At 63.7% G+C, this 56441-nt stretch carries 56 protein-coding genes and 1 pseudogene (2 of these 57 cut by a window edge); 20 read left to right on the top strand and 37 right to left on the bottom strand.

Going from position 1 to position 56441, the window contains the following annotated elements; genetic code table 11:
* The 4 genes from fabF to fabD form a co-directional block, all read right to left on the bottom strand.
* A protein-coding gene (gene fabF, locus KMZ68_RS11985) for a beta-ketoacyl-ACP synthase II (RefSeq protein WP_215615960.1) crosses the window boundary here: on the bottom strand, positions 1–1257 show its 5' portion. The gene continues 9 nt to the left of window position 1, outside the view; 1257 of the gene's 1266 nt are visible here — the first part of the coding sequence; the start codon lies at positions 1255–1257; its stop codon lies beyond the left edge, outside the window.
* Between the two features lie 96 nt (positions 1258–1353).
* Complete coding sequence (locus KMZ68_RS11980; protein ID WP_006610957.1) at positions 1354–1593, bottom strand: acyl carrier protein; 240 nt, start codon at positions 1591–1593, stop codon at positions 1354–1356.
* Positions 1594–1889: 296 nt separating this feature from the next.
* A complete protein-coding gene (gene fabG / locus KMZ68_RS11975) occupies positions 1890–2627 on the bottom strand; it encodes a 3-oxoacyl-[acyl-carrier-protein] reductase (protein ID WP_215615959.1) in 738 nt (245 codons plus the stop codon).
* Positions 2628–2749: 122 nt separating this feature from the next.
* Positions 2750–3709: an ACP S-malonyltransferase gene (gene fabD, locus KMZ68_RS11970; RefSeq protein WP_215615958.1), complete on the bottom strand. Its 960-nt coding sequence runs from the start codon at positions 3707–3709 to the stop codon at positions 2750–2752.
* Between the two features lie 340 nt (positions 3710–4049).
* On the opposite strand from fabD, the gene rpsF reads away from it, so the two are divergent.
* The 4 genes from rpsF (at position 4050) to rplI (ending at position 6515) form a co-directional block, all read left to right on the top strand.
* The gene (gene rpsF, locus KMZ68_RS11965) at positions 4050–4520 is read left to right on the top strand and encodes a 30S ribosomal protein S6 (protein WP_215606738.1); all 471 of its coding nucleotides are present in this window, start codon (positions 4050–4052) and stop codon (positions 4518–4520) included.
* 5 nt (positions 4521–4525) lie between these two features.
* Positions 4526–4765: a 30S ribosomal protein S18 gene (rpsR, locus tag KMZ68_RS11960; protein ID WP_002711478.1), complete on the top strand. Its 240-nt coding sequence runs from the start codon at positions 4526–4528 to the stop codon at positions 4763–4765.
* A gap of 128 nt (positions 4766–4893) precedes the next feature.
* Positions 4894–5868 (top strand): DUF2232 domain-containing protein, encoded by a 975-nt coding sequence (locus KMZ68_RS11955; RefSeq protein ID WP_215615957.1) that lies wholly within the window; start codon positions 4894–4896, stop codon positions 5866–5868.
* A gap of 53 nt (positions 5869–5921) precedes the next feature.
* On the top strand, positions 5922–6515 hold the full coding sequence (gene rplI / locus KMZ68_RS11950; RefSeq protein ID WP_215615956.1) for a 50S ribosomal protein L9: 594 nt from the start codon (positions 5922–5924) through the stop codon (positions 6513–6515).
* Positions 6516–6559: 44 nt separating this feature from the next.
* Here rplI and KMZ68_RS11945 read toward each other — a convergent pair whose 3' ends face one another.
* The 3 genes from KMZ68_RS11945 to KMZ68_RS11935 form a co-directional block, all read right to left on the bottom strand.
* Positions 6560–7036 carry a PaaI family thioesterase gene (locus tag KMZ68_RS11945; protein ID WP_215615955.1) on the bottom strand — a complete coding sequence of 159 codons (477 nt, stop codon included), beginning with the start codon at positions 7034–7036 and terminating at the stop codon, positions 6560–6562.
* Positions 7033–7635 carry a TetR/AcrR family transcriptional regulator gene (locus tag KMZ68_RS11940; protein ID WP_215615954.1) on the bottom strand — a complete coding sequence of 201 codons (603 nt, stop codon included), beginning with the start codon at positions 7633–7635 and terminating at the stop codon, positions 7033–7035. The genes KMZ68_RS11945 and KMZ68_RS11940 overlap by 4 nt, the downstream gene beginning before the upstream one ends.
* Positions 7636–7731: 96 nt before the next feature.
* A complete protein-coding gene (locus KMZ68_RS11935; RefSeq protein WP_215615953.1) occupies positions 7732–8670 on the bottom strand; it encodes a hypothetical protein in 939 nt (312 codons plus the stop codon).
* Positions 8671–8956: 286 nt separating this feature from the next.
* On the opposite strand from KMZ68_RS11935, the gene KMZ68_RS11930 reads away from it, so the two are divergent.
* Positions 8957–10207: an SAM-dependent methyltransferase gene (locus tag KMZ68_RS11930; protein ID WP_215615952.1), complete on the top strand. Its 1251-nt coding sequence runs from the start codon at positions 8957–8959 to the stop codon at positions 10205–10207.
* Positions 10208–10210: 3 nt separating this feature from the next.
* Here the strand turns inward: KMZ68_RS11930 and KMZ68_RS11925 are convergent, their stop codons facing one another.
* Positions 10211–10417, bottom strand: a complete 207-nt coding sequence (locus tag KMZ68_RS11925; protein WP_215615951.1) for a hypothetical protein — start codon at positions 10415–10417, stop codon at positions 10211–10213.
* A gap of 143 nt (positions 10418–10560) precedes the next feature.
* Between KMZ68_RS11925 and KMZ68_RS26135 the strand changes: the two genes are divergently transcribed.
* The 4 genes from KMZ68_RS26135 to KMZ68_RS11910 all read left to right on the top strand — a co-directional run bounded on the left by KMZ68_RS26135 (position 10561) and on the right by KMZ68_RS11910 (position 15162).
* Positions 10561–10683, top strand: a complete 123-nt coding sequence (locus KMZ68_RS26135; protein ID WP_256442489.1) for a hypothetical protein — start codon at positions 10561–10563, stop codon at positions 10681–10683.
* Positions 10684–10932: 249 nt separating this feature from the next.
* Positions 10933–12435, top strand: a complete 1503-nt coding sequence (locus tag KMZ68_RS11920) for a replicative DNA helicase (protein WP_215615950.1) — start codon at positions 10933–10935, stop codon at positions 12433–12435.
* Between the two features lie 48 nt (positions 12436–12483).
* Positions 12484–13731: an alanine racemase gene (gene alr / locus KMZ68_RS11915; RefSeq protein ID WP_215615949.1), complete on the top strand. Its 1248-nt coding sequence runs from the start codon at positions 12484–12486 to the stop codon at positions 13729–13731.
* A 141-nt stretch (positions 13732–13872) separates the two neighbouring features.
* The gene (locus KMZ68_RS11910; RefSeq protein WP_215615948.1) at positions 13873–15162 is read left to right on the top strand and encodes a hemolysin family protein; all 1290 of its coding nucleotides are present in this window, start codon (positions 13873–13875) and stop codon (positions 15160–15162) included.
* A 213-nt stretch (positions 15163–15375) separates the two neighbouring features.
* Here the strand turns inward: KMZ68_RS11910 and KMZ68_RS11905 are convergent, their stop codons facing one another.
* Positions 15376–16779, bottom strand: a complete 1404-nt coding sequence (locus KMZ68_RS11905) for a hypothetical protein (RefSeq protein WP_215615947.1) — start codon at positions 16777–16779, stop codon at positions 15376–15378.
* Between the two features lie 325 nt (positions 16780–17104).
* Here KMZ68_RS11905 and KMZ68_RS11900 point away from each other — a divergent pair, with 325 nt between their 5' ends.
* Positions 17105–17254 (top strand): transporter associated domain-containing protein, encoded by a 150-nt coding sequence (locus KMZ68_RS11900; protein WP_249779596.1) that lies wholly within the window; start codon positions 17105–17107, stop codon positions 17252–17254.
* Positions 17255–17468: 214 nt separating this feature from the next.
* On the opposite strand, the gene KMZ68_RS11895 is transcribed toward KMZ68_RS11900, so the two are convergent.
* Both KMZ68_RS11895 and KMZ68_RS11890 read right to left on the bottom strand, forming a co-directional pair.
* Complete coding sequence (locus KMZ68_RS11895; RefSeq protein ID WP_215615946.1) at positions 17469–17867, bottom strand: type II toxin-antitoxin system HicB family antitoxin; 399 nt, start codon at positions 17865–17867, stop codon at positions 17469–17471.
* Positions 17868–17872: 5 nt separating this feature from the next.
* Positions 17873–18061, bottom strand: a complete 189-nt coding sequence (locus tag KMZ68_RS11890; protein ID WP_215615945.1) for a type II toxin-antitoxin system HicA family toxin — start codon at positions 18059–18061, stop codon at positions 17873–17875.
* A gap of 239 nt (positions 18062–18300) precedes the next feature.
* On the opposite strand from KMZ68_RS11890, the gene radA reads away from it, so the two are divergent.
* The 5 genes from radA to KMZ68_RS11865 all read left to right on the top strand — a co-directional run bounded on the left by radA (position 18301) and on the right by KMZ68_RS11865 (position 24422).
* The gene (gene radA / locus KMZ68_RS11885; protein ID WP_215615944.1) at positions 18301–19776 is read left to right on the top strand and encodes a DNA repair protein RadA; all 1476 of its coding nucleotides are present in this window, start codon (positions 18301–18303) and stop codon (positions 19774–19776) included.
* A gap of 161 nt (positions 19777–19937) precedes the next feature.
* Positions 19938–20567 carry a CvpA family protein gene (locus tag KMZ68_RS11880; protein WP_215615943.1) on the top strand — a complete coding sequence of 210 codons (630 nt, stop codon included), beginning with the start codon at positions 19938–19940 and terminating at the stop codon, positions 20565–20567.
* Positions 20568–20590: 23 nt separating this feature from the next.
* On the top strand, positions 20591–22114 hold the full coding sequence (gene purF / locus KMZ68_RS11875) for an amidophosphoribosyltransferase (RefSeq protein ID WP_215615942.1): 1524 nt from the start codon (positions 20591–20593) through the stop codon (positions 22112–22114).
* Positions 22115–22257: 143 nt separating this feature from the next.
* Positions 22258–22998, top strand: a complete 741-nt coding sequence (locus tag KMZ68_RS11870; RefSeq protein WP_215615941.1) for an SDR family NAD(P)-dependent oxidoreductase — start codon at positions 22258–22260, stop codon at positions 22996–22998.
* Positions 22999–23192: 194 nt separating this feature from the next.
* The gene (locus tag KMZ68_RS11865; protein WP_215615940.1) at positions 23193–24422 is read left to right on the top strand and encodes an ABC transporter substrate-binding protein; all 1230 of its coding nucleotides are present in this window, start codon (positions 23193–23195) and stop codon (positions 24420–24422) included.
* Between the two features lie 76 nt (positions 24423–24498).
* Here the strand turns inward: KMZ68_RS11865 and KMZ68_RS11860 are convergent, their stop codons facing one another.
* Complete coding sequence (locus tag KMZ68_RS11860) at positions 24499–25002, bottom strand: hypothetical protein (protein ID WP_215615939.1); 504 nt, start codon at positions 25000–25002, stop codon at positions 24499–24501.
* Positions 25003–25151: 149 nt separating this feature from the next.
* Between KMZ68_RS11860 and KMZ68_RS11855 the strand changes: the two genes are divergently transcribed.
* Complete coding sequence (locus tag KMZ68_RS11855) at positions 25152–27362, top strand: tetratricopeptide repeat protein (protein WP_249779632.1); 2211 nt, start codon at positions 25152–25154, stop codon at positions 27360–27362.
* On the opposite strand, the gene KMZ68_RS11850 is transcribed toward KMZ68_RS11855, so the two are convergent.
* From KMZ68_RS11850 to KMZ68_RS11830, 5 genes are all read right to left on the bottom strand, one after another.
* The gene (locus KMZ68_RS11850; protein ID WP_215616296.1) at positions 27359–28600 is read right to left on the bottom strand and encodes a TCR/Tet family MFS transporter; all 1242 of its coding nucleotides are present in this window, start codon (positions 28598–28600) and stop codon (positions 27359–27361) included. The two genes, KMZ68_RS11855 and KMZ68_RS11850, sit on opposite strands and share 4 nt — an antisense overlap.
* Before the next feature lie 244 nt (positions 28601–28844).
* Positions 28845–31490, bottom strand: a complete 2646-nt coding sequence (locus tag KMZ68_RS11845; protein ID WP_215615937.1) for an autotransporter outer membrane beta-barrel domain-containing protein — start codon at positions 31488–31490, stop codon at positions 28845–28847.
* 328 nt (positions 31491–31818) lie between these two features.
* Complete coding sequence (locus KMZ68_RS11840) at positions 31819–32058, bottom strand: DUF6894 family protein (protein ID WP_215602281.1); 240 nt, start codon at positions 32056–32058, stop codon at positions 31819–31821.
* 344 nt (positions 32059–32402) lie between these two features.
* A complete protein-coding gene (locus tag KMZ68_RS11835; RefSeq protein ID WP_215615936.1) occupies positions 32403–33530 on the bottom strand; it encodes a helix-turn-helix transcriptional regulator in 1128 nt (375 codons plus the stop codon).
* Positions 33531–33835: 305 nt separating this feature from the next.
* Positions 33836–34036: a hypothetical protein gene (locus KMZ68_RS11830; protein ID WP_215615935.1), complete on the bottom strand. Its 201-nt coding sequence runs from the start codon at positions 34034–34036 to the stop codon at positions 33836–33838.
* A gap of 93 nt (positions 34037–34129) precedes the next feature.
* Here KMZ68_RS11830 and KMZ68_RS11825 point away from each other — a divergent pair, with 93 nt between their 5' ends.
* On the top strand, positions 34130–34861 hold the full coding sequence (locus KMZ68_RS11825; protein ID WP_215615934.1) for an outer membrane protein: 732 nt from the start codon (positions 34130–34132) through the stop codon (positions 34859–34861).
* 129 nt (positions 34862–34990) lie between these two features.
* On the opposite strand, the gene der is transcribed toward KMZ68_RS11825, so the two are convergent.
* Genes der through KMZ68_RS11810 form a run of 3 tightly spaced genes read right to left on the bottom strand, consistent with a single transcriptional unit; the run spans position 34991 to position 37677 of the window.
* Entirely contained in the window at positions 34991–36376 is a 1386-nt protein-coding gene (gene der / locus KMZ68_RS11820; protein ID WP_215615933.1) for a ribosome biogenesis GTPase Der, read from the bottom strand.
* 53 nt (positions 36377–36429) lie between these two features.
* Entirely contained in the window at positions 36430–36990 is a 561-nt protein-coding gene (locus KMZ68_RS11815) for a hypothetical protein (RefSeq protein WP_215616295.1), read from the bottom strand.
* 33 nt (positions 36991–37023) lie between these two features.
* Entirely contained in the window at positions 37024–37677 is a 654-nt protein-coding gene (locus tag KMZ68_RS11810; RefSeq protein ID WP_215615932.1) for a tetratricopeptide repeat protein, read from the bottom strand.
* Positions 37678–38004: 327 nt separating this feature from the next.
* On the opposite strand from KMZ68_RS11810, the gene KMZ68_RS11805 reads away from it, so the two are divergent.
* A complete protein-coding gene (locus tag KMZ68_RS11805) occupies positions 38005–38250 on the top strand; it encodes a PilZ domain-containing protein (RefSeq protein WP_215606742.1) in 246 nt (81 codons plus the stop codon).
* A gap of 113 nt (positions 38251–38363) precedes the next feature.
* The gene (locus KMZ68_RS11800) at positions 38364–39188 is read left to right on the top strand and encodes a tetratricopeptide repeat protein (RefSeq protein WP_215615931.1); all 825 of its coding nucleotides are present in this window, start codon (positions 38364–38366) and stop codon (positions 39186–39188) included.
* A 47-nt stretch (positions 39189–39235) separates the two neighbouring features.
* On the opposite strand, the gene KMZ68_RS11795 is transcribed toward KMZ68_RS11800, so the two are convergent.
* From KMZ68_RS11795 to KMZ68_RS11770, 6 genes are all read right to left on the bottom strand, one after another.
* Positions 39236–40504 (bottom strand): AAA family ATPase, encoded by a 1269-nt coding sequence (locus KMZ68_RS11795; protein WP_215615930.1) that lies wholly within the window; start codon positions 40502–40504, stop codon positions 39236–39238.
* The gene (locus tag KMZ68_RS11790) at positions 40501–41244 is read right to left on the bottom strand and encodes a CpaD family pilus assembly protein (RefSeq protein WP_215615929.1); all 744 of its coding nucleotides are present in this window, start codon (positions 41242–41244) and stop codon (positions 40501–40503) included. Before KMZ68_RS11790 ends, KMZ68_RS11795 begins: the two co-directional genes overlap by 4 nt.
* A 39-nt stretch (positions 41245–41283) precedes the next feature.
* A complete protein-coding gene (locus KMZ68_RS11785) occupies positions 41284–42756 on the bottom strand; it encodes a type II and III secretion system protein family protein (protein WP_215615928.1) in 1473 nt (490 codons plus the stop codon).
* A 16-nt stretch (positions 42757–42772) separates the two neighbouring features.
* Complete coding sequence (gene cpaB, locus KMZ68_RS11780; protein ID WP_215615927.1) at positions 42773–43570, bottom strand: Flp pilus assembly protein CpaB; 798 nt, start codon at positions 43568–43570, stop codon at positions 42773–42775.
* Positions 43571–43711: 141 nt separating this feature from the next.
* Complete coding sequence (locus KMZ68_RS11775) at positions 43712–44077, bottom strand: hypothetical protein (RefSeq protein WP_215615926.1); 366 nt, start codon at positions 44075–44077, stop codon at positions 43712–43714.
* Positions 44078–44207: 130 nt separating this feature from the next.
* Complete coding sequence (locus KMZ68_RS11770) at positions 44208–44372, bottom strand: Flp family type IVb pilin (RefSeq protein ID WP_215602292.1); 165 nt, start codon at positions 44370–44372, stop codon at positions 44208–44210.
* A 323-nt stretch (positions 44373–44695) separates the two neighbouring features.
* On the opposite strand from KMZ68_RS11770, the gene KMZ68_RS11765 reads away from it, so the two are divergent.
* Positions 44696–45559 carry a hypothetical protein gene (locus KMZ68_RS11765; protein WP_215615925.1) on the top strand — a complete coding sequence of 288 codons (864 nt, stop codon included), beginning with the start codon at positions 44696–44698 and terminating at the stop codon, positions 45557–45559.
* A 217-nt stretch (positions 45560–45776) separates the two neighbouring features.
* On the opposite strand, the gene KMZ68_RS11760 is transcribed toward KMZ68_RS11765, so the two are convergent.
* The 11 genes and pseudogenes from KMZ68_RS11760 to KMZ68_RS11710 form a co-directional block, all read right to left on the bottom strand.
* Positions 45777–47393, bottom strand: coding sequence for a class I adenylate-forming enzyme family protein (locus KMZ68_RS11760; protein WP_215615924.1), 1617 nt, complete (start codon positions 47391–47393; stop codon positions 45777–45779).
* A 24-nt stretch (positions 47394–47417) separates the two neighbouring features.
* Complete coding sequence (gene panB / locus KMZ68_RS11755) at positions 47418–48242, bottom strand: 3-methyl-2-oxobutanoate hydroxymethyltransferase (RefSeq protein WP_215615923.1); 825 nt, start codon at positions 48240–48242, stop codon at positions 47418–47420.
* Between the two features lies 1 nt (position 48243).
* On the bottom strand, positions 48244–48828 hold the full coding sequence (locus KMZ68_RS11750; RefSeq protein WP_215615922.1) for an NnrU family protein: 585 nt from the start codon (positions 48826–48828) through the stop codon (positions 48244–48246).
* A gap of 208 nt (positions 48829–49036) precedes the next feature.
* Positions 49037–49507 carry a GNAT family N-acetyltransferase gene (locus KMZ68_RS11745; protein ID WP_215615921.1) on the bottom strand — a complete coding sequence of 157 codons (471 nt, stop codon included), beginning with the start codon at positions 49505–49507 and terminating at the stop codon, positions 49037–49039.
* Positions 49508–49629: 122 nt separating this feature from the next.
* Positions 49630–50187, bottom strand: coding sequence for a TetR/AcrR family transcriptional regulator (locus tag KMZ68_RS11740; protein ID WP_215615920.1), 558 nt, complete (start codon positions 50185–50187; stop codon positions 49630–49632).
* A gap of 60 nt (positions 50188–50247) precedes the next feature.
* A complete protein-coding gene (locus KMZ68_RS11735) occupies positions 50248–50973 on the bottom strand; it encodes a crotonase/enoyl-CoA hydratase family protein (RefSeq protein WP_215615919.1) in 726 nt (241 codons plus the stop codon).
* Positions 50974–51241: 268 nt separating this feature from the next.
* A complete protein-coding gene (locus KMZ68_RS11730; protein WP_215615918.1) occupies positions 51242–52861 on the bottom strand; it encodes a peptide chain release factor 3 in 1620 nt (539 codons plus the stop codon).
* Positions 52862–52965: 104 nt separating this feature from the next.
* Positions 52966–53973 carry an inorganic phosphate transporter gene (locus tag KMZ68_RS11725; RefSeq protein ID WP_215615917.1) on the bottom strand — a complete coding sequence of 336 codons (1008 nt, stop codon included), beginning with the start codon at positions 53971–53973 and terminating at the stop codon, positions 52966–52968.
* A gap of 14 nt (positions 53974–53987) precedes the next feature.
* Positions 53988–54632: a DUF47 domain-containing protein gene (locus KMZ68_RS11720; RefSeq protein WP_215616294.1), complete on the bottom strand. Its 645-nt coding sequence runs from the start codon at positions 54630–54632 to the stop codon at positions 53988–53990.
* Positions 54633–54792: 160 nt separating this feature from the next.
* Entirely contained in the window at positions 54793–55761 is a 969-nt protein-coding gene (locus KMZ68_RS11715; protein WP_215615916.1) for a branched-chain amino acid ABC transporter permease, read from the bottom strand.
* Position 55762: 1 nt separating this feature from the next.
* Positions 55763–56441 (bottom strand): annotated as a pseudogene (locus KMZ68_RS11710) (branched-chain amino acid ABC transporter permease); it runs 183 nt beyond the window's last position.

The following is a 56441-nucleotide window of genomic DNA, read 5'->3' as shown; positions in this document are numbered from 1 at the left end:
CACACGCTGCACGATCACGGATGCGTTGGTGCCCCCGAAACCGAACGAATTCGACAACGCGACATTGATTTCGCGCTTGCGCGGGGCCAGCGGCACCAGGTCGATCGCCGTTTCCACCGACGGGTTTTCGAGATTGATGGTGGGCGGGGCGATGTTGTCGCGGATCGCCAGGATGCTGAAAATCGTCTCGATCGCGCCGGCCGCACCGAGCAGATGTCCGGTCGACGATTTGGTCGACGACATCGACACCTTGGAGGCGGTGTTCCCCAGCAGTCGCTCGACCGCGCCGAGTTCGATTTCGTCCCCGACCTGCGTCGAGGTGCCATGCGCATTGATGTAGTCGACATCGGAAGGCGTGATTCCCGCGCGCTTCATCGCCGCACTCATGCTGCGGAATGCGCCGTCGCCGTCCGGCGATGGAGAAGTGATGTGGTAGGCGTCGCCGGACAGGCCGTATCCGGTGACCTCGGCATAGATCTTGGCGCCGCGCCTTTTTGCGTGCTCGTATTCCTCCAGCACAACGATCCCGGCGCCTTCGCCCATCACGAAGCCGTCGCGGTCCTTGTCGTAGGGGCGCGAGGCCTTTTCCGGAGTTTCGTTGAAGCCGGTCGACAACGCCCGGGCGGCGCAGAAGCCCGCCATCGACAGCCGGCAGATCGGCGATTCCGTTCCGCCCGCCACCATCACGTCGGCATCGCCGAGCGTGATCAGCCGGCTGGCGTCGCCGATCGCATGCGCCCCGGTGGAACATGCGGTCACCACCGAATGATTGGGACCCTTGAGGCCATGCTCGATCGAGACGTAGCCCGAAGCCAGATTGATCAGCCGGCCGGGAATGAAGAACGGCGACACCTTGCGCGGTCCGCGCTCCTTCAACAGCAGCGCCGTATCGGCGATGCCGGACAGGCCGCCGATCCCCGAGCCGATCATGGTGCCGGTGGCGCAGCGCTCTTCTTCGGTGGACGGATGCCAGTTGGCATCATCGAGCGCCTGGCGCGCCGCGCACATGGCGAAAATGATGAAATCGTCGACCTTGCGCTGATCCTTCGGCTCCATCCACTGGTCGGGGTTGAAGGAACCATTAGAGCCGTCGCCGCGCGGAACCACGCAGGCGATCCGGCTGGTCAGATCGGACACGTCGAACGTGTCGATCTTCCTGGCGCCGCTCTCGCTATTGAGGATGCGCTTCCAGGTCGGCTCGACGCCACAGCCGAGGGGCGTGACCATGCCGAGGCCTGTGACGACAACCCGCCTCATATCCAGCACTCCAGCCCAAAATTCGCGGCCCACAACAAGAAACCGGTGGACCGCTCGACCACGGCCCGTCCGGCTTCCTCAGCACCGCGCGGGGCGTCAGCTCTTCGCGTTCTTTTCAAGAAATTTTGTAGCGTCGCCGACGGTCAGAATCGTCTCCGCGGCATCGTCGGGAATCTCGCAACCGAACTCTTCTTCAAACGCCATCACGAGCTCGACAGTATCGAGGCTGTCCGCGCCGAGGTCGTCAATGAAGCTCGCGTTGTCGACCACTTTTTCGGGTTCAACACCAAGGTGTTCGACCACAATCTTCTTAACTCGCTCGCCAATCTCACTCATCGTTCAACCTCGTCCTTGTTCCATTAGACCCGTCCCCAAGACGCTACGAGCCATCGTGGTCGTTAAACTTCCTTCGCAATCGCGCATAGTCTTGATTTGGCCCCGTGATAGCGACGAAGGCCCGGCGAACGACGGCAGGCTCCCGCCCGCCAATATACAGGGTTTCAAATTCCTGCAATGGCGTTCTTTGCCCATCCGTTGCTGGTTCGGTTACCATACTTCCCAAGCCTTGACTACACGCCTCGATCAACCCGCCGAAACCGTCCCTCGCCTTGTGGACGGGGCCGTTAACCGGTTCAAAACATGGCCATTCCGCCATTGACGTGGATCGTCTGTCCGGTGACGTAAGCGGCTTCGTTGGAGGCCAGATAGACCGCCGCCGCGGCGATGTCGTCCGGCGTTCCGAGCCGCGCGGCAGGGACCTTCGACAGGATGGTTTCGCGCTGCTTGTCGTTCAGCGCATCCGTCATCGGCGTCTTGATGAATCCCGGCGCAATGCAGTTGGCGGTGACGTTGCGCTTGGCGTATTCGGCGCCCAGCGTCTTGATCATGCCGATCAGCCCGGCCTTCGAGGCCGTGTAATTGCCCTGCCCTGGATTACCGGTGACGCCGACGATCGAGGTGATGGCGATGATGCGGCCGAAACGCTTGCGCATCATCAGCTTGGTTGCGGCCCGGGAGAGGCGAAAGGTCGCGGTCAGATTGACCTTGATGACCTCGTCCCAGTCCTCATCGCGCAACTGCACGAACAGATTGTCGCGGGTGATGCCGGCATTGGCGACCAGAATATCGACCTGGCCCATCGCGGCCTCCGCCGCGGGCACCAGCGCCTCGACCTCGGCGCTGTCGGAGAGATTGCACGGCAACACATGAACGCGTTCGCCCAGTTTGCCGGCGAGCGTATCCAGCACCTCGCGCCGCGTTCCGGAAATGGCCACCGTCGCGCCCTGCGCGTGCAAGGCTTGCGCGATCGCATTGCCGATGCCGCCGGTCGCGCCGGTGACGAGCGCCGTCCTGCCAGTCAGATCGAACATCAATATCTCCTCTCGACCGCCTTGCGCCTGTCCGGTTCTGACCGAATCAGAACCGAGGCTCTAATCTTTGTTTCGACGCGTGTTCTTTACGCGAACCGGTATCCACTTCGCTCGAAAACGCTTCAGGCCGAATGCGCGGCCGCCAGCGCCTCCTTTGCGGCGGCAATATCGCCGGGCCCGCCCACTGAAATTCCGACCGCGCCGTCGGCGATGCGCTTGACCAGCCCGCTCAGCACCTTGCCGGCGCCGATCTCGAAAAACCGCGTGACCCCGTGGCTCGCCATGTAGGCCACCGACTCGCGCCAGCGCACGGTGCCGGTAACCTGCTCGATCAGGCGGCGGCGGATCTCGTCGGGATCGGTAATCGGCGCGGCCAGCACGTTCGACACGACAGGCGAAGCCGGCGGCCTGATGGTGACGCCGGCCAGCGCCGCGGCCATCGCATCGGCCGCGGGTTGCATCAGCCTGCAATGAAATGGCGCCGACACCGGCAGCAGCATGGCGCGCTTGGCGCCCTTGGTCTTGGCGATATCGAGCGCGCGCTCGACCGCCGCCTTGTCGCCGGACACCACGACCTGCCCGCCGCCATTGTCATTGGCTGCCTGGCAGACCTGACCCTGCGCGGCCTCGTCGGCAACGGCGACCGCTGCCTCGTAGTCGAGGCCGAGCAGAGCCGCCATCGCGCCGGCGCCGACCGGCACCGCCTTCTGCATGGCTAGGCCGCGGGTGCGCAGCAGGCGCGCGGTATCGGAGATGCTGAGGCTGCCGGCGGCGGCGAGCGCGGAATATTCGCCGAGCGAATGGCCGGCCACGAAGGCGGCGTCCCGCCCGACCGAGAAGCCGGCCTCGGACTCCAGGACCCTCAAAGTGGCCAGCGAGACCGCCATCAAAGCGGGCTGGGCATTTTCGGTGAGCTGCAGGGTCTCGGCCGGGCCGTCCCAGATGATGGCGGTCAGCTTTTCGCCGAGCGCCGAATCGACCTCATCGAAAACCGCGCGCGCCGCCGGAAATGCGTCCGCCAGGGCCTTGCCCATGCCGACTGCCTGGGAACCCTGCCCCGGAAATGTGAATGCTGCCGTCATCGGCGCTCCCTGAACGTCCCGATCCCTAAAGTTGGGCCGAAAGACACCGCGGGGGACGGTTATGTCAAGCCAAGCGGCGGTTCTGCGCCCCTTTTGGCGCAAAAGGCGGGCCGGTTTCCCTTGCCATCCGGCCCAAAATCCTTATAAACCGCGCCATCCGTGGATCCCGGCCGGGAGCTGAACGGACGGTCTCAGCAATTTCACCTTTTCGGCGATTTTGATGCGGCAGGGCCAGTCGGTCCGTCGTCCCGTGCTTCCGCCTTCTGAGCATATCGAGTCCTTTCCGGAGGGTTCGAAGGGCTTGCCGCCGGGAACCGCGCCAACACAGGAAAGGACACCCATGCCTCTTTATGAGCATGTTTTTCTCGCGCGTCAGGATGCGAGCACCCAGCAGGTCGAAGAACTGACCACCCAGATGACCGGCATCGTCGAAGGTCTCGGCGGCAAGGTCGTGAAGATGGAAAACTGGGGCGTACGCTCCCTCACCTACCGCATGAACAAGAATCGCAAGGCGCACTTCGTGCTCCTGAACATCGACGCGCCCTCGGCGGCGGTCGCCGAAGTCGAGCGCCAGGAGCGGATCAGCGAAGACGTGATCCGCTATCTCACCGTTCGCGTCGACGAGCACGAGGAAGGCCCCTCGGCAATGATGCGCAAGGCCGATCGCGACCGTGATCGCGACGACCGTGGCGGCGGTTTCCGGGGCGACCGCGAAGGCGGCTTCCGCGGCGACCGCGAGGGCGGTGGCTATCGTGGCGATCGTGGTCCGCGCCGTCCGCGCGAAGACGCCGAAGCAGCGGTTGAGGAGTAAGAATCATGGCTGAAGCTGGTGCACGCCGTCCGTTTTTCCGCCGCCGCAAGACCTGTCCGTTCACGGGTCCGAACGCGCCGAAGATCGATTACAAGGATTCCAAGCTGTTGATGCGTTACGTGTCCGAGCGCGGCAAGATCGTGCCGAGCCGCATCACCGCCGTATCCGCCAAGAAGCAGCGTGAACTCGCGCGCGCCATCAAGCGCTCGCGTTTCCTCGGTCTGCTGCCTTACGTGATCCGCTAAACAACTCCTCGACCGGCGGCATCGCTGCCGCCGGTCGACGCTATTCATAAGGCTTCCGGGTCGTCCGGTTGCCGATGGTTGGGGTTCTCAAGGGAGCCTCTAACCGCTCGAAGGGAGCGGGACAGCTGATGATCATGATCGTCCTCATTGCAATCGCGGCCGGCTGCGCGTCGGCGCTGATGTTCGCCTCGATCGTATCGGGCGCGCTGATCTCGCTATTGCTGTTCTATCTGGCGCCGCTGCCGCTGATGGTGGCAGGCCTTGGATGGGGCCCCCTCAGCGCCACCATCGGCGGGATTGCCGCCGCCACCGGGCTCGGCGCGATCTTCGGCCTGCCCTATTGCATCGCCTTTGTCCTCACCGTCGCGCTGCCTGCCTGGTGGCTCGGACACCTCGCGCTGCTCGGCCGTCCCATGGACAATTCTGTCCCCTCCGGCAACGGCGCGACGCCGGTTACGCCTGCTTTCGAATGGTATCCGATCGGCCGCATCCTGCTCTGGATCGTGGGCTTTGCCGCACTGACCACGATGGCAGCCCTGCTGACGCTCGGCAGCGACGCCGACACCATCACCGGCGCACTGAAGCGCGGCTTGATGCGCATCCTCGGCCCGCGCAATGCGACGTCGCGCGGCGAGATCGAACGATGGGTTGATGCGCTGGTGATCATTGCGCCGGCTGCGGCCGCGATCGTCGCGATGATGACGCTGACGCTCAATCTCTGGCTCGCCGCACGAATCACGTCGACGTCGGGACGGCTGCACCGCCCCTGGCCCGATCTGAAAAGCGCCGAACTGCCGCCGATGACGCTGGTGGCGCTGTCGATCGCGATCGCGTTCTGCTTTACCGGAGGCTTGCTTGCGATCCTGGCGCAGATCGTCAGCGCGGTCCTGATGATGGCATACGCGATCACCGGCTTTGCCGTCTTGCACACGCTGACGCTGGCCTTGAAGAGCCGCGCGCTGTGGCTGAGCTGCGCCTACGCGATCGTCGTGGTGTTCGGCTGGCCGGTTCTGGCGATGGTGGCGCTCGGCGTTGCCGACGCCATCTTCGGATTTCGCCAGCGTTATCTGCAAGGGAGGCCGCCGCCGCTCCCTGCGTCCTGAATCCACACTTCACTGCAACCTCACAGTACTCATCACCTCAAAGGAGAACGAATATGGAAGTCATTTTGCTGGAACGCGTCGCCAAGCTCGGCCAGATGGGCGAAGTCGTCCGCGTCAGGGACGGCTATGCCCGCAACTTCCTCTTGAAGCGCAACAAGGCGCTACGCGCCACCGCTGACAACCGCGCCAAGTTCGACGGCATGAAGGCCGAACTCGAGGCCCGCAACCTGCAGGCCAAGGGCGAGGCAACCAAGGTCGCCGAGAAGATCGACGGCCGCAACGTCGTCGTGCTGCGACAGGCTTCCGAGACCGGCCAGTTGTTCGGCTCGGTGTCGGTTCGCGACATCATCGCCTCGTTCGAGGCGGATGGCGTTGCGATCGACCGCAGCCAGGTCATGCTGGACGCGCCGATCAAGACCATCGGCAAGCACAACATCGCCATCGCCGTTCATCCGGAAGTCGAAGTCAGCGTCACCGTGACGGTCGCGCGCAGCGCCGACGAGGCCGAGCGCATCAATCGCGGCGAAGACATCTCGACGCGTCAGGAAGACCAGGACGCTGCCGCCGAGGCGCTCGCCGCCGCCGGCGAATTCTTCGATCCCGAAGCCCACCACGACGAGCCGCCGCAGGAAGGCGCCGCCTCCTGATCGTATCGGGGCTCTCTACATCACGCTGAACACCAAGCCCGGCCTCAGGCCGGGCTTGGGATTCGTGCCGTCACTTCTCCCGGCAGCATCGCAATCGACGCCAGCGCGGTGGCGGTGTGTTTCTCGACACCGTCGATGACGCAGAACACATCGGCGGCGACCACCGCGACCTGCCGTCCGGGCTTGATCACGCGCGCGCGGCAGATCAGGCGCTCGCCGGAAGCCGGCGACAGCAAATTCAACTTGTATTCCGCCGTGAGCGCCGGCTGGCCGCGCGACGTCGCCGCAGCGATCGTGGTCGCGTTGTCGACCAGGAAAGCCGTGACGCCGCCATGGAACAGGCCGTGCTGCTGCAACAGTTCCGGCCGGCGGTCGACGGCGAGCGTGCAGGAGCCACGCGCGAGTTCGGACAGTTCTGCGCCGACATGGCCCATGAAACCCTGACGGCCGACGCTGTCGCGGATTCGCGTTGCGATTCCAGCGAAGTCCAAATCGGGCTTCAGGTCGGAATTCCCCGTCATGGCGTGCCTCCGGTCTGTTGAATGGCTTGCGGCGCGACCAGCGCGCGGATCGCGCAGGCGATCAGGATGTCGGCCTGAAGTCTTGGGTCGCTGCGGTCGCGGCCCGACAGCCAGGCGCGGCAGAAAATCTGCGCGGGTCCGACGATCTGGCTGAAGAACAGCGTCGAGCTCATCGGCAGCAATTCGCCGCGCGCGATCAGCGGCGCGCGCCAGCGCTCGACGCCCTCGGCGAGGCGCGAATTCTGCGTCCGCTGCGCGTCCCTGACCTCTTCGGTCCATTCGCTGCGCGAAATCTCGAACAGATAGCGCGCCTCGCGCCGGCTGTTTACCACCCAGTCCAGATGCGCGCGGATCAGGCGGCCGATGCCCTCCTGCGCACTGCATGGCGCGTCGATCGCAGCCAACACCGCGGCGTGATAGTGCTGTAGGACTTCCAGAAACAGCGTGCCCGCCAGTTCCTTCTTCGATCCGAAGAAATGGAAGAAGCTTCCGTTCGAGGCCCGCGCGCGAGTGCGAATGGCCGCCACCGTCGCCCCCTCGAAGCCGTCACGGTCGAACACCGCCAAGCCGGCGGCCAGCAGATCCTCGCGCACGGCCATCCCGACCTCTCGAATTCACCTGGATCATCACTCTAGAGCAACACTCTAGCCACGGTCAAGCGCAGGCGTGGGCCGAAAATGCGGTCCAGTGATACCCTATTGGGAGATCGGGGGCGCGGGCGGTCCCGCCGGGGGCACCGGCGGCAGGGCCGGCGCGGAGGCTGTCACGGCGGGGGGTGGAGCCGGCGGCGCTGCGGGCTGCGCAGGCGCCGCGGCCGGCTCCGATGAGCCGCTGGAGACGGCGGCTGATACCGACGGAGCTTCAGCCGGCGGCGCCGGTGTAACCGGGGGGACCGGATCGGGCCGCAGCACCGGGGTCTCGCCGCCGGTCTCCTTTGGCGCATCGACCTTGGCGGTCTCGGACTTGCTCTCGCCCGACGGCTTGGCGGCCTCGTCCTTGGCGGTGTCGCTCTTCGGCGTGTCCTCTTTCGCCGCCTCGCCCTTGGCGGGCTCTTCCTTGGCCGCATCGCCCTTGGGCGGCTCTTCGCTGCCCGACTTGCCCTTCTTGCCCAGCTTCTGCTTGGCAGCCGATTTGCGGCCGTCGGGGCCGGTTGTGAGCGCGGCCTGCGCCGGTTGCTGCTGCTGGCCATCGGCCGCGGGTTTGGCCGCGTCAGGCGCCTCCCCCGGGCGTGCCAGCCGCTTGGCATTGCGGCCCGGATGCGCCCCGGGTCCGTCCGCATCGGGCCTGGCGGTATGCTGCGGCTCGGCACCAGGCTTGGCGTCCTTGCCTTGCTTCGCTTGATCCTGCTTCGCTTGATAGCGGGGATCGGCGGCGCCGCTGGACACCAGGAAGGACGCCAGTACCCCGGCCATCTCACTGGAGGTGGTGTAGTGCTGGCGCAGGAAGCCCGGCAGCGAGGAGGCCGGCACGGTTTTCAGGAGACCGCGCGGGCTCTTATGGCAGGCGTTGCAGGTGCCCGCGAAAATCTGGGAAGGGCTCTTGCCGGCATCGAGATTTTCCGCCCGCACCGGGATCGCCGCGAGACAGCCGATCAGAAACATCACCGTCGCTAGACTGAGCGCTCGGCTCAACATCCCGTAGTTCTCCAGATGCGCAATTCGCGCGCCCCGTCCAAAATCCGACTGGCGTGGCAGCGGTCACCTTTTAGCCGATTATGACGCGAATGGAAGCGCGCACATCTAACGCATCTGCGTGATCGCCGGATCTTCGAATATCCGCTCTGTGCACAATGCACTAGCGCCCCCGGAACATCGCTATTATCATTCTGTTGTCACGCTCCGGGAGCCGATCTCTCCGGCGGCGTCGCGAGTGACGGCCGGTACGTTAACCTCGTTGGGATCGCTCTGATTGGTGGTTTCGATGGACCGTTTGTTGCGTTACTTCCTGAGTCAGTTCATTCGCCGCGGCTCGATGAGCTTCACGACCGCGAGCGGGATGAAATTTACCTGCGGCGACGGCACCGGCGAGCCGGTCTCGGCCCGGTTCCTGACCGCCGACGCCGAGCGCCGGATTCTTCTCAACCCCGAGCTGGCGCTGGGCGAAATCTACATGGACGGCACATTCGTCGTCGAGAATGGCTCGATTGCGGACGCACTGGCGATCCTGATGGATCAGCCGGAAATATTGCCGCGCAATGCCAAGCTGCAATGGTGGCTGCGTTATCTGGTCAGGCACATCAGGCAATTCAATCCGCGCGGCCGGTCCAGGGATAACGTCGCGCACCATTACGATCTCGATGGCCGACTCTACTCCCTCTTCCTCGATGCCGACAAACAATACAGTTGCGCCTATTTCGAAACGCCTGACGCGACGCTCGACGATGCCCAGCTCGCCAAGAAGCGCCATCTCGCCGCCAAGTTGCTGATCCGGCCCGGCGACCGCGTGCTCGATATCGGCTCCGGCTGGGGCGGCCTTGGCCTCTATCTGGCTGAAATCACCGGCGCCAGCGTCACCGGCGTGACGCTATCGACCGAACAATTGCACGCGTCGAACGCCCGCGCAGCCGAGAGGCACCTGACGTCGTCGGCGAAGTTCTTGCTCGAGGACTATCGCGACATTCCGGGGCCATTCGACCGCATCGTGTCGGTCGGCATGTTCGAACATGTCGGCGTCGATTTCTACGAGACCTATTTTCGGCGCTGCGCCGAACTCCTCACCGACGACGGCGTGATGGTGCTGCATTCGATCGGCCGTTCGGAGGGGCCCGACGCTACCAATCCCTGGATCACGAAGTACATTTTCCCCGGCGGCTATATTCCCGCATTGTCCGAGGCGACCCGAGCGATCGAGCGTTCCGGACTGCTGGTATGCGACATCGAAATCCTGCGGATGCACTACGCGGAAACGCTGAAAGCGTGGCGCGAGCGTTTCGCGGCGCGGCGGGAAGAGGCCGTGCGGCTCTATGACGAGCGCTTTGCGCGAATGTGGGAGTTTTACCTCGCATGTTCGGAATTGTCGTTCCGCAAGCAGAACATGATGAACTTCCAGATCCAGCTCACCAAGCGCCAGCGCGTCGTGCCGATGACCCGGGACTACATCTCGGACGAAGAAGCCAAACTGCGCGGGATCGAGCGCGGCAAGCGGCCGCGCCTGCAGATCGCGGGCGAATAGGTTCTAGTTGCGCAGGCTGAAATGGGATCCGTGGTGCGCCCAGGGCGCCGCCGGACGCGAAAGCTGCGCGTGAAACGCCGCCAGCACCGAACGATCGCAGGGGGACTTGCAGCGGGAAACCTCTTCCATGGCGTCGATCAGCATCGACAGCCAGGCTCGTTCGCCGCCTGCCGACGGCCAAGGTCTTGAAGTCTGTAACTGCTGACCCATTGCGATCCCTTGCGCCCGTTCCGAGCCCGTCCCAACCAATCCGGACGCCGCCAGGACGTTCCCGCTCACCTTGGCCTGAAGAAAATTAACCGAATGTGACCTGTTTCACATAAGGTTTGGCCGGGCTGCCCTAAACGTCCGAAATGGCCCGGAAAACCTACCCATCATCGTTCGATCCGCACGCCGACATCGGCACCGACTACGCCCTGATCGCCACCGGCGTCGGCGCTGCCGTGGTCGCGCTGATCTATCTCCTCCTGATCTAAATCAGCGGCGGAGCGCGCGTCGCCCGCTTCGGGTGAGTATGCCGCGCGCGGGATAAGGTTCACGCCGCGCAAAGTTTTCCGGGAAACCCGTCAAGCGGAATGCGTCCGCGTCCGGTTTCATCCACTAAAAAATATCAGAATCGTGCATAAGGGACGAAGCGGCTTCCACTGTGAGCGGGAGTGGCGCTTTATTCGCGCCCCGCTTCGAAGAATCCTAAAACGACCCCAATCCGAAGAACAATCCAGCCTATGGCACTTACTGATTCGAACGTCCTCAAGCTTGCGCCCGATCCGGGTACTCCGGCCTATCGGAGCGCACCGCACAATATCGAGGCGGAGCAGAGCCTGTTGGGCGCGATCCTGGTCAACAACGACGCGTTCTACCGGGTTTCGGACTTTCTCGAGCCGCGGCATTTCTTCGAGCCGATCCACCAGACCATTTTCGAGACCGGCGGCAGCCTGATCCGGATGGGCAAGGTCGCGACCCCCGTCACGCTGAAGACCTTCCTGCCGGCCGACACCGACATCGGCGGCATGACGGTCGGCCAATACCTCGCCCGCCTCGCCGCCGAAGCCACCACCATCATCAACGCCCAAGACTACGGGCGGACGGTCTACGAACTGGCGCTGCGCCGCGACCTGATCCGGATCGGCGAGGACATGGTCAACGTCGCCTTCGACGCGCCGGTGGATTTTGCGCCGCGCGCGCAGATCGAGGATGCCGAGCGCAGGCTCTACGAACTGGCGGAATCCGGCCGCTACGACGGCGGCTTCCAGCGCTTCGCCCAGGCCCTCACCGTCGCCGTCGACATGGCGGCCAAGGCGTTCCAGCGCGACGGCAAATTGTCGGGCATCGCAACGGGCCTGCGCGATCTCGACACCAAGATGGGCGGCCTGCAGGCCTCCGACCTGATCATCGTCGCCGGTCGTCCCGGCATGGGCAAGACCGCGCTCGCCACCAACATCGCCTACAACGTGGCCAAAGCGCATCGCGCCGAAATCCAGGCCGACGGCACCATGAAATCGGTCAATGGCGGCGTCGTCGGCTTCTTCTCCTGCGAAATGTCGGCCGAACAGCTCGCCACCCGTATTCTCGCCGAGCAGACCAGCATCGCCTCCAGCACGATCCGCCGCGGCGGTATCACCGAGAGCGACTTCGAAAAGATTCGCGACTACTCGATCGAACTGCAGTCGCTGCCGCTCTATGTCGACGAGACCGGCGGCCTGTCGATTTCGCAGCTCACCGCGCGCGCCCGCCGCCTGAAGCGGCAGAAGGGCCTCGATCTGATCGTGGTCGACTACATCCAGCTGCTGCAGGGCTCGGGCAAGCGCGGCAACGACAACCGGGTGCAGGAAGTCACCGAGATCACCACCAGCCTGAAGGCGCTGGCCAAGGAACTCAACGTTCCCATCATCGCGCTGTCGCAGCTGTCGCGTCAGGTCGAAAGCCGCGACGACAAGCGCCCGCAATTGTCGGACCTGCGTGAATCCGGCTCGATCGAGCAGGACGCCGACGTCGTGATGTTCGTCTACCGCGAGGAATACTACCTCGCCAACAAGGAGCCGCGCGTCGGCACGCCGGAATACGAAAAGTGGCAGCTCGACATGTCGCTGGTGCACGGCAAGGCCGAAGTCATCATCGGCAAGCAGCGCCACGGCCCTACCGGCACGGTGGAACTGGCGTTCGAGGGCCAGTTCACCCGCTTCAGCGATCTCGCGCAGGACAGCCATATGCCGGCGCAGAGCTACTGACCCGGCCTGCCCGGTTGAACCGCCGCTGGCCTGTGCGTAAAGTGCGGCATGAACATCGTGTCCGATCCGAAATCGATTCCGGGAGGCTCCGTCCTCTCGCCTGAGGCGAACCAGGCGGCAGCGCTGGCGACCTTCCCCGGCGTGCTCACGGTCGATCTCGACGCCATCATCGCCAACTGGAAGAAACTCGAGAAGACCGCGGTGCCGGCCGAATGCGCCGGCGTCGTCAAGGCCAACGCCTATGGCTGCGGCGCCGGACCGGTGGCGCGCGCGCTCGCCGCCGCCGGCTGCAAGACCTTCTTCGTGGCGACCCTCGATGAGGCCCGCACGGTCCGCGCGGCGGTGCCGGCCGTGGCGATCTATGTGCTCGGCGGCTTCTTCCAGAACACCGGCGATGCCTACGCCAAGATCGACGCCAGGCCCGTGATCGGCGATCTCAACGAGCTGGCCGAATGGGACGTGTTTTGCCGCCGCTCCGGCTGGGCCGGGGGTGCGGCGATTCACATCGATACCGGCATGAACCGGCTCGGCCTGACGGTGGCGGAAGCGCAGGGCATCATTCCCCGCATCAACGCCGGCGATCACGGCATCACGCTGGTCATGAGCCACCTCGCCTGCGCCGAGAGCCTCAATCATCCGACCAACGCCCGGCAGCTCGCGGCCTTCCGCGAAATCGCCAGCCTGTTTTCCGGCGTGCCCGCGTCGCTGTCGAATTCGTCGGGGATCTTCCTCGGCGCGGCGTTCCAGTTCGACATGGTGCGGCCGGGTGCGGCGCTCTACGGCGTCAATCCGACACCGGAGGCCGACAACCCGATGCGGCCGGTGGTCGAGCTGAAAGCCCGCATCGTGCAGATCCGCAACGTCGACAAGGGTGAGACCGTCGGTTACGGCGGCACCTGGACCGCGCGGCGGCCGACCCGGCTCGCGATCGTGTCGGCGGGCTACGCCGACGGCTATTTCCGCGCCGGCAGCAGCAATGACGGCACCCGCGGCGCCGAGGTGATGGTCGCGGGCAAGCGCTGCCCGATCGCCGGCCGCATCTCGATGGACCTGATCGCGATCGACGTCACCGACCTCGAGAAGAACGCGGCGCGGCGCGGCCACATGGTGACGCTGATCGGCGAAGGCATCACCGTCGACGAACTCGCGCACCATTTCGGCACCATCGGATACGAGGTGCTGACCAGCCTCGGCTCGCGCTATGCGCGGATCTACAAGGGCGGCGCGGCGACCAGCGAAGCGGCGGCCGAGCCGGCCCCTGCGACCACCGAGGCAACTCCGGCGACACCGGCCTGACAAACTTGCCGGCGGTCTTCGCGACCGGTTTTCTGGTATGTCCGGCATGAATACCTATATTCGCTATGATGCCCGGCCGCCCGGCGGGGGCAGGCAGATTCCGGGATCGTCTTGTGCGGATCCCGCTCACGAAGGCTGAACGTGCTCTACCTGGAACTCGGGATCGTCACGGTCCTGATCGTCGTCAATGGCCTGCTCTCGATGTCGGAGCTGGCCATCGTTTCCGCGCGGCCCGCGCGGCTGGCAGCCCTGGTCGAGAGGAACGTCACCGGCTCCCGCCGCGCACTCGCTTTGGCCTCCGATCCCGGCAAGTTTCTCTCCACCGTGCAGATCGGGATCACCCTGATCGGCGTGCTGTCCGGCGCCTTCTCCGGCGCGACGCTCGGGCAGCGCCTGACCGCGTGGCTGATTGAAGCCGGACTATCGCGGGGGCTCGCCGACGCAATCGGCGTCGGCCTCGTCGTCGGCATTATTACCTATGCTTCGCTGATCGTCGGCGAACTGGTGCCGAAGCAGATCGCGCTGCGCGATCCCGAGGCGATCGCGGTCCGGGTTGCGCCGGCGATGATGGGGCTGGCGAAGGCATCATTGCCGCTGGTGTGGCTGTTGGACCGGTCCGGCAAGCTGCTGCTCTGGCTGCTCGGCCAGCGGGGCGCGGCGGAAGAAAAAGTCAGCGAGGAGGAAATCCGCACCCTCGTGGTCGAGGCCGAGAATGCCGGCGTGCTGGAGCCCGGCGAAAAGGAAATGATCGCGGGCGTGATGCGGCTCGGCGACCTGCCGGTCGGCGCCGTGATGACGCCGCGGCACGAGGTGGATCTGATCGACCTTGCCGATCCCGACACCGAGGTGGCGACCACCATCCTGAACAGCAATCACTCGCGCTTTCCGGTATTCGACGGCAACCGCGATAACGCGCTCGGCATCGTCAATTCGAAGGATCTGCTCGACGCCTTCCTGTCGGGACAGACGCCGGATATCCGCCAGCTGATCCGCGAGGCGCCGATCATTCCGGAGAGCGTCGACGCGCGCGACGTGGTGGCGATCCTGCGCGATTCACCGGTGCATATCGGCCTCGTCCATGACGAATACGGCACCTTCCAGGGCGTGGTGACGGGCGCGGACATCCTGGAAGCGATCGTCGGCGCCTTTCACACCGAGGAAGGACCTGCAGAGGCCGCCTTCACCAAACGCGCCGACGGCTCCTACCTGATCTCGGGCTGGATGCCCGTGCTCGAATTCGCCGACCTGCTCGGCATCTCGTTGCCGGCGTCGCGGCCGTATCAGACCTTTGCCGGCTTCCTGCTGCAGGAATTCGGGAAAATTCCCGGCGTCGGCGATAAGGTCGAAGCCGGCGGCTGGCGGTTCGAGATCGTCGATCTGGACGGGCGAAGGATCGACAAGGCGATCGCGAGCAAGGTGGATGGGGCGTGAGCGACTTGGAAATACTCGCGGCCGCCATACGATCCCACAATTCCTTACCATGGACCTCATTAAGGCCGTCGACCTGCTCTGAGTTCGGCGCGCTGGCCTGGGACGTCGCGCTATAGGGACTGCTCGCGGAATCTCCCACTGATGGCCGACTCCTTCATCGCCAAGCCATTATTGCTGGAACTCGATCCCAGGCTGATCATGGATGGCATGACATTACTTCGTGCTATCAACCAGCGTAAGCACGTTCTTTGTATTCCCTATTGGAGTCCCTGAATCCGGCATCACTCCCGAGGTCGAGACTTTCCAATACCCTGTAATTTTGTTTGATACAGGAACTCCAGTGTTCCCGCTCATAAGCCTATACCAATGCTCAATTCGAGCGCAGGCTCTTTCTTCTTTGCAAATGGCATAGATGCCGAAAACATTCCCGCTGCGGTTGACCCTTTGATCAAGTGTCGCATCAATAAAGACGGTTTTTCCATTGTTCCGTCTTATGAAGTCGTAAAAAGGCCCGCCCTGCTTTCCTGTATAAATAGCACCCTTGTAACCCTCGACATCACCTAGGTACTCAATTTTTGGGATGTACAAGCTATCCTTCCGAACTCCCCATTCATTGAAATCCTCCGCAGTCTCGCTTTTTTTGGCATTGAGCCAACCTTCGACAAAGGCGATGTTCTCCGGATAATCTTTGAAATCAGAAAAATCTGATTCCTTGTATTTTTCCAGCTTGAGAACCTTGGCTATTGAGTTCGTTCCGTACTTCTCAATTGCTGCGCTATCGGCGATCGTTTCAAAAGGATATCTGAATCGATGAAACCCCGCCCAGCAGTCCCACGATGAACGACTGGGTCCGCAGCCTACAATAAAAAGCGGAAAAGCCGGCAATCGCATTGCCGTCGCGTCTTTGATAGCACCTATCGCCTTGTTCTGTGCGTCAACCACATGAGTGGCTTCGAACACCTCAATTCCTTTGACGAATTTCTTATTTTCGGTAGCGGATATTTTCACGATATCCTTTTTCGGCCGTTCGCGAGTTCTGATCTGGCATTGTTCAAGAAATTTGGAATTGAGGACACCTTCCCCCCTCTGCCAATGGACTCCGAAGACATCGAAATCAAAGCTGTCCCTTTTAACGTCACGAACATCCTTGCATCTTTGGGCACTTACTAGCCGGTACGACAGGTATCCTTCGGGAAAATTGCTGTTTTCCTCGTAGACCACGGGGATCTTATTGGAGGTCGCCAAACCCTCCCCACCTTTCATGACCAGCGCGTGCCGCGAAGGATCGAAATCAATCGCCTGTGTCGCATTTTCAGCCTTAAGCTGATTTTCGACTGAATGAATCACAGCAAGTTCATAAATGAAGAACGAATAGTAGGACGCATAACCCAAGACCGGAACAAGCAGCATTTTTCTTGAGAAACGCTTCTGGGATACGTCGCAAATAAGTCCGATCGTTATGAGGTGAGGCAAGAACCCCCATACGTAAGGTCCGGCAAGCGCCATACCGAACATCATGATGAACACGCCTGTATATGGGAAAAATTGCAGCCCATAGAGAAGCGCAAGTCCAACGGCGATCCTAACCGTCCAGGATCCGAGAACTGAATTTTGCATGGGATTAAACTGTTCCTGAGAGGGGCAGATCTCGCGCAAATCTGGTGTTCACCGCGACAATCCTCCCCCAAACTCATCAACCATAGGTTACAAGAGGTCTCCAATTCTGCCACCGGACCACTCAAATTTGCGGTTTCGATCCTCACGCCATCGGCAGAGAATCTACCGAAATGATCGGGCAGATTCGTTCAGAGCTGCGCGCAAAAATATCGGATGGCGTCGGAGAGCCGTCGCTTCGACCTTACGTCACGAGTCACCCGGAAATAGGTGGTGACAAACTATCGTTACTTCCGTTCCGCTAGCAAAACGCGCGAGTCTTCGGCGCGTGGCTTCCTCAAAGAATTTGTTTCAGGAATTCGGGAAAATTCCGAAAGTCGGCGACAAGGTCGAAGCCGGCGGCTGGCGGTTCGAAATTGTCGATCTCGACGGGCGGCGGATCGACAAGGCGATCACGAGCCGGGTGGAGGGGGCGTAGAGCGACCGCGGCGAGTGTCGTCCCATGGACTCCACAAGTATCCCCTTCGTACCGGGGTTTGGTTCCGGCACGTTAGCGACGGCCCGGGTTGAAGCCGCGCTCAAGAGTGCGATGAGCACGCCGCACAAGCCGCTGAAGGAAACTCGAAGGCGAAGAAGGCGGGAAAGAAAAAGCCCAGCAAGTGAGCCGGGCTACTTCTCAAGAACAGTCTAGATTAGGCGGCCTCAAGCATCGCTTTTTTGGCGGCCTGAGTTAGGAAGCCAGATCTAGAAAGCCCGTGCGCCTCTGCATATTTGTCGATTTGCTCCAAGATATCACCGGGCAAGGTCACGTTTACCCGGATAACCTTGGGCGCCTCAGTCTTCGCGGCAACCAGGATTGCGACGCCGGATCGATTGTCCGGATCGGCCATAACGTCTTCAAGGCTGGAGGGTTCGGGGATGGCCTCTCCATCCTCGACCAAACCTTCAATATGAAAGGCTAGGGCTTCTTCTGCCATAGCTCGGGCGTCATCCAGTGTGGTCCCGGCGGTAGCAACACCCGGGAAGTCTGGAAACGATACGCCAAAGTGGCTGTCTGCTTCTTTATGGATAAGACCAATATACTGACCCATGGCTCTTACCTCAGTTTAAGACCCGATTGCTTTTCGATGCTTTTGAGTGTCCCGACCGGGATATCTCGTTCAGGGTGCGGAACGGTTACGCGGCCCTTTTTTCGAGGGTGCTTGAATTGAACGTGGCTTCCCTTCCGGGCGACCTCATGCCATCCATCCCTTTGAAGGGCCGAGATAATTTCCCGACTTTTCATGGTGTGTATTAATACACATCAATTCTGGGGTGTCAACGGATGGTTGAACCAACGGCTCCTACCCAGTCCGGCAATATTTCACGCATTTGGGCTTTGGCTGCCCACCAGGCAGGAAGCACCGCGCGGGCCTCAGCTCCTTCCGTGTCTGGAGTCGACAGAACAAAATAAGAACATAAAGTCAACCCTTGCGATTTTCGTGCTATGAAACCTGCAGCAATCCTCGGCGACTCACCCCTCCCATGGCCAAATCCACCCTCTCCTTCGTCTGCCAGAACTGCGGCGCGGCCTTTAACCGCTGGCAGGGCAAGTGCGAGTCCTGCGGCGAGTGGAACACGCTGGTCGAGGAGGACACGACGGGTGCGACCTCGATGCCGGTCTCGATCCGCTCGAAACGCCGGGGCCGGCTGTTCCAGTTGGAGAGCCTGACCGGCAAGAGCGCGGACGCCCCTCGCCTGCCCTCCGGGATGGCCGAACTCGATCGCGTCACCGGCGGCGGTTTTGTCAGGGGCTCGGTGCTGCTGGTCGGCGGCGATCCCGGTATCGGCAAGTCGACGCTTTTGACACAGGCCACCAGCCTGATGGCCCGCGCCGGCCATCGCGCGGTGTACATTTCAGGCGAAGAGGCGGTGGCGCAGGTGCGGCTGCGCGCCGAGCGCCTCGGGCTAGCCGACGCGCCGGTGCAGCTCGCGGCGGAAACCTCGGTCGAGGACATCGTCTCCACGCTGTCCGAAGGCAAGGTGCCGCGCCTGATCGTGATCGACTCGATCCAGACCATGTGGACCGACACGGTCGAATCCGCGCCGGGCACGGTCACGCAAGTCCGCGCCTCGGCGCAGGCCCTCATTCGATTTGCCAAGAAATCCGGCGCCGCGATCATCCTGGTCGGTCATGTCACGAAGGACGGCCAAATCGCGGGGCCCCGCGTGGTCGAGCACATGGTCGACGCGGTGCTGTCGTTCGAGGGCGAAGGCTCGCAGCAGTTCCGGATCCTGCGCGCGGTGAAAAACCGCTTCGGCCCGACCGACGAGATCGGCGTGTTCGAGATGACGGGGCTCGGCCTGCGCGAAGTCTCCAACCCGTCCGAATTGTTCCTGTCCGAGCGCGATCTCGGCAGTCCGGGCACCGCGGTGTTCGCAGGCATCGAGGGCACCCGCCCGGTGCTGGTGGAATTGCAGGCGCTGGTGGCGCCGACCACGCTGGGCACGCCGCGCCGCGCGGTGGTGGGCTGGGACCCGAGCCGGCTGTCGATGGTGCTGGCGGTGCTGGAGGCCCATTGCGGGGTCAAGCTGTCGGGCTACGACGTCTATTTGAACGTGGCGGGGGGCTTGCGGATCCAGGAACCGGCCGCCGACCTTGCCGCCGCCGCCGCCCTGGTGTCGTCGCTGGTCAATGCGCCGCTGCCGACGGATGCGGTCTATTTCGGCGAGATTTCGCTGTCGGGCGCGGTCCGCCCGGTGGCGCAGACCTCGGCGCGGCTCAAGGAAGCGGCCAAGCTCGGCTTCGGCCGCGCGATCCTGCCGGAATCGGCGCGCGGCGAGGTCGGCGGCGACGCCGGGCTCTCGCTCAACAGCGTCGGCGGGCTGACCAGCCTGGTCGCGGATATCGCCGCCCGCGGCACGCCGAGAGGAAACCGGGAGGGCAACCGCGAGCCCCGGGAGGGTGCCGCGGCGGAGAAAAATGCCACACCCCAAAGATTCCGGCGTCAGGAAGGCTAGCCGGGCGTGACGGCACCTGCCCCCGCCGCTATACAACCCGCGCGCAAGGCGGGAATAGCGCGATTTCCGGCCTTGCGGGACGCCCGATATGACCATCACTTAGGGCGGCACCGACGTTGCCGATTCGCGGTTTCGAACTTACGAGCGGACCTGACCAGCCGATGCCGATAACGATACTCGATCTCGTCCTGCTCGGGGTGATGCTGATCTCCGGCCTGCTCGCGATGGTCCGCGGCTTCATGCGGGAGATTCTCTCGATCGCGGCATGGGGCGCCGCGGCGCTGGTGACGCTGTATTCGTTCGGCAAGCTGCTGCCGACCGCCAAGACCTATTTCAACAACGATACCGTGGCGAGCGTGGTCGTGGTCGCCGGCGTGTTCATCGGCACCCTGATCGTGGTTTCCATCGTCACGGTGCGGATTTCCGACATGATCCTGGATTCCCGGATCGGCGCGCTGGATCGCACCCTCGGCTTCCTGTTCGGGCTGGCGCGGGGCCTTTTGATCGTCGTGGTGGCCTTCCTGTTCTTCTCCTGGCTGGTCCCGGACAAGCAGCGGCCGGATTGGATCACCGGAGCGAAGTCCCGGGTGGTGCTGCAGGGAACCGGGGATTGGCTGATGTCGCTCTTGCCGGATGACCCCGAGAACACCATCTTGAAGAGATTCAAGAAGAATAAACCAGACGATGAGCAAACTGACGCCGACCAGGCAGCCCCGGCCGGCAGTGACGGCTATAGTAAACCTGCCCGCGACAGCCTGAAAAAGCTGATCGAGAAACCTGCGGCGCGTTGATTTTGGCCCCAAAGAGAGGCGCGATGGACGAGATGAAAAACCCTTCCGATCCCGCCCCCCACCACCACCCTGACCTCCCCCCCGCAGCAATCGAGCTGCAAGACGACCTCGAAGGCGACACGCTACGCGAGGAATGCGGCGTGTTCGGCATCTTCGGTCACCCGGAAGCCGCCGCCATCACCGCGCTAGGGCTGCACGCCCTGCAGCATCGCGGCCAGGAGGCCGCCGGCATCGTCTCCTTCGACGGCACCCGCTTTCATTCCGAACGCCGGCTCGGCCTGGTCGGCGACACCTTCTCCCGCCGCGAGGTGATCGAGCGCCTGCCCGGCAGCCTCGCCGTCGGCCACGTCCGCTACTCCACGACCGGCGCCACCATCCTGCGCAACGTGCAGCCGCTGTTCGCCGAGCTCAATGCCGGCGGTTTCGCAGTCGGTCATAACGGCAATCTCACCAACGGGCTGACCTTGCGCCGCGAGCTGGTGCGCAACGGCGCCATGATGCAATCCACCACCGACACCGAAGTCATCCTGCATCTGGTGGCACAGTCGAAGCGCGCCCGCTTCATCGACCGCTTCATCGAATCGCTGCGCGCGATCGAAGGCGCCTATTCGCTGGTGTCGATGACCAACAAGAAGCTGGTCGGCGCCCGCGATCCGCTCGGCATCCGCCCGCTGGTGCTCGGCGAACTCGACGGCTGCCCGATCCTGGCGTCGGAAACCTGCGCGCTCGACATGATCGGCGCGAAATACGTCCGCGACATCGAGCCCGGCGAAATCATCGTGTTCGACGAGCACGGCGCCGAAAGCCACAAGCCGTTCCCGCCGAAGCCGCCGCGGCCCTGCATCTTCGAATACATCTACTTCTCGCGGCCGGATTCCATCGTCGGCGGCCGCTCGGTCTATGAGGTCCGCAAGGCCTTCGGCGCCCAGCTCGCGCGCGAAAGCCATGTCGAGGTCGACGTCGTGGTGCCGGTGCCGGATTCCGGCGTGCCCGCCGCGGTCGGCTACAGCCAGCATTCCGGGGTGCCGTTCGAACTCGGCATCATCCGCAACCATTATGTCGGCCGCACCTTCATCCAGCCGACCCAGAGCGTGCGCGAACTCGGCGTGCGCATGAAGCATGCGGCCAACCGCGTCGCGATCGAGGGCAAGCGCATCATCCTGATCGACGACAGTCTGGTGCGCGGCACCACCTCGAAGAAGATCGTGCGCATGATGCGCGACGCCGGCGCCAGCGAGGTCCACTTCCGCCTCGCTTCGCCGCCGATCCTGTACCCCGACTATTACGGCATCGACCTGCCGGACCGCGGCGGCCTTTTGGCTGCGACCCACTCGCTGGAAGAGATGCGCGAAATCATCGGCGCCGATTCGCTGGCGTTCCTGTCGATCGACGGCATGTACCGCGCCATGGGCGAGCCCGGCCGCGATCCCGCCAATCCGAAATTCTCCGACCATTGCTTCACCGGCGCCTATCCGACCCACCTCACCGACCAGACCCAGACCGAGCCGCAGCCCCGGCAATTGTCGCTGCTGGCGGAAGCGAGCTAGCTGTCGTCCCTGCGAACGCAGGGACCAATAACCACCGGCCCCGGCGTTTCGAACACAGCTAGACGCGAGCGCCTACCCACACCATAAGCTTCACGGCGTATGGGTCCCTGCGTTCGCAGGGACGACGATGATAGAGCCTTCCCATGACCCTTCCCCTCGCCTCCCGCATCGCTCTCGTCACCGGCGCATCGCGCGGCATCGGCTATGCCACCGCGCGGGCGCTGGCCAGGGCCGGCGCCCATGTGGTCGCGGTGGCGCGGACGCAAGCCGGGCTCGAAGAGCTCGACGACGAAATCCGCAAAGAGGGTGGAGCCGCCACCCTGGTGCCGCTCAACCTCACCGATTTCGACGGCATCGCCCGGCTCGGCGCGGCCCTGCATGAGCGCCATGGCAGGCTCGACATTCTTGTCGGCAATGCCGGCGTCGCCGGTCCCTCCTCGCCGCTCGGGCATATCGACATGAAGTCGTGGAACGACGTGATGGCGGTCAACGTATCCGCGAACTTTCAGCTGATCCGCTGCATGGAGCCGCTTTTGAAGATGTCCGATGCCGGCCGCGCGGTGTTCGTCACCTCGGCGGCGGCGAGCAAGGCCAGCGCCTATCTCGGCCCCTACGCGGCGTCGAAGGCGGCGCTGGAGACGCTGGCGCGGGCCTGGGCGCAGGAAACCGCCAGCTCAAAGCTCCGCGTCAACCTGTTCGATCCCGGACCGATCCGGACCCGCATGCGCGCGTCGATCTTTCCGGGCGAAGACCCGTTGACGCTGGACACGCCGGAACAGGTCGCGGAATTCATCGTGCCGATGTGCGCGCCCGACTGGACCTCGACCGGCAGGCTGTTCGAGTACAAGAGCCGCAGCCTGAAGAATTTCCGCGAGCCGGCATGAGGCCGACCCGATACCGGAAATATATCTCCGAGATCGTTGCAGGAATTTCAGGCTGACCTCCGACGCGCCACGATAAGCGCATTGCCGCGCCGCGACAGACGTACTAACGGGAAAGCCGGCCGTCTGGTCGACCAACCCCGGCGAGGCTCCCTGAAGAGAGCCTTCCGGGCACTTGAACTCTTTGGAGGAACTCAATGAAGAAGAAAACACTCGCGCGGCACACCGCCGCGCTCGTCGCCTGCGTCGGGCTGGGGCTTGCCTCGCCCGCGCTGGCCCAGGACAAGACAGTCAAGATCGGCGTCCTCAACGACATGTCGAGCCTCTATGCCGACATCGGCGGACCCAATTCGGTGGCCGCGGTCAAGATGGCGGTCGAGGATTCCGGGCTGACCAAGAAGGGCTGGAAGATCGACGTCGTGAGCGGCGATCACCAGAACAAGCCGGACATCGGCGTCAACATCGCGCGGCAATGGCTGGACAGCGACAAGATCGACGTCATCGCCGACACGCCGAACTCCGGCGTCGCGCTGGCCGTGAGCAACCTCGTCAAGGAAAAGAACGCGGTGCATCTCAATTCCGGCGCCGCCACCGCCGACCTCACCGGCAAGGCCTGCACGCCGAACACGGTCTCCTTCACCTATGACACCTACATGCTCGCCAACGGCACCGGCAAGGCGCTGACCAAGGCCGGCGGCGACAGCTGGTTCTTCCTGACCGCGGACTACGCGTTCGGCCACGCGCTGGAACGCGACACCGCCGCGGTGGTCACCGCCAATGGCGGCAAGGTGCTCGGTGGCGTCAAGCATCCGATCAACACCTCGGACTTCTCGTCGTTCCTGCTGCAGGCGCAGGCCTCGAAGGCCAAGGTGGTCGGCCTCGCCAACGCCGGCGGCGACACCACCAACGCGATCAAGCAGGCCGCCGAGTTCGGCATCGTCTCGGGCGGCCAGAAGCTCGCGGCCCTTCTGCTGTTCATCAACGACGTGCATTCGCTCGGCCTCAAGACCGCGCAGGGCCTGACCTTCACGGAATCCTTCTACTGGGACATGAACGACCAGACCCGCGCCTGGTCGAAGCGCTTCCAGGCGGCATCGCCCAAGGGCACCATGCCGTCGATGACGGTCGCCGGCGTCTACGCCGCCGTCCTGCACTACCTGAAAACGCTGGACGCGCTCGGCGGCAATCCGCATGACGGCGCCAAGGTCGTCGCCAAGATGAAGGAACTGCCGACCGACGATCCCTTGTTCGGCAAGGGCCCGCTGCGCGCCGACGGCCGCCGGCTGATTCCGGCCTACCTGTTCGAGGTGAAGAAGCCCGCGGAGTCGAAGTACCCCTGGGACTACTACAAGCAGATCGCCACGATCTCGCCGGACGACGCAGCCAAGCCGCTCGCGACCAGCGATTGTCCGCTGCTGAAGAAGTAACGAGACAGCGGCCGGCCGGATTTGCAGGAGTCCGGCCGGCTATTACCCAAGGCTTGCAACGATTTTTTTGCGTCACCTAAGGATGGCGCTGGCGCCATTTTTCCCAATAGTCATGGCACTTTTTCAGAAAGCCCATGGCCTTCCTGCCGTTTCCGATCGGCAATCGCAGATTACGTGCGGGGTGATCGGCAAATGCGAGCGTGAGCCATCGTCCGTTCGACAATAGCGGCGCGATCGTTGAGAAGAACCCCAATTCATAGGCGTAGACCTTCTCTCCGGTATCGCTCTTCAGTGGCCGCATCTCGATTTGCTTCTGGTCGATCGCAGCGCGAAATTCCGCAGCCTCGAACGCGTCCAGCCGCGTATCGTCAGTCCACAACACATCGATTTCAAGCGAGCCGTCGGTCGTGGAGATCGTGACCGTTCCGCCATCGAATGCCTTCCTGATCAGGCAGCGCCGGAAATCCTCCTCCCAATTGCCCGCAGGCGCGGCAGCGCGTTGGCCGGCCGCCACGACATCGGCGCCGCAAACGGACGTGAGGAGCCCCACGGCGAGCACCGAAAGAAGCAGCCGTCGCATTCTCGTTCGCATCATCTGCTCCTCCTCTCATAAAGAGGCCGCACGCTCGTGCCGAATAGAACTAGTGACGGCGACGGCACAGCCCTTGCGCTAGGTCAAGGCTACGGCCGGAAAATCGAGCCTTGATAGCCACGGAGAATAAAGTGGCCATGCAACGGGTTTGGCGGAACGTGTGGATCGGCATCGCGGTGGCGACGGCCATTGCATGGGCCGCACCGGTGGCAGCGCAAACTTCAAGGGATTATGATTGGTGTCTTGGCAAGCGAGACGCGTCGGACGACCAGAAAATCGCAGGATGCACGTCGATCATCAAGGGCCGGCGAGAAACGCGACCGAATCTCGCCATTTCCTATAACAATCGCGGCCTAGCTTACCAGCACAAGGGCGCCATCGACCGCGCCATCGAGGACTTCGACGAGGCGATCCGGCTTGATCCTCCGCGCAGGGCGACGCCACTAAGCAACCGCTCCATCGCGTACCGAGATCGAGGTGACTACGACCGCGCCATCGAAGATATCGATCAAGCGATCAAATTGCGGCCGGGACACGCCGACTACTATTTTAACCGCGGCATCCTTTACTCAGATAAGGACGACTACGACCTTGCCATCCAGGACTACGATGAAGCGATCCGGCTCAATCCGAGGAAATCAAACTATTTTAACAACCGCGGCTTGGCTTACGCCGACAAAGGCGACGCCGACCGCGCCATCCAGGACTACGATGAGGCGATCCGGCTCAATCCGAAAGAAAGCAATGCTTGGCACAATCGCGGTTCGCTCCATAGGAACCAAGGCGACTATAGCCATGCCATCCATGACTATAGCGAAGCCATCCGTCTCGACCCCGGCGACTCAGCTCACTTCTATGATCGCGGTCGCGCCTATCTGAGCAGCCGGGAGTTCGACCGCGCCATTTCCGACTTCGACCAGTCGATCAAACTCGATCCCGATTACAGTTTCGGCTTCTTCTATCGCGGCTGGGCGTACAAGGGCCGGGGCGATCACGACCGCGCCCGTCAGGACTATGAAAGTGCTATCCGGCTCAAGCCCAACATCGTCAGCTATTACATCGGTGAGGGAAAGAAACACACGAACAACGGCTTCCGCGACAAGCGCCAGTTCGACCTCGCCATCGAGGATTACGACGGGGCGATCGAACTCGATCCCACCTCCGCTACGGCCTACCTCAATCGCGCCATTGCCTACCTGCACAAGGAAGGCGTCGACCGCGCCTTCCAGGACTATGACAAGGCGATCGCGCTCGATCCCAAGTCTGCCGACGCCTGGCAAGGCCGCGGCGCCATGTACCGCAACAAACAACAATATGGCCGCGCCATCGAGGACTATGACCAGGCGCTTGCCATCCTCGCCGCGCAACCCGCAGACGACACGGCGGTCGTCATCGCGAAAGTCTCCATCCTGGGTGATCGCTGCTATGCCCGCAGCATGCTGGGCCAGTTGGAGGCCGCGCTGGCGGACTGCGGCGAGGCCTTCCAATTGAAGCCTGCTTCGGGCCCTCGTCACAACCGCGCCGCGGTCTACCTGAAGCTCGGCAAATTCGATGATGCCATCGTCGATTACAACGTCCTCCTGCAGAGCATGCCGAGAGACGCGAGTTCGATTTACGGGCGCGGCCTCGGCAAGCTAAAAAAGGGCGATCACGCCGGCGGCAACGCCGACATCGGGGCGGCGAAGGCCATCTGGCCGAATGTCGCCGGCGCCTTTGCCGCCTGGTATGGCATTGGCGAGGAACCTTATTCACGTCCGTTGGCCGAAACGGCGTCGCCTGCCTCCACTACACCGGCGGCCGGAGGTCCAGCGCGGGAAGCACAGCCGCCCGTCGCCGCCAAGGCGCCGGCAACGCCCGCCGTTCCGTATTCGAAATCTCCGGCTGCCGCCGCGGCATGGCAAGAACGGGACTGGTGCGAGGGCAAGGACATCGTCGCGCCCGATCTGAAAATCGGCGGCTGCACGGCGGTGATCCAATCCGGTCGCGCGACGGTAGATCTGCTCGCAGAAGCCTTCAAGAACCGGGGCACGGCATACGCCGACAAGCGTGATTACGTCACCGCCATCCTCGATTTCAGCCAGGCGATCCATCTCAAGCCTGAACACGCCGACTTTTTCATTAACCGGGGATATATCTACCACCAGAGCCAGGACTACGACCGTGCCATCGCTGATTTTGATGCGGTGCTGAAGATCAAGCCAAAGAGCGCCAGCTCCCTGTACGGGCGCGGCCTCGCGAAGCTGAAGGCGGGCGACAGCAGCGGCGGCAATGCCGACATCGCGGCGGCGAAGGAGATCGAGCCCGACATCGCCAAACAAATGATACGTTACGCCGTGCCGCAGCCCTAGCGGACCCGCGCGCCCGCCAGCGTGCGCGCCGCGATCAGAAGCGCCAGCAGCAACAGCGCCGAGGCCAAGAGGAACGGCGCCCCCGGCAATTGCAGCGGGGCCTTCGCGCCGATGAAATAGGCAAAGGTCAGCGTGAACAGGAACGGTCCCACCAGCTGGGCCACGCTCTGCACGCTCGATGTCGCGCCCTGCAACTGGCCCTGTCGGTCGGGCGCCACCAGCTGCGTCGTCAGCGCCTGGATCGCCGCGCCCGACACCCCCCACAATGCCATCACGGGAATGCCGAGCCAGGACAAGCGGCCGGTCGGCGCCAGCGCGAAAATCAGGAAGCCGAGAGCGCCGCAGCAAAGCCCGAGCATCAGCGCGCGCCGTTCGCCGAGACGCGACACGATCGGCCCGATGCCGAGGCCCTGCACGATCATGGCGCAGAGGCCGACCATCGCCAGCGTCAGGCCGACGGTCGTGGTGTCCCAACCGTAACGATAGGTTGCATAGAGCACATAGGTCGACGGCAGCACCACATGCGCGGTCTGCGCAAAGAAATTGGCCACCGACAGTCCCGCGAGCACCCGGTCGGAGCGCAAGAGATGCAATGCACCCACCGGGTTTGCGCTCTTCCAGCGAAACGGCGCGCGGCGATCGCGCGGCAGCGATTCCGGCAGGATCAGGAAGCCATAAAGCGTGTTGGCAAAACTCAAGCCCGCCGCCGCCCAGAACGGCAGCCGCGGATCGATGCCGCCGAGCAGCCCGCCGAGCGCAGGACCGAGAATGAAACCGGCGCCGAATGCCGCACCGATCTTGCCGAACACCGCCGCGCGCCGTTCCGGCGGCGTCACATCCGCGATGTAGGCGAAGGCCGTCGAGACGCTGGCCGACGTGATGCCCGAGATCACCCGGCCGACGAACAGCCAGATCAGCGACGGCGCCAGCGCCATAAGGACGTAATCGAGCGCCAGCCCGAAATTCGACAGCAGGATGACCGGCCGCCGGCCGAACCGGTCCGACAGGCCGCCGAGGATCGGCGAGCAGAAGAACTGCATCAGCGCCCATGCGGTGCCGAACACGCCGAAGATCCGCGCCGCGCTCGCGGTGTCGTTATCGACGAAGCTTTCTACCAGCTTGGGCAGGATCGGCATGATCAGGCCGAGCGCCAGCATGTCGAGCAGGATGGTGACGAAGATGAATGCCGCCGCACCGCGGCCCGGTGCGTCTGGCAATGGCGCTCCGATCACGCGCATGGGCGATTTGTCGATCATGTTCAGTGCTGAGTCTGCGGGCGATGGGGCTGGCTATCGCCCGCAGACTAGCACACGCACCGGCGCGGATGGCAACCCGGCGCGGTTTTCGGGAATCCCGCCGACTGACGAAGCGGGACTACTCCATGTAGCGCCGCCGCCTCCTTCGATCGGCGGAGGCGGCAACCATTCTGTGTTCACGACCCATGTTCACGAAACTACGCCGTCCTCGCCGCGCGATTCGACGTCAGAACGTGACCCGCACACCGCCTTTCGCCGTTCCGATACGGCTCTGGTCGGACATCATCATGCCTTCGACGGCGCCGAACACCGCAAAGTTTGCGCGGACGTGGTAATCGAACCCTGCACCGGCCACAGCCCCGACCGTGCTGCCCTTGCCGGGCGTCGCGAAGGCGAGGTTCTGCCCGATCAAGATGGCGCTGATGGTGGCGTCGCCTGCCCGCTGCTGGGCGATCACCCCGCCATGCACGTTGGTCTTGAGGCTGTGCTCACCGCCGAAGAAGGTCGTCACCTTCGATACATCAAGCTCGCCGCGCTCCTCGAAGTTCTGAAGCGTGCGATTGCCGACCGTCAGGCCCTGCGCCGACCCGGTCTCGCGGTAACCGTCGAACATTCCCGCGACATAGCGCAGGCGCGCGGTCGGCGTCAGCACGTAGCCGTTGCCGACGCCGTAGCGGAAGCCGTAGGCGACCTCCGGGCTGATGAACCAGCCGTGGTAGTCAGCCGCCGCCGTCTCCATGCCGCCCGCGGCGAGATTGTTCAGCACCAGCCGCCTCGACTTGTTGGAGGCATTGCCGCCCTGCACGGTGAGGTCGAAGAATTGCGAGGCCCATTCGAAGCGGCTGTAGACGCCACCGAACACGTAATCGGTGTCCACCGTCTGCGAATTCAAATCGACCGATAGCCCGCCGGCGCCGCCGCCGATGAACCCGCCGACCAACCAGTCCGACCGCACCCTGCGGTCGATGCCCATGGCCGCGCCCCAGGCCGTCGAGGTGGCGCGCAACGTCGCACCCGTCTCATCCTGGGTGCGCTGGCCGCCGAAGCTCGAGGCCCACACCGTGATCGGCGCAGGGTTCGCCCAGCCGGAATTCATCCCCGGCGCCTTGCTGAAACGCCCGGCACGGCTGCTTTCGGGCGCATAGGCCATCGCCATCATCGCGCCGTTCGAGGACGGCGGCACGCCGTTGAGCCGGCCCTGCACCAGCGACGACACGCCGCCGGTGAAATCCATCAGGGTGCGGTCGGTCTGCGCCAGCGCGGTGGGATCGAGTGTGGCGAGCTGGTTGCCGGCCTGCACCGCCGGGCCAGTGAAACCGCTGCCGATGAAGCTGGTATTGAGGACGCCGGTGAAATTGATGAAGGTCGGAACCGCGACGGTCGTGAGCGACGATACCCGGCTGCTTGGCGCGGCGCCGATCACATTCACCACGTCGTTGCCGAAGCCCATATCGACCACACCGACGATGCGCGAACCGTTCAGCAGCGTCAGCGTGTCGGCGGCGTTCGACAGTCTTATCGCCGTGCCGCCAGTGCCGATGATAGTGCCGGAATTGACAATATTCGAAGCTCCGTTGCTGAAGATGCCAGTCGCTCCGGAAATGGTACCTGTATTGGTGACGTTTACGCCGACGTTACCGAACACGGCGATGCCGTTTGCCCCCACCGATATTGTCCCCGAATTCGTCACTCTAGCGCTGCCGCCGCTGAAGATCCCGACACCCGCTCCCGCGGTAATCGAGCCAGAGTTGGTGACGTCGGCGTTCGTGTTTGACTGAATGGCACTCCCAAATGCGCTCGTTGCCTGTATCCTGCCGGCATTGTTGATGATGGCGTCGCCATTGTTGGCGAAGATGGCTGTCCCGCCGGAAATCGTGCCGGTGCTCGCATTGGTCACCGTGGCACCGCCGTTAAGCGAAAAGATCGCTACACTGCCGCCTGAGACGGTGCCGAAATTGGTCACGTTGACGACCTTCGCGACGATGCCGTCGGTACCGCCAACAACCGAGCCGGAATTGTTGACGGTCGCGATGGTTGAGGCATGGACGCCGTTGAGGCCGCCCGAAATCGTGCCGGTGTTGTCGGTAACGTTGACGGTAACGCCGTCGATGCCAACACCGGTTACGCCCGTCCCCGAAATAGTGCCGGCGTTGCTGACGTTGACGGTGGCGGTACCGTTTGACGCAACGATACCAAAGGCATCGCCGGCTATCGTGCCCGTCCCGGAATTCCTCACTGTGGTGGTCCCGGAGGTGTTCGTGCCCCGGATACCGACACCGTTCGCGCCGGTCGCCATAATGACCGCCGAGTTGGTGATATCGACGGTCTCGCCGCTGGCATTAATGCCGTTGGTTACGCCGGATATGACGGCACCAATCCCCGAATTCTTCAGGACGAGCCGATGAGCGAGGACGCCAAAACTGACGGCGGCCGTACCCGTGATGGACCCTGAGTTTGTGACATCGAGATCGGAGATCGAACTGATGCCGCTATGGGCTCCCGATATGGCTCCGGCATTGTTCATGCTGGCACTGCTGTTATTCACGCCATCCGTGTCTGAACTGATGCTGCCACCACTATCGACATTGACTATACCATCGTGATTGAACTGTATGCCGGGTGCTCCCGTTGCGGTGATCGAAGCGCCGGATCCGACATGGTACGTGAGGCCGTTGTCAGTCGGGGCGCCGAAGCCAGGGTTATTGGTACCGGTGCATTCGACCGTGGTGCCGGTGGTCGTGCACGCCGCTTCTGCGCGCTCCACCATCGCGAACGGCGCGATGCCCATTGCCAGTGCAAACACATGACCTTGCGCAAAGCGACGGCGTGCCGAGGGCAGCTGCCCAAATCCATTGATGACGGCCCGGTCCATTCCCATTCCCATTCCCATTCCCATTCCTATTCTGCAATCCGATGTCTCGAATCGCCGAAGCCATGCTTCGATGCATTCACCGTAGTCACGCACAGAACCGCCGGCGTCCCTCGAACGCAGGAGCCGGCGAAGCGCACGGATGGTTCTTCGCGCCATTGTCAGCGACTGTTGCAAAAATACGACATGAAGCCGGTGGCTGTATGATGCGATACCGATGGCGCAGGCGCGGACTCGATACGCGACGCACCGATCGGCTACGACGCCGGCGAAACGCGCGGCAATGCAGCGACAATCCTGAAGGCCCGTAACGTCGGCCCGGCGCCCATCGTCATGTCGTGCTGCCACCGGCAGCGTCGGGATCGATCGACGATCGGTAGACTTCCCTTCTGCGCTCGTCCCTGACACGTATCCAGCTTCCGCTGTTACGCAGTTCCGATCGCATCAGGAGAAGATGTCGCGCCAATTCGTCCGCCGCCGCTGCCGCGCTGGTAGGATATTCGAACAGCATTCCTCCGGGATCGAGAACAACATAACGATCGAAGAAGAGATCAAAGAAGAAACGAGACATGCTTTTGGCACCATGAAGAGAGACGCGGCCGAGGCCGCATCGGGATTCATCGGTCGTATTTTGCTAGGCCCCACGACTTCACCCCGGTACCGCTTGCGGCAGAGGCGAATGACCAGCAACGTTGGATTACCTGGCTTTCCCGATTTTGGAATCGGGCAAGCGGCACACCCTGGCTCGCAGCCTGGGGGCAGCGAAGGATATTCATACCTGTGCCTGATGCGGCTGGCATCATTCGAACGCAGGAGACAGGATGCGCGCACGGCGGCGAACTGCCACTGGCGCAAGCCCTCAGCGCATCGCACCCCGATCTTTTTGATCCTTACGGAAAACCGGTACTCGCCACATCACATGCCCTGGCTGATCAGCGGCGATGCAAATCCCGCAACGATCTTGACAAGATCGGCCTGGCGATCGGCGCCGGTTTTTCCAAACAGGCGGCGGAGGTGCGTCTTGATCGTCGTCTCTCCAACACCGAGCGCGGCAGCGACTTCCGGAACACCGCCGACCTCAACGATGGCAAGCAGCACGCGCAACTCGGTCGGGGTCAGCTTGTAAGTCCGGGCGATCACCTCGGGAGGCGACAGGGTTTCCAGCGCGACCCTGCGAATGAACACTGCCGTCGCAGCAATGCCTTTAGTGCGCCGGGCCCCGGACGTCAGCGGCAGCGTGTGGACAACATAACGCGCGCCGTTCTGCCCCGTCAGCGGCAAGGCGATGCCTTGCGTTCCGATTGCCGCATCGCCGCCACCCGCAGCCGCAAATAGCTGCTGCAAGGTGCAATCGAATTTCGCATCGCGCGCGACGAGCCGCCCTTCGGCCGCAAACAGGGCATTGCCGTCGTCAAGAATAACATGACATGCAAGGTTTGCATGAACGATCCGTCCCAAGGAATCGACAAGGCAGATCCCGGTGTTGAGGCCATCGAGCGTATCGGCGAAAGTAGCAGCCTCCGCCGATTTGAGATCGAACAGCCTGCCGACGAGCACCGCCCGCCGAACGTGCGGAACGATAAGGCGCATGCGCCGCCGCGCGTCATCGTCGACAACACCGTCGCGTTCGTGGCGAAACACTCCGAAAAACGCGGCGGTAGTCATTGATTTATCGAGCACCGCCGATACGAAATCCACCAGGCCCTGCGGTTGGACCCACTCCTTGTAGAACCGCGTGTCCAGGAACTCATCGTAAGCCATCAGGTCCGCTACCGCGATCGGCTGCCCGACATCAGCAAAGTAGTGGCCGGTCGTGGTCGGGTCGAATCTTATGTATTTGTCGAAATAGAGTTGCCGATAGTGAGGCCCGATGCCGGATTCGCAATAGACGCTGCCTTCCCCGGAGGTCGGGCTCTTGGAAAAGATCGACGCCGCAGAGCCGCCGACGAAACGCCCGGCCTTGCCAACAACGTGCTCCCACAGCGAGGGGGCAAGCGCGGCATCATAAATTTCACTGATGAGTTCGGAGAGTTGCTTTGCCATGATCCATGGTCATCCTCGAAGACGGACACCCCGGCCAGTGGTCGTCGACGCAACCGCAGCCGAGTTGCGAGCCGCTGGCACAATTGATGTGACCCAGGGCCCGGTTTCGCCGCCCCCTGCAGCATAGTTGAGATCGGGACACAAGGCCTGGAGGGAAACGATGGCGAGCTGGACCAACGCGAAGAACTTCAATTCGGCAATTACAGCGCTACAATAAACGTAGCAATTTTACTACGTTATTTGTAGCGCGGCCGCAAGCGGCCGCCGATGCAGGAACAGCTTTCTGCCATGAAGGAAAGCAAGTCTCATCGGCGACCAGCGCGCCGGCTCTCGTCGATTCGATTCACGGAAAGTTGAATGTCCTTCACGACGAATGCTCGCGCCTGTGGGTAAACGGATCGGCTTTCTCCCATCTTCCCCATCAGATCCCATTTGTTGACGGCCATCACGCGGCCTCTCTCATCTTGCAGCATTTTCGCAACACTCGTCGTGTTTCTCTTCAGCATCGATCGTTCGGTGGACGAACGGCCCGGGAGCTTCAGAGTACGACTTTTCCCAAGCTGGGCTTCTACTTCTCGGCTAACTGATCGAGAGGTGTCATGGCAAGTTCAAGGCTCATTGTTGCGACCGCTGTAATCGTCATCGCAGGAACGAACGCGGCGTCGGCCGCAGACTTACCAGCGCCGGTGTACACAAAAGCTCCGGTCATGGTGAACCCCGCCTACGATTGGTCGGGGTTCTATGTCGGTGCCCACGTCGGACATCTCTGGGGCAGATCGCGCGTATTCGACAACGGCGTGCTGACCGAGTCCGGAGCGCCAACCAATGGTGCAGTGGGCGGCGTCCTCGCGGGATACAACTGGCAATCGGGACCGCTTGTCCTGGGAATTGAAGGAGACTTCGGCTGGAGCGACGCGCAGGGGCACGGTACGGCGCCGCCACCTCCTCCACCTCCACTGCCACCGCCTCCCGTTATTCAACATGCACCCAACACATATAACTTGAGGTGGGACAGCCACTTCGTCGGCAAGGCCGGCTTTGCGTCAGATCGATGGTTGATTTTCGCCACGGGCGGCCTAGCGATCGCTGGCCTTGACTTTCAAGAGGGCGTGGCGCCTGGCGCTCCGCCTGCCAACGGAATCAGCGAAACATATGTGGGCCTTTCGGTTGGGGCCGGCGTCGAGTACGCATTCAACCAAAATCTGCTCGGTCGGCTGCAATATATCTACGACGACTTTGGCAGTAGAGACTACGTTGCTTCCGATGGCGGTACGTACCGCTTGAGGCTCACCAGCCAAACGCTCAGGGGCGCGCTTTCCTGGAAGTTCTAGATCAGCGTCACCGACATCCACTTCGTTCCATCGGCTTGATCGACGTTGCCGTCTGCGACGGTTCGACAGCCGCGAACCATAGGCGGGTGGAGACACAACTTTGACAGACGGCCCGCCCGCGCGTGCCGCTTACGAAGGCCGCTTGCGCTTGTGGGCGAAGGGGTTGGCTTTTTCGCGCAAGGAGATCCGCACCGGCGTGCCCGGCAGTTCGAAATATTCACGCAAGGAGTTGACGAGGTAGCGCAGGTAGGATTGCGGCACGGCGTCGGCGCGCGAACAGAACAGGATGAAACTCGGCGGCCGCGCCTTGGCTTGCGTGATGTAGTTCAGCTTGAGCCGGCGGCCGGACACCGCCGGCGGCGGGTTGGCGTCCACCGCCTGCTCGAACCAGCGATTGAGCGAGGCCGTCGGCACCCGCTTGTTCCACACCGCGTAAGCCTGTTCGATCGCGCTCATCAGCCGGTCGATGCCCTCGCCCATCAGGCCGGACACCGCGACGATCGGCGCGCCCCTGACCTGCGGCAGGAGGTGATCGGCGTCGGTGCGCAGCGCCGATATCAGGCTCGACTGTTTCCCCATCAGGTCCCATTTGTTGACCGCGATCACCAGCGCGCGTCCCTCGCGCTCGATCAGGTCGGCGATGCGCAGATCCTGCTCCTCGAACCGGTTCTGCGCGTCCATCATCAGCACCACGACTTCGGCGAAGCGGATAGCGCGCAGCGCGTCCGAGACCGAGAGCTTTTCCAGCTTTTCCTCGATCCGCGAGCGCCGCCGCAGGCCGGCGGTATCGAACACGCGAAAATCCCGGCCCTGCCAGGTGACTTCGACGGCAATGGAATCGCGGGTAGTGCCGGCCTCGGCGCTGGTCAACAGCCGCTCCTCGCCGAGCAGGTGATTGATCAGCGTCGACTTGCCGGCATTGGGACGGCCGACGATCGCCACCCGGATTGGACGCTTGGCGAGATCCTCATCCGACACGATGATATCGTCATCGTCGAATTCCTCGGCTTCGCCGGCGGGCTCCGGCATCACCGCGCGCAGCGCGTCATAGAGATCGCTGAGGCCTTCACCGTGTTCGGCCGAAATCTGGATCGGCTCGCCGAGCCCCAGCGCGTAGGCTTCCATCGCGCCGGCATCGCCCTGCTTGCCCTCGCTCTTGTTGGCGACCAGCACCACCGGCTTGTTGGCGCGGCGGGCGAAATCGGCAAAGCCGCGATCGTTCGGCGTCAGCCCGGCGCGGGCGTCGATCACGAACATCAGGGCATCGGCAAGCGCGATCGCGGTCTCGGTCTGCTCCTGCATGCGCGCGGTGAGCGAGCCCTTGGCGCCCTCGTCGAGGCCGGCGGTGTCGATCAGGGTAAATTCGAGATCCCCGAGCCGCCCCTGGCCCTCGCGGCGGTCGCGGGTGACGCCGGGCGTGTCATCGACCAGCGCGAGCTTCTGCCCGACCAGCCGGTTGAACAGCGTCGATTTTCCGACATTGGGCCGGCCGATAATGGCAATCGTGAAAGACATAAGATTTCCGTGCGCTCTTTGGGAAGCGCGTGTCAATTGGATGAAGCAACGTATTAGCGCGTAAAGGTGCCGCTCGGCAGCGGCGCCGGGAATGGCGCGGCGGATTGTTGCGATTGCGCAGGCTGTGCGGGTTGGGCGGCCGGCGGATCGGGTGGCGGCGCGGTGGTGCGGCGGCGCACGATCTTCGCCGGCTTCGGCGGCGGCGGCGCAGCAGCCGTACTGCCATCCTCCTCAGGCGCGGCATCAGGATCCGGCGCGGCGGCGGGTTGTGGCGCCCGGCTGGCGGTGACGGGGGGCTTGCCCGGCTTCGCTCCACGTTTAGCTTTCGGCTCCTCCGCAGGCGGCGCGGCGGCGGCCGCCGCGGCCTCGGCGTTCTGCCGGTCGATCTGCTCCTGCCGGGAGCCCTTGTACAAATCCTTCGGCACGCCCTGCTCGAGGCCCGGCACGCCTTCGGGAAATACCGGCTTGCGCTCGCCCGGAAGCTTCTTCTTGGTATCGAGGAAATCGAGCAGATCGGAGGGATCGAAGCTGCTCATGCCGCCGGCGCAGCCGGCCAGCGCGCCCGACAATGCGACGACGACGGCGGCGGCGATCAGGCGTTGCGAGCGGCGCATGGTCGATTTCTCACTCAACTCTCTTTCCCGACGTCAGCTTTTCGCGACCGGCGGAAGCAATGCCTGCAGCGCTTCGGCGCGCGAGCGCAGGCTCGGCGGCGTCTCGCCGTCATTGGCAATCAGGTCCAGCCATTTTCGCGCGGCCGTGGCGTCGTTGGTGCGCCAGGCCGACAGCGCGAGCAGTTCGCGCGCGGTATGGCGAAAGGTTGCCCCTGGTGCTGCGGCCGGCTCGAGGCGCTGCAGCATGTTGGGATAGGTCGACGTCTCCAGCAGCAGTCCGGCCGCGCGGACCCTGGCCAGGTCCTGCTCCGGCACGCTCACGCTGCGATCGGCCGCGATGTCGTCATAGAGCTTCACCGCCGCCTGCGGATCGCGGCTTCCGGCTTCCGCCGCGGCGCGCAGCCGCGCCAGCATGCGGTAGCCCGACGGCGCCTTGGCGGCCAGGTCGGTGAAGGCCGCTTCCGCCTCGCTGTGCTTGTTCTGCTCGGACAGCTCGGCGGCCTTGTCGAAGGCGGCGCCGGCCTCGGCGGCCTTCTTGGCCTCGAGATACTGGTAGCCGCGCCAGCCGCCCACCGCGGCGACGATCAAAAACGCACCGGCGACAATGTAGATCGAATACTGTTCCCACAGCTTCTTGAGCTGGTCGCGACGTACGTCCTCGTCGACTTCATCAAATAATTCAGACACTTAAGGCTATCCCATCCCCGGTGAGGCGCGCGAACCCGCCTGCTCGCGCCAATCATCCGATCCCGGCGTGCGGCGGCGATACCCTAGCGATATGGCGCTGGCAAGGCAAAGCCAGCCGGATCAAAGCGTTAAGGACGATCGGCCGCTGCCGAAGGGTCCGGGGAGCGGCATTCGGGCCCCCGCAAGCACAGAAGCCCCCGGTAAAGGAACCTCAAAGGTAAACCATCAATTTCGAACCGTTCCGCTAGCCCTATTCCAACGATTCTTCTGTAAACGAGACGCAAGAATGCCGGATGGCGCATTTTTTGGGTAAGGCAAGGGATCAACATGCTGGCGAATCGACGCAAGAGCGAACGTCGTCTGTGCAGACGGGTAGCGAAGATCCAGTTCGGGACCGGCTCGCTGCCGCGCGACTGCATGATCACGGACATTTCGGCGGGCGGCGTGAAGGTCATCGCCGATTATCCCGACATTCCCCCCGAGTTCACCATCATCCTGTCGACCGGCGATCCGCGCCAATGCCGGCTGGCGTGGCGGATCGGCTGCGAATTCGGCGCGCAATTCGTCGATTAGGACAAAGGCGCGCCGCAATCGGTTGACCGCGACCGGAGCGGCCGCCTCCTTAACCGGAACTTAGGGTTAAACTGTGAGCATTTCTGGTCAGTCGACGACCAGGATCAAACTTCGTGCTCCAGCATTTCCAACCACATCGCTTCGCGAGGCTTCGTGCCTTCGCGGCTTCGTCCGCGATCCTGGCGCTGGGGCTTTGCGGCTGCCAGACCGCGGGCTCGCCGGACATCACGGGCTCGCTCGGCGACAAACCCGAAGCAAGCCGCGCCGCCGCCTCGCCGCAGCAGCTGGGAGTCTATCGCGACCGCCTTCGCGCCAATCCCAAGGACGCCAATGCGGCGCTGGAATACGGCAAGGCGCTGCGCGCCTCGGGGCAGCGGTCCCAGGCGGTCGCAGTGCTCGAGCAGGCCACGATCGCTCACCCCGGCAACAAGGCGTTGCTTGCCGCTTACGGGCGGGCGCTGGCGGACAATGGCAATTTTCAGCAGGCCTACGACGTCCTCACCCGCGCCCATAGCCCCGATGATCCCGATTGGCGCATTCTCTCGGCGCAAGGGGCCGTACTCGATCAGCTCGGCCGCTACGAGGAAGCACGGCAATACTATGCCAGCGCGCTGAAGATCGCGCCCGACGAACCTTCCGTGTTGTCCAATCTCGGCCTCTCCTACGCCCTCTCAAAGGACCTGCCCAGAGCGGAAGAAACGCTGCGCCGCGCCAACAGCCGGGCCGATGTCAACCCGCGCGTGCGGCTGAACCTGGCGTGGGTGGTCGGCCTGCAGGGCCGTTATGCCGAGGCCGAAAGCATCGTGAAGGCCGACCGGCCGGCCGAGGAAGCGGCGGAGAACGTCGCTCAGCTGCGGCGGGTGCTGTCCCGTAAAGAAAAAGAGAATGCGCGCGCGGAAGCCGGCAAGACGCCGGCAACGGCCCGGCGCTCCGATTGACCTTCATTGTCTTGCCTGGCGAAGCGCCGTGACGCTTCGCACGCGGCCTACTTTGCCCGCAACTTCCTGATCAGCGGCGACAGGAACGAGCCCCGCCGCTTCCTGGCGTCGCCACGGCCGGTCAACTGCTGCGCGATGCCCAGGAAGGTCTCAGTGGTACGGTGACGGGCGGAGATCTCCGCGATCATCTGGCCGTTGTTGGCCGCCGCGCCGAACAGCTTGGAATCGAACGGAATCGTCGCGATCGGCTGGCTCTCGATGGCCTTGGCGAATTCGCGGGCGCTGATTTCCGGACGCTTCGGCAGGCCGACCTGGTTGAGACAATACAGCGGGGTCCGGTCGTTGGGCCGCGCCCCCTTCAGCATGGTCAGCATGTTCTTGGCATTGCGCAGATTGGCGAGGTCCGGCTCGGCAACGATCAGGATGTCATCGGCGCCGAGCAGGACGCGCCTGGTCCATCCCGACCACTGGTGCGGAACATCGAGCACGATGCAGGGCGTCGTCATGCGCAGCGTATCGAAGATCGAATCGAAGGCTTCGGCGCCGAAATCATAGACCCGCTCGAGCGACGCCGGCGCCGCCAGCAGGCTGAGGTTGTCGGTGCATTTCGCCAAGAGGCGCTCGATCAGCGCGCTGTCGGGCCGATCCCCCGAGAACACCGCGTTCGCAATGCCCTGCAACGGATCCTTGTTGTAGTCGAGGCCGGCGGTGCCGAATGCGAGGTCGAGATCGATGACGACGGAATCCAGCGAGAGGTCGCGCGCGATCGCCCAGGCCACGTTATGCGCGACCGTGGATGCGCCGACGCCGCCCTTGGCGCCGACGACCGCGATAATGCGGCCGACGGCTACCGCCTCCGACGCCGAGAACAGGCTGCAAACCGAACGCACCACGTCCAGCGGAATCACCGGCCCGATCACGTAGTCGCTGACGCCGCGGCGCACCAGTTCGCGATAGGGCGCGGCATCGTTGGCATTCCCGATCACGACGACGCGGGTTCCGGGATCGCACACGGTGGCGAGCTGATCGAGGCCGGCAAGAATATCGCTGCAGCCTTCGGTTTCCAGGATGATCACGTTCGGCGTAGGCACGGTGCGATAGGCGTCGACGGCCGCCGCCATGCCGCCCATCTGAACCGTGATGTGGGCCTTGCTGAGGCGGCGGTCTTCGGCCGCCGACCGCACGGCGGACGCGGTTTCCACGGTCTCGCAAAAGGCCTGCACCGACACGCGCGGCGCCGGCGCGATGTAATCATCCGCGGGCGGCGGGGCGTTGTCCGGCAGGTCTTCGGAATTTCGACGAACGGAGCTGATCATTTGCCTGTATCGCTGAGTTTGGCCTTTTCGGCTTCGGGATAAACGGTCGTGGTCGGATCGCCCTTGCGGTACTTCTCGAATGCCTCCGAACGACGCGCCGTATAGGCGGGAGATTCGGGTCGCGGCTGCTCGAGATCCGCCGGGTTGTCGATCATTGCGGCGAGGTTGCGCTGGGTCGCGCAGCCGAAATTGTGGTACGGCCTGTTCTGGGAGTAGTCGGGGTTCAGCACCGAAGGCCCGAGGTCGTCGGGCCACAAACCGCAGGGTCCGGCCACCGCCTTGATCTTGGGATAGCTCAGCCTGATCGTGGCGAACTCGCGGGGATCGTCCGGACGGTAACGATGCAGCTTGATGCCGCGAGCAGGCACGCCGCCCGCTGCGAGCACGGCCCTGATTTCCCCATAGGCAGACGCCGCTGCCCGGGCGTTCGGCGTGTCGACCGGCACATCGGCGACGATCGCGCCGGTTCCTTCGCGAACCCAGCTTCGTGCCAGTCCGGCAACGTCGGCGCGCTGCGAACCGGACAGGCCGCCGCGCGCATGACCGACGAAAACGACGATGGAGTGATCGCCTTCGGTGACGGCGATCGGATGACGCTGGCGGTAGTCGGTGGGAGTGCTCGCCGTCACCAACTCCGCGGTGGTGTTGTAGGTGCACGCACCCAATGCGGCCGAGAGGCCGACCAGCGCGCCCAGCAGGCGCAGGCTTCGATAGCGATCGACCGATATGATGTTTGTCATCGTTGCGTCCTCGTCCCGCCCTGGCCGGGCGCCCCTGTCTCAGTCGATGATGAAGCCGAAATTGCCCTGGAAGCTCCCGATCGGTTCGACGCGGCCGGGAATGCCGTAAATCCGGTTGATCTGGGCCAACAGCGTCGATTGCGAATCCGACGCAGGCGCAAATCCGTCATCGGGACGCGACAACTCTTTCTGGGCAACCGCCCGAACCACATAGGGCGTCACCAGCACCATCAATTCGGTCTGGTTGTTGACGTAGTCCTGGCTGCGGAACAGCGCGCCGAGAATCGGCAACGAGTCGAGACCGGGCAAACCGTTGACGGCCTGCTTGGTCTGCTCCGCGATCAGGCCGGCCATCGCCATCGAGCCGCCCGAGGGAATTTCCAGCGTAGTTTCGGCGCGGCGGGTCTTGATCGAGGGAACGGTCAGCGAATTGCCGGCCTGGTTCAGCGTGATGGCATTGTCGTTGGAGAGTTCGGAGACTTCGGTCATCACGCGCAGGCTGATCCGCCCCTCGGAGAGCACGACCGGCGTGAAGTTGAGCGAAATGCCGAATTTCTTGTAGCTGATCTGGGTGGTGCAGACATGCGTGACCGGATCGCAGGAATAGCCTGCGGGGACCGGGAATTCGCCGCCCGCGATAAAGGTGGCGGACTCGCCCGAGATGGCGGTCAGGTTGGGTTCGGCCAGCGTACGCACCACGCCGGCGCTTTCCATTGCGCGCATGGTGGCGGTGACCGTGGGCAACCCCTTGGTGATGGCGGCGGCGGTCAGGGCATTGTCGCTAATGAGCGGGCGGCCGTAGGCGGTGAACGGATTGCTATTGTTGAAGTTCACGATCGCGGTGCCGTAATTCATGCTGGCGCTGAGATCGACACCCATCTGCTTGATGATGTCCCGCCGCACTTCCGAGACGTTGACCTTCAGCATCACCTGGTCGCGGCCCTTGACGACGATCGAGTTGACGACCTTGTCGGTGCCGCCCACCAGCCGCGCGGCGAGATCGCCCGCCTGCTGCGCCTCGATCGGCGACGATACCGAGCCGGTCAGCATGACGCCCTCGCCGACGCCCTCGATCTGGATTCCCGGCAGGGTCTGCTTCAACGCGGCGCGCACGCCGTTGAGATCGCGCTTGACCGCGATGTCATAGGCCGCGACCTGCTGGCCCGCGGCGTCGAAGAACACGACGTTGGTCTGGCCAACCCCGGCGCCGATGATGTAGGCGCGCTGCGCCGAACGGACCACGGCATTGGCGATCTTGGGATCGGCGACCAGCACATCCTTGACCTCGCGCGGCAGGTCGATGATCACGGATTTGCCGATGCCGAGGGCGAGAAAACGCACCTTGGTCGATCCGACGGTGGCGACCGGCGCCGGAATCGGCGCCGCGGCGACGTCGTCATTCGCCAGCACGGGCGTCATGGCCGGGTTGAGCGTCAGCGCGGCGACGGCCGAGAACGACAGGGCGCGAACCAGAACGGCCCGCACTGACGATTGATTTCCCCTGCACTTCATATCGAACGTCCTTCCGTCACTTCTGTGTCATTATCGAGCTGTGGACGCCGTAGCGGACCACATTGATGCTCTCGCCCCGCTTCAGGGCTGCCTGCTCGTCAGTTGCATTCTCGACCATGTTGACATCGGCGATGCTGCGCAGCGCCAGCGCCAGCGAGCCGCTCTGGCGCGCGCGGGCCAGCGTCTCGGCCTGTTCGGGCTTCAGCTCCAGCGTCACGGTCTTGCCGACCACGGCGTTCTGGCCGTCCTTTTCCTTCGGCGCCTGATCGATCGCGAGCACGCGGACGTTGCTCAGGATGATCTCGGAATTGACGACGTCGGGGCCGTTGCGGCCGGGGTTCTTCTCGCGCTTGGAAAGAATCACGTCGACCCGGTCGTTCGGCAGGATGAAGCCGCCGGCGCCGGTCTCCGGTGAAATTTCGGTGGAGATGGCGCGCATGCCGGTGGGCAGGATCGCCGCCATGAAGCCGGATCCGTCGGCCTTGACCAGCTTCTGCTCGCGGATCGGCTCGCCGGCGATGAAGGGGGCGCGCGCGATCGAGCCCGCGACCTGGGTGGTGGCGTCTGGGCGTTCGCCGCGGCGAATGAAGGTGCCGCTGGTCGCAGTCGCGGGCCAGGTCTGCCATTGCAGGTCGTCCGGCTTCAGCGACTGGCCGAGGCCGATGTCGGCCTTCGCCACCAGGATGTCCACGGTCTGCAGTTGCGCTACCGGTTGGGCCGGGACGGATTTGTTGTCGGAGCCGCTCGCGAGATAGGCGGCAACGCCGCCGGCACCGAGAGCGATGGTCAGGACCACAATGCGGGCGGTATTCATTACGCTTTACGATCTACTTTTACGCCAGGCCCCTGAACCTCAGGGTGATGACAGCTTCTGCTCCAGGCATGACTAAGCGGTAAAGGTATAAGTGAACTTGAGGACCGAATGAGTTTGCGGAAACGAGCGATGGAATTGTCGTCATGGTGAACGGGACGTTGATGGTGAAGAGAGCGTTACCCGTCCGGCACGCGGGGTCAGCAAAACTACGGGCATAACGGCGTTGAGCGGTCTTGCGAGCGCGACAATTTCGGCATCCGCCGGCAGGCGCTCCCGGATTTCCAGGTAGGAAAGGAGGCGGTGGACGCACAATCGCATGCTGCGCCGGTCGACGACTTCGAATTGCGTGATCGGCACCCTGCGGGCCTTGTCGCGCGATTTCACCAACCGGCTACGCGCGTGCCGGTTCGGGGTGCCGCGCAGGCTCAGGAGGACGGGAAAATGGCGGCGGCCGGGAATCCTGGGGTTGCCGCGTCGGTTCTCGCTCGCGTGCTGCCATGTCAGCACTTCGCTCCGTCAGTCAGTGGAAAAAGAGTGGACGGAAAAGTCCGTCCGACAGGAAACCGGCGGCAAAGCCCATTCGAGCTGCCGCCGGTAACCGGATTGCGCTGCCGCCCCCTGAGAAGGGGATGCGTCGTTACTTCAGCGAGTCGTTGATCGAGGTGAACTTGGTATTCAGGTTGGTACCGAGGCCGTTGACCACCGCGATGATCGCAAGCGAAATGCCGGCGGCGATCAGTCCATATTCGATGGCCGTGGCGCCGGATTCATCATTCCAGAACTTCAAAACGGAACGCTTCATGTGATGCCTTCTCTCTCTCGCTATGGGGCCCTGCTCCACCAGTTCCCTCGCACGCAAACCTAGTGCGGAAATTTCTAAGCTTGCATGAAGCGAATTGGCGCAAATTCCCCAGAAATTGCGCGCAGTTTCAGAAGCAAATTTGACGCGATTTCGTTGCCGACGGCCTCGACCGTTTCGCATATCGCCGTAAAGAGCCGCCCCACGACCCATAACGCCGGAAAACGCCTTGGAGCTTGGATTTAGCGAGAGCGTATTGACATCGCGGCTCGAAAATTGTCGTAATCTTTTCGCTTTACCTGATCCTTTGTGTTTGCAGGTGGTTCATGCTTCGCCACGCTTTGACTGCAGTTCTTGCCATGGGCCCGGCGGCGCTGCCCACAGCTTCGCTGGCCTACGACATCAAGCCGAAGACACCGGAGTCGGCTTTCGCGGCAAAACTGCGTCCTGATATTCTGGGTGTCTCCACGGACTCGTCGGCCGAATCCGCACGGGCGACCTTTGAATCGGCTTTCAGGGGACGCACCAATACCAGTACGGATATCCAGCAGCCGAAATTCGGCGGTACCGCCATCAGCTACACCGCTGCGCTGGTTTTCAGCCTTCCCTCCGGCCCGAAACAGACCGGCGAAGTGCTTTCGGGGAGTTTTTCGTCGCCTGCCAGCAGCAACCGCGCCTATTTCGTAAGCCGCAACCTGACATTTGCGCAGGACCAGCAGCCGTCCAAGGCCGAGATGATCAAGCAGGTCATGGACAAATACGGCGCCCCAACCATCGTCGGAAACCAGCACCTTTATTACATTTACCGCGCAGGCAAGATCGTATCCGTCGGCGCCAAGTACAAGGAAGCGACCGCACTGGAGGCCGTCGACCGGCCGCTCGAGCCGAGAACGGCGATCAAGCTGAACGACGCCAACGGCCGCGGCAGCTGCGTGGCCGTCGTGAAACGCTCGCTGGCAAGAGAAAAGACGCTGAGCGCGATGCTGGGCGAGGCGAAAGGCGCCAATTGCGACGGCGCGCTGAGCGTGGAGCTGACCACGGGAAACACGCCGGACCGGGTCGGCAATGCACAATTCACGCTGCTGGATTTCAAGCGGATGATAAGCGCGGCCGCCATCGACGGCGAGGCCCTTGCCGCGGAACAGAACGAGCGAAATCCGACGCCGCGGGCAAGCGCGCCAAAACTCTAGTACTCACTATTAATGGTCAGCGAGTCGCTTGCTGCCCATGCTTCGAGACGCGCGCGATGCCCGCTCCTCCCGAGTGAGCGCGAAGCGCTCATCCGGGCATGAGGTTGTTGTGTATCAACAAGTTGGACCTCGTCCTGAGGAGGCCGCGAAGCGGCCGTCTCGAAGGATGGCTGCATTACCGATTTACGATTCCGGGTACTAGCCCGAACCGGCAGGCCTACTGCCGCGCCGCGGCCCAAGTCGCCGCTGAAGCCTCGCGCAATTGCCGCTTCATCACCTTGCCGTTGGCATTGCGCGGCAGCGGCTCGACGGTGAGATCCATCGTCTCCGGCACCTTGTAGTCCGACAGCCGCTCGGCGCACCAGGCGCGCAAGGCCTCGGCGCTGACGTCGCTGCCGCGGGTCACGATTACGGCATGCACCCGCTCGCCGAGCACCGGGCACGGTTTTGCAATGATCGCGCTCTCGACCACGCCGGGATGGCCGGCCAGCACGGATTCGACTTCGGCGGAATAGATCTTCAGCCCGCCGCGGTTGATCATGTCCTTCTGGCGGTCGAACACGCGCACGAAATTCGCCTGGTCGATCGAGCCGAGATCGCCGGAATGCCAGAACCCGGCGGTGAAGCTTTCCGCCGTCGCCTTCGGATTGTTCCAGTAGCCTTTGATGACCGAGCCCGAGCGAATCCAGATCTCGCCGATCTCGCCGCGCGGCAGTTCGCGGCCGTCGGCGTCCACCACGATGATGTCGGCGCCGGGACACGGCAGGCCGACGCTGTCGATGTGCCCTGCGGTCAGTTCCGGCGGCATGATGGTCGAGGGCGAGGTGGTCTCGGTCGAGCCGTAGGCATTGATCAGCTTGAGGCCGGGAATTTTCGCGGCGAGCTTCTCGATGGTCGCAATCGGCATCGGCGCGCCGCCGAACCCGCCGATCCGCCACGCCGAGAGATCGTAGCTGTCGAAATCCGCCTGCAGCAGGCAGAGATTGTACATCGCCGGCACCATCACGGTCTGGGTGGCGCGCTCGATGGCAGCGATCTTCAGGTAATCCGCGGCCTTGAATTCGGCGACAATGATCAGCGTGCCGGCGCAGCGGACCATGCTCATGATGTTGGCGACCACGCCGGTGACATGCGCGAGCGGCACCGCCGCGATCGAGCGGTCGGCCGCGGTCAGCTCCATGCAGGCCTCATAGACCATGGCCGAATGGATGATATTGCAATGCGCGAGCATCGCGCCCTTGGGCCGCCCCGTCGTGCCCGAGGTGTAGAGGATCATCGCGGTGTCTTCTTCGCCGACCGCGGCAGGCTCCGGCAAAGCGGGGTGATCGGCGAGGACTGCGAATTGCGATGCGCGCGGGTCATCATCGACCGATATCCGGTGCACGAGATCGGGCACGTCATGGGCGTCGGGCAGACGATCGGCAAGCCGGGCCTCGTGAACCAGCAGTTTCGCGCCGCAGTCGGTCAGCACATAGGCGATCTCCGGCTTTTGCTGGCGGGTCGAGAGAATGACCGCCACCAGGCCGAGATAGGCGGCGGCCGAGACCGCCAGCACGAATTCGATCCGGTTGCCGACCAGCAGCGCGACGCGGTCACCGCGCTGCAGGCCGAGCTTGCGGAATCCCGCCGCGATCTGCGCCGATTGCTGCGCGACCTCGCGCCATGTCATTCGCCGCCCGCCGCAGACCAGTGCCTCGCCGTCCGGATGTCCGGCGGCCGCCTCCGCGATCATCGCCCAGACGCTGGCCGGCCGCTCGCAGAACGCCGGCACCACGCGATCGCTGAACCGCGCCTCGAGCCGCATCGGGGGAATTGAATATTGCGACCAGTCCATCGCCGCGCTCTGCTTCAGCTCTTCTTAGCCCTTGGCCTTCATGCCGTAGACATGTTCCGGCCCGGGGAAGGCGCGCGAGCGTACATCGCTGGCATAGCCCTCGATCGCGGCTTCGATCATGGGACCGAGATTGCCGTAGCGGCGGACGAATTTCGGCGCCCGCGGCGACAGCCCCAGCATGTCCTCCAGCACCAGCACCTGGCCGTCGCAGGCCGCGCTGGCGCCGATGCCGATGGTGGGAATGGCGATGGCCCCGGTGATCCTGCGCGCCAGCGGTTCGGCGACCGCCTCGATCACGACCGAGAAGGCGCCGGCCTCCGCGACCGCCAGCGCGTCGTTCTCGATCGGCTCCCAGCTGCCCTCCTCGCGGCCCTGGGCGCGAAACGAGCCGAGCGCGTTGATCGACTGCGGCGTCAGCCCGATATGGCCCATCACGGGGATGCCGCGCTCGGCCAGAAATGCGATGGTCTCCGCCATCCGCGCCCCGCCTTCGAGTTTGACGGCGCCGCAATGGGTCTCTTTCAAAATCCGCGCCGCGGAATGGAACGCCTGCTCCTTCGAGGCCTCGTAGGAACCGAAGGGCATGTCGACCACGACCAGCGCGTGCTGCGAGCCGCGCATCACCGCATGGCCTTGCAGGATCATCATCTCGAGCGTCACCGGCACCGTGGTCTCGAAACCGTGCATCACATTGCCGAGGGAATCGCCGACCAGGATGACGTCGCAGTAGCGATCGACCATGGCCGCGGTATGGGCGTGATACGAGGTCAGCATCACGATCGGCTCGCCGTTCTTGCGGGCGCGAATATCCGGCGCAGTCTTGCGCTTGATGGCGGACTGGACCGACATTCTAGGCTCCGACGACGGAAACGCCGATGACGACGGGATGGAAGGCGAAAGCGAGCGCCAGATAGGCGACAAATCCGACCGCCACCGCGATCAGGTCGTTGCCCATACCGCCCACCGGGATCGGCGGTCCGCCCGCATCGGTGCGATGCTTGAGCGAGATCCGGTCGAACACCGCCCAACCCAGAAATGCGCCGAACAGGATGATCGAGCCGAGGTCGCCATTGGAAAGTAGGTGCGCCGCCGCCCATAGCTTGATGCCGGTCAGCATCGGATGCTTCAGCGTGGTATAGATGCGGCCACGGACGTAAGAGGCCACCACCAGAATGACCGCGGCCAGCATCAACGCCGCCGTGACATGTTTCATCGCCGTCGGCGGGGTCCAGACGTCGATCCAGCCGGTCGCGCGATACTTGGCAAACCCCCACACGATCAGGGCGAGACCTGCGACTGAGACAAGCGAATAGCCGATCTTGTAGCCGCCCTCGCCCGCGGACGCGATGAGGCGCGCCCGCAAGGCGCGCTGCGTGGTCAGCGTGTGAACGCCGAGTAGCAGCACGAGACCCAGGATCATCACCGATAGTCCCATGACGTTTCCTCCGTTGCAGGGCAGTTCTTGCCGGCGCAGCTTGCCGGCCTTTCGGGTAACACTTTAGGGGCTTGGGCCGCAATGCGCCAAAATGCATCCGGTCATTCCGGGGTAATGCGAAGCATCGAACCCGGAATCTCGCGACGTGTCCTGGCGATCAAGTTGAAACACCGGCGCTATTGGATTTCGGCCCCCGGCGGTGAAGGGGTCATCCTGGATGCTCGGAAAGTTCCTTTTCCATGAATATACTGAGCGGGTCCTCTCGATAGTCACCGAACGGACCTCGCTGCCTGAAACCTGCGCGCGTGTAGAGACCAAGAGCGGCATGGCTCTCCACACCGGTTTCGAGCCGCATGACCGCCACCTGCTCGCTCCGCGCCTTCGCCTCGAGCGCCGCCAGTACGGCTTTGGAAACGCCCTGCCCCCGCGCCTCCGGCACGACCCACATGCGCTTCAGCTCAGCCCAGGGGCCATACAGCACCAGCGCGCCGGTCGCGACCGCGCGCCCGCTACCGTTGCGAGCGACAAAGAACCGCACATTCGTCGAACGCAAAGCGTCGAGGGGAAGATGGTGATTGCTTTCGGCCGGGTAGAGCTCTGCCGAATGCTCTTCGCCGTGCCGCAAGAGTTCAATGATCTCAGGCTGGGATGGATCTTCAACGGCAATGTGCAGCGCCATGACGGGTCGACGTGCTTGTTTCCATTGGCCAACAGAATACGACCCTCGCTCGGCTGTCCACCCCATAGGCAATTTTCCGACAGAGACACAGAGCAAGACTGGCGGCACCAAGCCGGCCCCGTTCACATCCCCGCGTTCATCGCCGACAGTTCCGCGATCAGCGCCTTCTCGCTGGGCTGGTCGAGCACGCCGGCGACATACAGCGAAATGCCGCCGTACAGCGTGATGTAGACCTTCATGACCGCGCGGCGGCGCGCCGCCGGCGTCTCGATGTCCCGGCAGAAGATCCGCATCGCCTCGGTGATGACCTTGTGGACCGCGGCCTGCAAGGGAGGATTGCGCTTCATGGTGGCATGTGGCCGACTGGTCATCAGCGCATAGATCGCGCGGTTCCTGAGCGCGAAACGCACATAGGTCGCGGTGTAATCTTCCGGCGTCTGCGCTTTCGTCAATTGCGCGGCGAGCCGCGTATAGGCGTCGGTGGCGACCGCGTCCAGCAGCGCTTCCCGATCCGTGAAATGATTGTAGAGCGAGCGGTGCGCGACGCCGACGGCGTCGGCGACCTGGCGCAGGCTCAACGCCTCATGGCCACTTTGCGCCACCAGGCGGGTCGCTGCCTTCAGGGCCTCGGCTTTCAGGTTGCCGTGGCGATAGGTGGCCCGTTGCGGTGTTGCTGTCATGCGCCTTCATACAAAGGCACCGGCCAAAACGCCACCGCCGCCGCGCGCCGCAACTTGCTCTCAGGCCGGCTCACGGCGGGCCACCCGGTCCTCGCCATATTGCGGGGTGATGTCCTCGTCGATCATGGCGCGGATCATTTTGATGACCGCGCCCCGCGCCCGCGCCTTGGTGGCGGCATGGGCCGCCATGTCGAGCGTGCTCAGCGCGGCTGCGGCCTCGTCGGCGCTGCGCTCCAGTGCATCGGCGGGAACCACGCGGTCGAAGAATCCTGCGGTGACGGCCTCCCGGGGTGCGAACATTTCGGCCGTCACCACCACCCGGTTGAAATAGGCCGGGGTCAACCGCTGCCGCGCGATCTCGATCGCGAATCGCGGCACGGTCAGCCCGATCGCGACCTCGTTCATGCCGATCCGGTAATTGCCCTCGGCGGCGATCCGGTGATCGCTGGACATGATCAGGAACGCGCCCATCGGAAAGGCATTGCCCTGGCAGGCGGCCACCACCGGGGTCGGAAACGACAGGATGCGCAGCGCCAGTTCGGCCCCCGCCCTCACCATCAGATACTGCCCCTCTGCGCTGCCGTTGGTGAACACGTTGAGATCGAACCCGCCGGAAAAATGCTTACCGCGCGCTTTCAGGATCACGACCGCCTTGTCCCTTTCCGCCCGGTCGAACGCGGCGTGCAGCGCGTTCAGCATGGCCAGCGACATCACATTGGCCTTGCCGTCGTCCATCACAATGGTGCTGGCGGCGCCGACGCGGGAATAGGTTACGAGATCGGTCATGGCGGTTTTCCCCAAAATTTCATAAAAGCATCCACTGGATACTTTCGGAACCGGCCGGGAGGTTCAAGGGGCTTTGGACCAATTGCGGCGCATGGCGGCCTCCGCCGCGCGCATGGGTGGGGGCGGGCCTTCAGCCGCCCGTGAGGTGTCTTCGCCCGGCTTGATCGGGCGACCCGGAATTCCAGAGATGGTAGCGATCGATCGAGAGGCCGCGGCGTGCCGGGTGTCCCCCGGTCGAGCCGGGAGACGACAAAGGATGGGGCTCGCCTTACGCCTTCTTCTTCACGTCCTTGACGCTGGAGAAGACGATGCCTTCGGCGCGTTCCTTGGTGTAGCCGAGATAGAATTCGTTCTTGGCCAGGAACACCGGATCGCCGTCGACGTCGTCGGCGACGCCGGAACCGTTGGCGGCGATGAAGGCGTCGAGCTTCTTGCGATCGTCGGAGGAGATCCAGCGCGCCAGCTGGAACTCCGAGACCTCGAATTCGACCGGCAGCGAATATTCGGCGTCGAGCCGCGCCTTCAGCACGTCGAGCTGCAGCGGGCCGACCACGCCGACCAGCGCCGGCGCGCCGTCGCGGGGACGGAACACCTGGACCACGCCCTCCTCCGACATCTGCTGCAAGGCCTCTTTCAGCTTCTTCGCCTTCATCGCGTCGGTGAGGCGGACACGGCGGACGATTTCCGGCGCGAACGAGGGCACGCCGACGAAGGTGAGATCCTCGCCTTCGGTCAGGGTGTCGCCGATCCGCAGGGTGCCGTGATTGGGAATGCCGACGACGTCGCCGGCAAAGGCTTCGTCCGCCACCGAACGATCCTGCGCGAAGAAGAATTGCGGGCTGGACAGCGACATGTTCTTGCCGGTGCGCACCAGCTTTGCCTTCATGCCGCGGGTCAGCTTGCCCGAGCACAGCCGGGCGAAGGCGATGCGGTCGCGGTGGTTCGGGTCCATGTTGGCCTGGATCTTGAACACGAAGGCGCTCATGCGCGGCTCTGCCGCCTCGACCCTGCGCAGGTTGCTCTCCTGCGCGCGCGGCGGCGGCGCGAACCTGCCGAGGCCTTCGAGCAGATCGCCGACGCCGAAATTGCGCAGCGCGCTGCCGAAATAGACCGGCGTCAGATGGCCCTCGCGGAACGCCGCGAGGTCGAACGGCTTGCAGGCTTCCGATACCAGCTCGAGCTCGTCCTTGACCGCGCCGACGTCGAGATTGGGATTGCGGCCGGCGAGATCGGCGATGTCGATCTCGAGCGCAGCACCGGTCTTGGCGCCGCCGCCTTCGAGCAGGCGCACGCCGCCGGTGGCGAGGTCATAGGTGCCGAGGAAATCGCGGCCGCGTCCGACCGGCCAGGTCATCGGCGTGGTGTCGAGCGCCAGCGTCTTTTCGATCTCGTCGAGCAGATCGAAGGTGTCGCGGCTCTCGCGGTCCATCTTGTTGATGAAGGTGATGATCGGAATGTCGCGCAGGCGGCAGACCTCGAACAGCTTGCGCGTCCGCGCCTCGATGCCCTTGGCGGCGTCGATCACCATGACCGCGGAATCGACCGCGGTCAGCGTGCGGTAGGTGTCTTCGGAGAAGTCTTCATGGCCCGGCGTGTCCAGAAGGTTGAACACCAGGCCCTCGAATTCGAAGGTCATCACCGAGGTCACGACCGAGATGCCGCGGTCGCGTTCGATCTTCATCCAGTCGGAACGGGTGTTGCGTCGTTCGCCCTTGGCCTTGACCTGGCCTGCCAGGTTGATGGCGCCGCCGAACAGCAGCAGTTTCTCGGTCAGCGTGGTCTTGCCGGCGTCCGGATGCGAGATGATCGCAAAGGTGCGGCGCCGCGCCACTTCGGTTGCCAGCGGCGAGCGGGACGGCGATTCGGCTGTGAGTGCAAGGTCGGACATATTTGCGTGCGTTTGGCAGGGAAAACGGGCCGGATCAAGCAGGATCGGCACACCCCATATAGGAATTGCGCGGCGAAATCCCAATCAGGCGGCGCGGTTTTCGGTCATTTCGGCAGCAGCAACAGCGCCCAGTAGGCCAGCGCCGCCACCAGCGCTGCGGCCGGAATGGTGATCACCCAGGCATAGACGATCGAGCTTGCCACGTTCCAGCGCACCGCCGAGACCCGCCGCGCGGCGCCGACGCCGACGATGGCGCCGGTAATGGTGTGGGTAGTCGAGACGGGAACCCCGAGCCAGGTCGCCATGAACAGCGTCGCGGCCCCGCCGGTTTCGGCGCAGAACCCCTGCATCGGCGTCAGCTTGGTGATCCGCAGGCCCATGGTGCGGACGATCCGCCAGCCGCCCATCAGGGTGCCCAGCGCCATCGCCGCCTGGCAGGCCAGCACCACCCAGAACGGCACCGAGAATGTCGTCCCGAGATGCCCCTGCGAATAGAGCAGCACCGCGATGATGCCCATGGTCTTTTGCGCATCGTTGCCGCCGTGTCCGAGCGAATACAGCGAGGCCGAAACGAATTGCAGGATGCGGAAGGCGCGATCGACCGCGTACGGCGTCGAGCGCACCGAGGCCCAGGACACGATCGCGACCAGCACCAGCGCCAGCAGGAATCCGACCAGCGGCGACAGCACGATCGCGAGCAAGGTCTTCGACAGCCCGCTCCAGACCGCGGCCGAAATCCCGGCCTTGGCCATGCCGCCCCCGACCAGTCCGCCGATCAGGGCGTGCGAGCTGGAGGACGGGATTCCCAATCCCCAGGTGATCAGGTTCCAGACGATGGCCCCGACCAGGGCGGCGAAAATCACGGGCGCGTCGATGATACTCGGCTCGATGATCCCGGTGCCGATGGTGTTGGCGACGTGCAGCCCGAACACCAGGAACGCGACGAAATTGAAGAACGCCGCCCACAGCACCGCATATTGCGGGCGCAGCACGCGGGTCGACACGATGGTCGCAATCGAGTTGGCGGCGTCGTGCAACCCGTTGAGGAAGTCGAACAGCAGTGCGACTGCGATTAATCCGACCAGAATCGGAAGACCAAGCGTGGCGTCCACTGCGCGGCCCTGCCCTATACCTGTTCGATCACGATGCTGTTGATCTCGTTCGCAACGTCATCGAAGCGATCGGCGACTTTCTCCAGATGGTCGTAGATCTCCGCGCCGACGATGAAATCCATCGTGTTGGCGTTGCGGTGCTTGAGGAAAAGCTCCTTCAGCCCGATATCGTGGAGGTCGTCGACCCGGCCCTCGAGCTTGGTCAGTTCCTCGGTGATGGCGGTCAGCATCGCGACATTTTCGCCGATCGACTGCAGCAGCGGCAGCGCGCGGCCGACCAGATTGGCGCACTCCACCAGCAGCGTTCCCATCTCGCGCATCGGCGGCTCGAAGCTGCGGACCTCGAACAGGATGACCGCCTTGGCGGTCTGCTGCATCTGGTCGATGGCGTCGTCCATCGAGGTGATCAGGTTCTTGATGTCGCCGCGATCGAACGGCGTGATGAAGGTCCGGCGCACCGCGGTAAGCACCTCGCGGGTAATGTTGTCGGCGTCGTTCTCGAACTGGTTGACCCGCTGGCAGAACACCGGGGTTTCCTCGCCGCCGCGCAGCATGCCCTGCAGCGCCAGCGCGCCCTGCACCACGGTCTGGGAATGCCGGGCAAAAAGCTCGAAAAACCGTTCTTCTCGGGGAAGAAAGGCGCGGAACCAGCGCATCAGCATGGGGTATGTCCGTTGTCGCAGAAATGGCCAGGCCCGGAGCGGCCCGTCACACAGGTGTCATAAACCATTTTCCCGGGCAAGCGCGGCACGAGCGGCGGATGGAACCGGTTCATCCACCGCTTTGTGAGGGGCTCAAGACGGCTCGAAAACGGTCCGTTTACAGCGATCGCCGGAAATAATGCGCGATCTCGCCGATCACGCCGCGGCGGAACGTCAGCACGCAGACCACGAAGATCACGCCTTGGATCACCGTCACCCACTGCCCGAAGCCGGCCAGATATTGCTGCATGGCGATGATGACGAAGGCGCCGACGACGGGACCGAACACCGTCCCGAGACCTCCGACCAGCGTCATCAGCACGATCTCGCCCGACATCGTCCAGTGCACGTCGGTCAGCGAAGCATTCTGCGCGACGAACACCTTGAGCGAGCCGGCAAATCCCGCCAGCGTCCCGGACAGGATGTAGGCGAGCAGCTTGTACTGGTCGGTCTTGTAGCCCAGCGAAATCGCGCGCGGCTCGTTTTCGCGGATGGCCTTCAGCACCTCGCCGAACGGCGAGTTGATGGTGCGATAGATCAGCAGGAAACCGCCGAGGAAGCCGGCCAGGATGACGTAATAAAGCACCGTCGGCTGGGCGAGATTGAAGACTCCGAACAGGTAGCCCTGCGGAATGCCCTGGATGCCGTCTTCGCCGTGGGTGAACGGCGCCTGCAGATAGATGAAATACAACAGCTGCGACAGCGCCAGCGTGATCATCGAGAAGTAGATGCCCTGCCGCCTGATGGCGACGACGCCGGTGATGACGCCGAGCCCGGCGGCGCCCGCGGTGCCGACCACGATCCCCAGTTCAGGCGACAGGCCCCAGACCTTCAGCGCATGCGCGGTGCAGTAGCCGGCAGTCCCCAGGAACATCGCGTGGCCGAACGACAGCAGCCCGCCGTAGCCGATCAGGAGGTTGAAGGCGCAGGCCAGCAGCGCAAAGCACAGCGCCTGCATCACGAAGAACGGATAGATGCCGGTCAGCGGCACCGCCGCCAGCAGCGCCGCCATCCCGGCGAACATGATCATCTCGTCGCGGATGGCGCGCGGGGTTACCGGTAATGTGTCGTCGGTCAATGCGCTCATGTCAGGCCGCCCGTCCCGTCAGTCCCGTCGGCTTCACCAGCAGCACCAGCACCATCAGCACGAATACCACGGTGTTGGAGGCCTCGGGATAAAAGTATTTCGTCAGTCCCTCGATCACGCCGAGCGCAAAGCCGGTGATGATCGAGCCCATGATGGAACCCATGCCGCCGATCACCACCACCGCGAACACCACGATGATGAGGTCGGCCCCCATCAGCGGCCGCACCTGGTTGATCGGCGCCGACAGCACGCCGGCGAGCGCGGCAAGTCCGACGCCAAGCCCGTAGGTCAGCGTGATCATCCTGGGCACGTTGATGCCGAAGGCGCGCACCAGCGTCGGATTTTCGGTAGCGGCGCGCAGATTGGCGCCGAGCCGGGTCCGCTCGATCAGGTACCAGGTGGCAATGCAGACCACGAGCGAGAACACCACCACCCAGCCGCGATAGATCGGCAGGAACATGAAGCCGAGATTCATGCCGCCCCTCAGTTCATCGGGGATGGCATAGGGCAGGCCCGAGGAACCGAAATAATTCTGGAAGACGCCCTGCACGATCAGCGCAATCCCGAACGTCAGCAACAACCCGTAGAGATGATCGAGCCCGGACAGCCATTGCAGCATGGTCCGTTCCAGGATCATGCCGAAAATGCCGACCGCGATCGGCGCGACGATCAGCGCCGGC

Origin of the sequence: Bradyrhizobium sediminis, assembly GCF_018736105.1 — a bacterium.
Classification (GTDB): Bacteria; Pseudomonadota; Alphaproteobacteria; order Rhizobiales; family Xanthobacteraceae; genus Bradyrhizobium.
The sequence above is the reverse complement of the archived record's forward strand: the minus strand, read 5'-3'. Positions and strand labels throughout refer to the sequence as shown.

Excerpts from the sequence above, each read along its gene's own strand:
- KMZ68_RS11980 (WP_006610957.1), bottom strand. The coding sequence starts at position 1,593 with ATGAGTGAGATTGGCGAGCGAGTTAAGAAGATTGTGGTCGAACACCTT.
- fabG (WP_215615959.1), bottom strand. The coding sequence starts at position 2,627 with ATGTTCGATCTGACTGGCAGGACGGCGCTCGTCACCGGCGCGACCGGC.
- fabD (WP_215615958.1), bottom strand. The coding sequence starts at position 3,709 with ATGACGGCAGCATTCACATTTCCGGGGCAGGGTTCCCAGGCAGTCGGC.
- rpsF (WP_215606738.1), top strand. The coding sequence starts at position 4,050 with ATGCCTCTTTATGAGCATGTTTTTCTCGCGCGTCAGGATGCGAGCACC.
- rpsR (WP_002711478.1), top strand. The coding sequence starts at position 4,526 with ATGGCTGAAGCTGGTGCACGCCGTCCGTTTTTCCGCCGCCGCAAGACC.
- KMZ68_RS11955 (WP_215615957.1), top strand. The coding sequence starts at position 4,894 with ATGATCATGATCGTCCTCATTGCAATCGCGGCCGGCTGCGCGTCGGCG.
- rplI (WP_215615956.1), top strand. The coding sequence starts at position 5,922 with ATGGAAGTCATTTTGCTGGAACGCGTCGCCAAGCTCGGCCAGATGGGC.
- KMZ68_RS11945 (WP_215615955.1), bottom strand. The coding sequence starts at position 7,036 with ATGACGGGGAATTCCGACCTGAAGCCCGATTTGGACTTCGCTGGAATC.
- KMZ68_RS11940 (WP_215615954.1), bottom strand. The coding sequence starts at position 7,635 with ATGGCCGTGCGCGAGGATCTGCTGGCCGCCGGCTTGGCGGTGTTCGAC.
- KMZ68_RS11935 (WP_215615953.1), bottom strand. The coding sequence starts at position 8,670 with ATGTTGAGCCGAGCGCTCAGTCTAGCGACGGTGATGTTTCTGATCGGC.
- KMZ68_RS11930 (WP_215615952.1), top strand. The coding sequence starts at position 8,957 with ATGGACCGTTTGTTGCGTTACTTCCTGAGTCAGTTCATTCGCCGCGGC.
- KMZ68_RS11925 (WP_215615951.1), bottom strand. The coding sequence starts at position 10,417 with ATGGGTCAGCAGTTACAGACTTCAAGACCTTGGCCGTCGGCAGGCGGC.
- KMZ68_RS26135 (WP_256442489.1), top strand. The coding sequence starts at position 10,561 with ATGGCCCGGAAAACCTACCCATCATCGTTCGATCCGCACGCCGACATC.
- KMZ68_RS11920 (WP_215615950.1), top strand. The coding sequence starts at position 10,933 with ATGGCACTTACTGATTCGAACGTCCTCAAGCTTGCGCCCGATCCGGGT.
- alr (WP_215615949.1), top strand. The coding sequence starts at position 12,484 with ATGAACATCGTGTCCGATCCGAAATCGATTCCGGGAGGCTCCGTCCTC.
- KMZ68_RS11905 (WP_215615947.1), bottom strand. The coding sequence starts at position 16,779 with ATGCAAAATTCAGTTCTCGGATCCTGGACGGTTAGGATCGCCGTTGGA.
- KMZ68_RS11895 (WP_215615946.1), bottom strand. The coding sequence starts at position 17,867 with ATGGGTCAGTATATTGGTCTTATCCATAAAGAAGCAGACAGCCACTTT.
- KMZ68_RS11890 (WP_215615945.1), bottom strand. The coding sequence starts at position 18,061 with ATGAAAAGTCGGGAAATTATCTCGGCCCTTCAAAGGGATGGATGGCAT.
- radA (WP_215615944.1), top strand. The coding sequence starts at position 18,301 with ATGGCCAAATCCACCCTCTCCTTCGTCTGCCAGAACTGCGGCGCGGCC.
- KMZ68_RS11880 (WP_215615943.1), top strand. The coding sequence starts at position 19,938 with ATGCCGATAACGATACTCGATCTCGTCCTGCTCGGGGTGATGCTGATC.
- purF (WP_215615942.1), top strand. The coding sequence starts at position 20,591 with ATGGACGAGATGAAAAACCCTTCCGATCCCGCCCCCCACCACCACCCT.
- KMZ68_RS11870 (WP_215615941.1), top strand. The coding sequence starts at position 22,258 with ATGACCCTTCCCCTCGCCTCCCGCATCGCTCTCGTCACCGGCGCATCG.
- KMZ68_RS11865 (WP_215615940.1), top strand. The coding sequence starts at position 23,193 with ATGAAGAAGAAAACACTCGCGCGGCACACCGCCGCGCTCGTCGCCTGC.
- KMZ68_RS11860 (WP_215615939.1), bottom strand. The coding sequence starts at position 25,002 with ATGCGACGGCTGCTTCTTTCGGTGCTCGCCGTGGGGCTCCTCACGTCC.
- KMZ68_RS11855 (WP_249779632.1), top strand. The coding sequence starts at position 25,152 with ATGCAACGGGTTTGGCGGAACGTGTGGATCGGCATCGCGGTGGCGACG.
- KMZ68_RS11850 (WP_215616296.1), bottom strand. The coding sequence starts at position 28,600 with ATGCGCGTGATCGGAGCGCCATTGCCAGACGCACCGGGCCGCGGTGCG.
- KMZ68_RS11845 (WP_215615937.1), bottom strand. The coding sequence starts at position 31,490 with ATGGACCGGGCCGTCATCAATGGATTTGGGCAGCTGCCCTCGGCACGC.
- KMZ68_RS11840 (WP_215602281.1), bottom strand. The coding sequence starts at position 32,058 with ATGTCTCGTTTCTTCTTTGATCTCTTCTTCGATCGTTATGTTGTTCTC.
- KMZ68_RS11835 (WP_215615936.1), bottom strand. The coding sequence starts at position 33,530 with ATGGCAAAGCAACTCTCCGAACTCATCAGTGAAATTTATGATGCCGCG.
- KMZ68_RS11830 (WP_215615935.1), bottom strand. The coding sequence starts at position 34,036 with ATGCTGAAGAGAAACACGACGAGTGTTGCGAAAATGCTGCAAGATGAG.
- KMZ68_RS11825 (WP_215615934.1), top strand. The coding sequence starts at position 34,130 with ATGGCAAGTTCAAGGCTCATTGTTGCGACCGCTGTAATCGTCATCGCA.
- der (WP_215615933.1), bottom strand. The coding sequence starts at position 36,376 with ATGTCTTTCACGATTGCCATTATCGGCCGGCCCAATGTCGGAAAATCG.
- KMZ68_RS11815 (WP_215616295.1), bottom strand. The coding sequence starts at position 36,990 with ATGCGCCGCTCGCAACGCCTGATCGCCGCCGCCGTCGTCGTCGCATTG.
- KMZ68_RS11805 (WP_215606742.1), top strand. The coding sequence starts at position 38,005 with ATGCTGGCGAATCGACGCAAGAGCGAACGTCGTCTGTGCAGACGGGTA.
- KMZ68_RS11795 (WP_215615930.1), bottom strand. The coding sequence starts at position 40,504 with ATGATCAGCTCCGTTCGTCGAAATTCCGAAGACCTGCCGGACAACGCC.
- KMZ68_RS11790 (WP_215615929.1), bottom strand. The coding sequence starts at position 41,244 with ATGACAAACATCATATCGGTCGATCGCTATCGAAGCCTGCGCCTGCTG.
- KMZ68_RS11785 (WP_215615928.1), bottom strand. The coding sequence starts at position 42,756 with ATGAAGTGCAGGGGAAATCAATCGTCAGTGCGGGCCGTTCTGGTTCGC.
- cpaB (WP_215615927.1), bottom strand. The coding sequence starts at position 43,570 with ATGAATACCGCCCGCATTGTGGTCCTGACCATCGCTCTCGGTGCCGGC.
- KMZ68_RS11770 (WP_215602292.1), bottom strand. The coding sequence starts at position 44,372 with ATGAAGCGTTCCGTTTTGAAGTTCTGGAATGATGAATCCGGCGCCACG.
- KMZ68_RS11765 (WP_215615925.1), top strand. The coding sequence starts at position 44,696 with ATGCTTCGCCACGCTTTGACTGCAGTTCTTGCCATGGGCCCGGCGGCG.
- KMZ68_RS11760 (WP_215615924.1), bottom strand. The coding sequence starts at position 47,393 with ATGGACTGGTCGCAATATTCAATTCCCCCGATGCGGCTCGAGGCGCGG.
- panB (WP_215615923.1), bottom strand. The coding sequence starts at position 48,242 with ATGTCGGTCCAGTCCGCCATCAAGCGCAAGACTGCGCCGGATATTCGC.
- KMZ68_RS11750 (WP_215615922.1), bottom strand. The coding sequence starts at position 48,828 with ATGGGACTATCGGTGATGATCCTGGGTCTCGTGCTGCTACTCGGCGTT.
- KMZ68_RS11745 (WP_215615921.1), bottom strand. The coding sequence starts at position 49,507 with ATGGCGCTGCACATTGCCGTTGAAGATCCATCCCAGCCTGAGATCATT.
- KMZ68_RS11740 (WP_215615920.1), bottom strand. The coding sequence starts at position 50,187 with ATGACAGCAACACCGCAACGGGCCACCTATCGCCACGGCAACCTGAAA.
- KMZ68_RS11735 (WP_215615919.1), bottom strand. The coding sequence starts at position 50,973 with ATGACCGATCTCGTAACCTATTCCCGCGTCGGCGCCGCCAGCACCATT.
- KMZ68_RS11730 (WP_215615918.1), bottom strand. The coding sequence starts at position 52,861 with ATGTCCGACCTTGCACTCACAGCCGAATCGCCGTCCCGCTCGCCGCTG.
- KMZ68_RS11715 (WP_215615916.1), bottom strand. The coding sequence starts at position 55,761 with ATGAGCGCATTGACCGACGACACATTACCGGTAACCCCGCGCGCCATC.